Below are 56,915 nucleotides of genomic sequence, written 5' to 3' on the forward strand. Positions count from 1 at the left end.
GCGCCAGCTCGGCCAGCAGCCAGGCCGGCACGAAGGCCAGTACGCGCCGGCGCCCGGGCGCGATCCAGCGGGCGGCGAGGCCCAGGGCGAGCGCGTAGTAGCCGCTCAGGAAGGCGGCCAGCAGGCCGACCGCGAGCGCGGCGGCGACCCAGGGGATGCCGCCGAACTGATGCATGCTGATGTGCAGCCACCACAGGCCCGAGGCCAGCCAGCCGAAGCCGAACAGCGCGCCGGCCAGCGCCGCGCGCCGCGGCGTGGCCGCCTCGGCGACGGCGAACAGCAGCGCCAGCGCGGCGATCTGCAGCCACCAAGCCCCGGTGGGGGCGAAGGCGGCCGTGTGCAGCAGGCCCGCGACCAGCGCGAGGGCCGCGGCTTTCGCGCCGCTCACGCGGCGGTCTCGTCTGCGGGCGCGCGCGTGACCTTGAACCAGCGCACCGCGCCGCCGCGGGTCAGCATGACGGCGAAGTTCAGGTCGGCGATGCGCACGGTCTCGCCGCGCCTGGGCACGCGGCCGTGCTCGTGGGCCACCAGGCCGCCGATGGTGTCGAAGTCGTTGTCCGGCAGTGCGATGCCGAAACTGCCGTTGACGGCGGCGATGCTGGCATCGCCCGCCACCCGCTGGCTGCCGTCGGCCAGCGTGTAGATGCCGGTGTCGGAGGGCTGTTCGTCGAACTCGTCCTCGATCTCGCCGACGATCTCCTCCAGCACGTCCTCGATGGTGATGAGGCCGGCCGTGTTGCCGAATTCGTCGATGACGATGGCCAGGTGGCTGCGGTTGGCGCGGAAGTCGCGCAGCAGCTCGTTCAGGCCCTTGCTCTCGGGCACGAAGACCGTGGGGCGCAGCAGCGCGCGAAGGTTCAGCTCGGGTGCGCGCTGCATCTTCAGCAGGTCCTTGGCGAGCAGGATGCCGATGATGTTGTCGCGGCCGTCTTCGTAGACGGGAAAGCGCGAGTGGCCGCTGTCGATGACGATGCCCAGCAGCTCGTCGTAGGGCGCGGCGATGTCCAGCAGGTCCATGCGGGGGGCCGCCACCATCGCGTCGCCGGCCGACAGCTCGGCCATGCGCAGCACGCCCTCCAGCATCTGGCGCGATTCGGGCTCGATCAGCTCGCGCTGCTCGGCATCGGCCAGGGTTTCGATCAGTTCGGTCTTGGAGTCGGGGCCGGGGTGTAGAAACTCCAGCATGCGCTCCAGCAGGCTGCGCGCCTCGGGCGGTTGTTTGGCGGCCCCGCGGGCTGGGGGCCGGCCTGAATGCGGTTCGCTCAAGGGGAGCAGTCAGGGTATTGCGGAAGGGACAGAATAGCCGATTGATTTGACAAGACCTTGTCCCGGGGCGCCCAGTCCCCATATCCGCTGCTTTCTCGAAAATCGGTCCCCATCATGTCCAAGCCCCAAGGCCTCATCCCCGCGACCATCCTGACCGGCTTCCTCGGCGCCGGCAAAACCACCCTGCTCAAGCGTGTGCTGACCGAGGCCCACGGCCAGAAGATCGCCGTCATCGAGAACGAGTTCGGCGAGGAGAACATCGACACCGACATCCTCGTGTCCGACACCAACGAGCAGATCATCCAGATGAGCAACGGCTGCGTCTGCTGCACCATCCGCGAGGACCTGCGCACGACGCTGTCCGACCTGGCCGCCAAGCGCCGCAAGGGCGAACTGGACTTCGAGCGCGTCGTCATCGAGACCACCGGCCTGGCCGACCCCGGCCCCGTGGCCCAGACCTTCTTCATGGACGACGAGATCGCCGAGGCCTATCTGCTGGACTCGGTGCTGACGCTGGTGGACGCCAAGCACGCCGACACGCAGCTCGATACCCGCCAGGAAGCGCGCATGCAGGTGGGCTTTGCCGACCAGATCTTCATCAGCAAGAGCGACCTGGTCGAGCCGGCCGCCGTCGAGGCGCTTGTGCACCGCATCAAGCACATGAACCCGCGTGCGCCCATCCAGACCGCCCATTTCGGCGAGGTGGCGCTCAGCAAGGTGTTCGACCTGCGCGGCTTCAACCTGAACGCCAAGCTGGAGATCGACCCCGATTTCCTCAACGCGGATGAGCACGATCATGACCACCACCACCATGATCACGACCATGAGCATGGCGAGCACTGCGACCACCCGCATCACCACCATCACGATGACGACGTGAAGAGCTTCGTGTTCCGCTCGGAGAAGCCCTTCAACCCGGCCAAGCTGGAGGATTTCCTCGGTGCCATCGTGCAGGTCTACGGCCCCAAGATGCTGCGCTACAAGGGCGTGCTGAACATGAAGGGCACCGACAAGAAGGTGATCTTCCAGGGCGTGCATCAGATGATGGGTTCCGATCTCGGCCCGAAATGGATGCCGGGCGAGAAAAAGCAGAGCAAGATGGTGTTCATTGGCATCGATCTACCGAAGGAAGTGCTGATGCAAGGTCTGGAAGGCTGCCTGGTGTGATGTTTTCGGCCCCCGCGAGCCCTGCTTTCGGGGGGCGGCAGACGCATAGATCCGCATGGCTACAATCCGCCGCGCTCAAAATCGGGCTGCCGGTTGAAAAGCAGTGGGATCAAGGTCTGACACCGCACCGATGCACACCCAGAGCGAGGAGATGACTGTGAGCAAGACCCCGGCCCCCAAAACCGCCGCCGCACCCACCAAGGGCGCGAAGACGGCTGCCAAGTCCGAAGCGGACGTGGCGACGCTCGACGCTCCGGCGCCGAGCAACCGCTTTGCCGACCGCTTTGCTCCGCCCAAACCTCCCGTGCGTGGCGCGGCGGTGGCCGACGAGGCACCGCGCGTCGCGGCCAAGGGCGACCCCAAGCTGGTCAATGCCTGGAAGACCAAGTCCGGCGCGGAGCTGACGGACGCCGAAGTTCTGGCCATGCCGGACTCGGAGTACATGAACGCCAAGCAGGTCGAGTTCTTCCGCGCCAAGCTCACCGAGCTGAAGGACGGCGTGCTGTCCAACGCCGGCGAGACGACCGAGCACCTGCGCGAGGACACCACCATCGTCCCCGACCCGGCCGACCGCGCCACCATCGAGGAAGAGCACGCGCTGGAGCTGCGCACCCGCGACCGCGAGCGCAAGCTGCTGAAGAAGATCGTGCAGTCCATCGCGCGCCTGGACAGCGGCGACTACGGCTACTGCGACGAGACCGGCGAACCCATCGGCCTGGGCCGCCTGATCGCCCGCCCGACCGCCACGCTGTCTCTCGAGGCCCAGCAGCGCCGCGAGCTCAAGCAGAAGATGTTCGGCGATTGAAATGGCCCATCCCCTACCGGCTTCGCCGGCCCCCTCAAGGGGGCGCTGCCAGTGGCCCGGCAAAGCCGGTTCCACGGCAGCCGCTGGGTAATACCCCCGCTTAGTCGAAAGAGGGATATTCCAGACATGTCCGAATCCAAGCCCGCAGACCCCAAGGAAGGCGACAGCTTCTTCCGCAAGGTGGCGCGCTTCGTCGCCAACCCGACGACGGACTGGGCGGAGATCAACTCGCGCCAGGACGACCCCGAGGGCGACCTCGCCAAGGCCGAGCTGCGCGCGATGGTCGAGCGCAAGCGCCGCAACGACTTCGTGCGCAAGCGCGAGCTCGACATGCTGCGCCGCATCCGCCGCGAGGGCCTGACGCCCGAGCAGCTCGCCGCGCTGGCCTCGTCGCCGTCGCGGATGGGCGACGACGAGCGCATCAGCGAGCCCAACTCCAAGATCGATCTCGGCGTGAAGGCCAAGATCGACGAGATCGAGCAGCAGATGGTGGGCGAGAGCTTTGCGACGACGCAGGCCGTGCCCAAGCACCAGCCCGGCTTCTTCGAGACCAGCACGCGGCCCGCGGCCTTCGCGCCGACCGTGGCCGTGCCGCCGGGCATGGAGGCGGGCGGGCGCGTCAGCGAGTTCTCCAGCCCCCAGGAGGTCGAGCGCCTGTCGGCGCCGACGCCGCCCGCGGCCGTCACGATGGGCGCGGCCATCCCGCCGCTGTCGGACGCGCCGCCCAGCAGACTGCCCGAGCTGCCGCAGCTGGACATGCCGCTGTCCTTCACGCTGGCGGACTCCACCGCCCCTGTCGAGGTGCAGGAGGTCGTGCACGATCCCGAGCTCGACGAGGCCGTCATCGCCTTCGCCAACGCCGACTACGAGACCAGCGAGCGCGCGCTGACCGAACTCGTGCGCCCGGGCGGCAGCCGCAACCTGCACGGCGAGACCTGGCTGGTGCTGTTCGATCACTACCGTGCCACCGGCGCCCAGGGCAAGTTCGAGGCGCTGGCCGTCGAGTACGCCCAGCAGTTCGGCCTGTCGGCGCCACAGTGGTTCTCGATGCCCAAGCTGGTCGCCGAATCGGCGCGCCAGGCCGGCCGCTCGCCGATGGCCAAGGGCAGCCAGGTCAGCTGGACGGCGCCCGCCACGCTGACCGCCGACGACGTGGCCCTTCTGCAAAAGCGCGCCGAGACCCTGCCCATGCCCTGGGTCTTCGACTGGAATGCGCTGGACGAGGTCGAGATCGACGCCGCCATCCAGATGCGCCAGCTGTTCCGCCAGTGGGCCCAGCAGCAGGTCGACCAGCGCTGGGTCGGCGGCGACCGCTTCCTGAACCAGTTGAAGGAGCTCGCCCCCGTCGGCGAGCGCGACACCGACCCGGCGCTATGGATGCTGCGTCTGGAGGCGCTTCGCCTGGCCAACCGGCCCGACCAGTTCGACGAGGCCGCCATCGACTACTGCGTGACCTACGAGGTCTCGCCGCCGTCCTGGGAGCGCGCGAAGTGCCGCGTGCGCGTCGGCGCCAACGGCAGCTCGACCAACAGCCCCGCGACCAGCTCGATGCAGGCCGATGCGCAGTCGACCTTCCTGGACACCGATGTGCAGGATGCGGCCAACCGGGCCGTCCAGCTCGAGCTGATGGGCCAGCTCAGCGGCGACATCTCGGAGAACCTGCGCGTGATGTCCGGCGAGGTCGGCGAGGCCAGCCTCATCAACATCTCCTGCACCAAGCTGATCCGCCTGGACTTCATGGCGGCGGGCGACCTGCTGAACTGGGTGCTGTCGCGCCGCAGCGAGAACCGCATGGTCGTCTTCACCGACGCCCACCGCCTGGTCGCGCTGTTCTTCGGCGCGATGGGCATCAACGAGCACGCGAAGGTGAAGGTCCGGATCAACTAGCCCAACCCCCTACCGGCTGACGCCGTGCCAAGGCCAGAGGCCTTGGCCTTCGGCAGGCACAAAGAGTCCTCAGGACTCTTTGTGTCCGGCCTCAGTCCCCTCAAGGGGGCACTGCCGACGGCCCGGCAAAGCCGGTTCCGTGGCAGTCACCGGGTAAGTCGAAGGGGCATGAAGGTTCGGTGCAACGCCAACCTTGCGAAACTTCGGCCGAACCTCATCTGGAACGGCTATGTCTTCTGATTCCTCTTCCGCCGTCTACCACGGCACCACCATCGTCTCGGTGCGCCGCCAGACGCCCACCGGCTGGCAGGTCGCCATCGGTGGCGATGGCCAGGTCACGCTGGGCAACACCATCGTCAAGGCCAGCGCGCGCAAGGTGCGCAAGCTCTACCGCGAGCAGGTGCTGGCCGGCTTTGCGGGCGCGACGGCCGATGCCTTCACGCTGTTCGAGCGCTTCGAGGCCAAGCTGGAAAAGCATCAGGGCCACCTCGTGCGTGCCGCCGTCGAGCTGACGCGCGACTGGCGCACCGACCGCGTGCTGCGCCGCCTCGAGGCCATGCTGGCCGTGGCCGACAAGAGCGCGTCGCTGATCATCACCGGCAATGGCGATGTGCTCGAGCCCGAGCAGGGCATCGTCGCCATCGGCTCGGGCGGCCCCTTCGCCCAGGCCGCTGCCAAGGCGCTGCTCAACCACAGCGAACTCTCCGCCGCCGACATCGTCAAGCGTTCACTGGAGATCGCCGGCGAGATCTGCATCTACACCAACCAGAACCACACGATCGAGACCCTGGAATGAGCAGCATGACGCCCCAAGAGATCGTGTCGGAGCTGGACCGCCACATCGTCGGTCAGCAGGCGGCCAAGCGCGCCGTCGCCATCGCGATGCGCAACCGCTGGCGCCGCCAGCAGGTCGACGAGAAGCTGCGCGCCGAGATCACGCCCAAGAACATCCTGATGATCGGGCCGACCGGCGTCGGCAAGACCGAGATCGCGCGCCGCCTGGCGCGGCTGGCCGGCGCGCCCTTCATCAAGGTCGAGGCCACCAAGTTCACCGAGGTGGGCTATGTCGGCAAGGACGTCGACTCCATCGTGCGCGACCTCGTCGAGGTGGCCGTGAAGCAGGAGCGCGAGGCCGCGATGCGGCGCTGCCAGACGCGCGCCGAGGACGCCGCCGAGGAGCGCATCCTGGACGCGCTGCTGCCCGGCTCCGAGCCCGACAACGCGACGCGCCAGAACTTCCGCAAGAAGCTGCGCGAGGGCCAGCTCGACGACAAGGACATCGAGCTCGATCTCGCCGCGCCCCGGCCCAGCCTGGAGGTGCTGACGCCCTTCGGCAACCAGCCCGGCATGGAGGACATGGCCGAGCAGCTCAAGGGACTGTTCGGCCAGATCGGCGCCGGCCAGAAGAAGACCCGCAAGCTCAAGATCGCCGAGGCCTTGCGGCTGCTGGTGGACGAGGAGGCCGCCAAGCTCGTCAACGAGGAGGAGATGCGTGCCGCGGCGCTGACGAACGCGCAGGAGATGGGCATCGTCTTCATCGACGAGATCGACAAGGTCGCGTCGCGCCAGGAGGGCGGCGGCGCCGAGGTGTCGCGCCAGGGCGTGCAGCGCGACCTGCTGCCGCTGGTGGAGGGCACGACCGTGTCCACCAAGTACGGCCTCGTGAAGACCGACCACATCCTCTTCATCGCCAGCGGCGCCTTCCACCTCGCCAAGCCCAGCGACCTGATTCCCGAGCTGCAGGGCCGGCTACCGATCCGCGTCGAGCTGGACTCGCTGTCGGTGGCCGATTTCGAGGCCATCCTGACCAGCACGCATGCGAGCCTCGTCAAGCAGTATCAGGCCCTGCTGGCGACCGAGGGCGTCACGCTGGAGCTGCAGCCCGATGCCGTGCGGCGCGTGGCGCAGATCGCCTTCGAGGTCAATGAGCGCACCGAGAACATCGGCGCGCGGCGCCTCGCGACGGTGATGGAGAGGCTGCTGGACGAGATCAGCTTCGAGGCGCCCAACCGCGCCGGCCAGACCCTGTCGCTGGACGCCGCCGCTGTCGAGGCCAGGCTGGGTGCACTGGCGGCCAACGAAGACCTGTCGCGCTTCATCCTTTGAGCTGCCGCAAGCCCTGCCGGCGCCGGCGGCGCTAGCCTCGCTGGATGCCGGTTCAGCCTTCGTCGCGCGCCTGGGGCCTGGCCCGCCCCACGGGCATGAATACCGCTGCCAGCCGCGCCGAGGTGCGCTGGCGCTGGCCCGTGCTGGCCGCGCTGCTGGCGACCATCCCGGCCTTCTACATCGAGCTGCTGGAGCAACTGCCCACGCCGCTCGCCACCGGCCTGTACCTGACCGCGGCCGCCGCGCTGGCCGGGGCGCTGTGGCAGACGGCCCGGCACCTGGACCACCCGTCCCAGCACCTGCGCCGCAACGGCCTGGACATCGCGTTGATCGTCGGCTTCGTGCTGGCGGCGCTGCTTCCGGCCAGCGTCGGCTCGCCGCTCAGTCTCGGTCTGCGCCTGGCCGTGGCCCTGCTCAGCCTGGTGCGCATGGTCTGGTCGCTGCGGCCCTGGATCACGCGCGGCGGCCTGGCCTATCTGCTGATCCTGGCCCTGGCCGTGCTGTGCTTCTGCGGCGTCGGCTTCTGGGTGCTGGAGCCGAGCGTCAAGTCCCTCGGCGATGGCCTGTGGCTCGCGTTCACGACGGCCGCCACCGTCGGCTACGGCGACGTCGTGCCCACGACGCCGGCCGCCAAGATCTTTGCCGTGTTCGTCGTGCTGCTCGGCTATGCCGTGCTGTCCCTCGTCACGGCGGCCATCGCGGCGATGTGGGTCGAGACCGCTGAGCGCCGCATCGAGCACGAGATCCTGCGCGACCTGCACCGGCAGGTGCGAGCGCTGCGCGAGGAGATCGCCGCGATGCGCCGCGAACGCCGCTGAATTTGCCCCCCCCGGCCCAGCGCGTAAGCTGGTCCGGGGCTTCACTGCAACGGGGCCTGCGCGCTGCCGGTCCAGCGCAGCAGCTGCATCAGCGACGGCGCCTGGGTCTTGCCCAGCAGGTGGCGCACATGGCTGCGCAGCGTCGACAGCTGCAGGCACGGATGCCGCGCCGCATGCTCGACCGTCATGCTCAGCGCGGCGCCGCCTGCAGCGCCAGCAGGCCGTCGAAGATCAGGCCCTCGATGAGCTCGTGGGGCGCGTCCAGCGCCGGCGCCACCTTCCAGCCTGCGCCGCCCGTCATCAGCAGCAGCGGCGCGCGGCCCTCGCGCTGGGTCAGCAGGCGGTGCATGCGCTCGATGGCGCCGGTGATGGCGAAGGTGCCGCCGGTCGTCAGCGCGTCGCTGGTGTTGGTGGGGAACTCGCGCACCTCGCCGGTGGGCACGCGCAGGCCGGCCGTGCCGCCCTCAAGCGCGCGCAGCATGATGCCGTGGCCCGGCAGGATCAGGCCGCCGAGGAACTGCCCGTCGCTGGAGAGGGCGTCCACCGTCACCGCGGTGCCGATCATCACGGTCAGCACCGGGCCGTCGAAGCCGCGTTTCTTCGCATGGGCATGGGCGCCGATGACGGCCACCCAGCGGTCGGCGCCCAGGCGCGTGGGATGGTCGTAGCCGTTGCGCACGCCGGCGGCCTCGGCCGCGGGCACGACCCAGCGGGGGCTGAGGTCCCAGTGCTCCATCTGCTCCTCGACGCGGCGGCGCACCGCGTCGCCGGCCACGTTGCTGCCCAGGATGCGTGTCGGCGGGGCCAGTCCTTGCCAATCCTCGTCGGCCAGGCGGTCGATGTTTTCCAGGAAGACTGCGCCGTGCTGCAGCGGCGGGCTGCCGGGCTCGGCGTCGGTGGCATAGACGGCCCACTTCAGCCGGGTGTTGCCGATGTCGATGGCCAGAAAGCTCATGGTGGGCTGTGCCGTGAACGATGCCGCGAGCCTACCAGCAGGTTTTCGCTGTTCCGCCAGGGTTTCTGCTTCAATCGAACGCTGCCTGCGCCAGCGCAATACACAAACCAGGAGACTCCCATGCTGCGTCGTCTGCGTATCCAGGCCCGTCTGTGGCTCGCCTTCGGCCTCATCCTCGCGATGACGGCGCTGCTGGTGATCGTGGGCGGCTTCGGGCTGAACGTGGCGCAGCAGGCCATCCACGGCATCACGCAGAAGCTCATCCCGGCCTCCAATGTCACCGTTGCCGGGCGCGGCCATCTGCTGCAGAGCAAGACGGCCACGTCCACGCTGGTGGCCTCCATCTTCAACAAGGAAGGCACGGCCCGCGCCAGGAAGGAGTGGGACGCCGCCCAGGCGGGCCTGGACAAGGCCATGGACGACTTCGGCGCCATGACGGCCGAGGACAAGGGCCGCGAGTCGCTGGCCAAGTTCCGCAGCCTGATGGCCGACTACCGCAAGGCCGTCAGGCCCGTGGTGGACAAGCTCGTGGCCGACGGCTACCCCGACGCCCAGGCCGCCTTCGAGGACATGAAGGCCGCCGATGCCGCCTACGACCCGGCGCTGGCCATGCTCAATGGCATCGAGGGCGACCTGAAGAAGCGCGGCGACGAGGTCTTCACCAAGGTCGACGGCATGATCAGCAGCGTCTTCGTCGGCTTCATCGTCGCCTTCGTCGTCTGCATGATCGTCGGCGGCACGCTGGCCGTGCGAATCTCGCGCTCCATCATCGGGCCGCTGGTGGCGGCCAAGGGCTTTGCCGAGCGCATGGCCGACGGCGACCTGTCGCGCGCCCCCGACGTGCACGGCAGCGACGAGTCCGCCGAGATGATGCAGGCGCTGGCCGCCATGCAGAAGTCGCTGTCCGAGATCGTCGGCCAGGTGCGCGAGTCGGCCGAGAGCATCCAGGTCGCGTCGGCCGAGGTGGCCACCGGCAACATGGACCTGTCGCAGCGCACCGAGCAGACCGCCTCCAACCTGCAGCAGGCCGCCAGCTCGATGGCCGAGCTGACCGGCACCGTCGCGCAGAGCGCGGACTCGGCCATGACGGCCAAGCAACTGGCCGGCGCCGCCGCCGAGACGGCCGGCCGCGGCGGCGAGGTGGTGTCGCGCGTCGTCAGCACCATGGGCGAGATCAACGCGGCCAGCCGCAAGATCTCAGACATCATCGGCACCATCGACGGCATCGCTTTCCAGACCAACATCCTGGCGCTGAACGCCGCAGTGGAGGCGGCAAGGGCCGGCGAGCAGGGCCGCGGTTTCGCGGTGGTGGCCGGCGAGGTGCGCCTGCTGGCCCAGCGCAGCGCCGAGGCGGCGCGCGAGATCAAGGCGCTGATCGGCGCCAGCGTCGAGAGCGTGGAGGCCGGCACCAGCCTCGTCAACGACGCCGGCACGACGATGACCGACATCGTCGGCTCCGTGCAGCGCGTCTCCGACATCATCGGCGAGATCAGCGCGGCATCGTCCGAGCAGAGCACCGGGCTGCGCCATGTCAACGGCACCGTGACCCAGCTGGACCAGGTGACCCAGCAGAACGCCGCGCTGGTGGAGGAATCCGCCGCGGCGGCTCAGTCGCTGAAGGAGCAGGCGGTGCGGCTGGCGGGGTTGGTGAGCAGCTTCAAGCTGAGCTGACGCGGCGGCCGGCAGGCCTGAGCAGGCCTGCCGGAGTGGATCCGCCTTGTCGCGATCAGGCATGGTGCGTAGTGAGGCCCATTGGAGGGGCATGTCGCGCGGGTCGAGGCCTTAGCGGGCCGCCGTAATTGGCCGCTGACGGCGCCATGAGCAGTCTGTCGCGGCTGGCAGCTTTGGGGTAGGCTGCATAGGGACCGAGTCGGCGTCGACCTGCTATGGGTTTGGATGTCTCCAAGTTGCTGCCTAGACCAATGCCAAAAAAAACGGCCATCGGCGTTCTGCGATCTCTATCAATCGGTGGATGCTGACGAGAGTCGTAGCCGTTTTTTTAGCTGTCTGTCTCGCGCCAGCCGACGTCCTTTCGATGGATGGCGACTTCTCTGAGCCGGCATCTCTGGGACTCGTCCTTGCGATTGTTGCATTTGGCTTCCTTGGCGTGTGCTTTCTTGCAAGCACGTGGCCGTTCAATGCGCGAGTTGAGGAAGTCGAGCCGCACCCGTGGATGAGCAATCCATTCAGATCGTCGCTGCAGTTTCTTCACTTCTCCGCCGTAATCCTGTTCGCTACAGGCATCTCAGCGTTGCTCGTTGGACTCTTTAGAGTCCCAAAGAGTTGGGCCGGCGAATTACCACTGCTGTTTGGCGTTGGCTTATGGATCGGCGTCCGCTACTGCAGCCCAAAACACCCGTCTGGTGCCGTTGAATCAGAGGGCGGTGTTGACCGAGCTGCAGACTAGAGGTTGTGCGCAACCATCCTTTGCGGGCACTCTTGCACGGCTCAGCTATCGGGTCTCCGGCGGCGAATTCGGAAAAGCGTAGCTCGGTAGGCTGGCGTGAGCATCGCGAACCCCAGCGTCTGCTCAACGGATCCGTTGGGGTTCACTTCGTTCACCCCAACCTACGAACTGACCTGATCAGGCGCCTCAGCCCACCTGTTGCACATCCAGCGGCAAGCTGGCGAGTGCCGCCATGGCGGCCACTTCGCCGATCACCAGCAGGGCCGGGCTCTTCAGCCCTTCGCGCTTGATGCAGTCGGGCAGTCCGGCCAGCGTCGTCACCGCATGCCGCTGCCGGGCCGTGTGCGCGGCGCTGACGATGGCTGCGGGCAGGTCGGCGCGCAGGCCGGCGGCCAGCAGGGCCTGCGTGATGTCGGCCGCGCGGGCCACGCCCATGTAGATCACGAGGGTGAGGCCGGTGCGGGCCAGCGCGGCCCAGTCGGGTTCGGCGCGGCCTTCGCCGGGGTGGCCGGTCACGAGGATGACGCCGGGCGACGCGCGCCGGTCCGTCACCGGGATGCCCACGGCCGCCGGGCCGGCGATGCCGCTGGTCAGGCCCGACACGACCTCGACCTCGAGGCCGGCCTCGCGCAGCGCATCGACCTCCTCGCCGCCGCGGCCGAAGACGAAGGGGTCGCCGCCCTTCAATCGCACGACGCGGTGGCCGGCGCGGGCTTCCTTGATCATCAGCGCGTGGATGAAGTGCTGGTCGGTGCTGATGCAGCCGCCGCGCTTGCCGACGCGCAGCAGCCGGCCCTTGACGAGGGCCAGCACGCGCGGGTCGATCAGGTCGTCGGCCAGCACGACGTCGGCGGCCGCTATGCGCTTGAGCGCGCGGACGGTCAGCAGTTCCGGGTCGCCGGGGCCGGCGCCGACAAGAGAGACGACTTGTGTGCTCATGCGGTTGCCTCTTCAGGAGTGGTGGCGACCAGGCGGCGCAGCGCGGGCAGGCAGGAACCGCATTGCGTGCCGCAGCGCTTCTCGGCCTGCAGCTGGGCCAGGCGTTCGGCGGGGCTGCCGCTGCAGCGGGCCAGGCTCAGACGGATGACGTCCTCGCGCACGTCGAAGCAGTTGCAGACCTGGGGGCTGGCGGGCGCCATGCTCGTGGGCGGCGCGCCGGGCGACAGCAGCCAGCGGCCGACGCTGGCGGCCGCCGTGCGCTCGCGCCACAGGTCGACGAGCCAGGCGCCCTCGTCGTGCTGGCCGACGCGCAGCAGGGCCTGCAGCGGCGCGGTCTGCAGGTCGTCGTCGTCGAGATTGAGCAGGCGCAGGCGCCCGCGCTGGGCGTCGGCATACCGCAGCACTGCCGTGCCATCCAGGCCGAGCGCGGTGGCGAGTTCGTCGATCAGCTCGGGCGCGGGCGCCTCGACGCAGGCTGCCTCGAAGCACCAGCCGACCCGGGCGCCCCGCGACGGCTCGGGCAGGCAGTGCGCGTAGTCGAAGCGCGGCATCAGCGCGCGCAACTGCTCGCGCAGGGCAGCGCCGTCCTCGGGCGCCACCCAGGCGCAGGCGCTCAGGCGCCAGGGCAGGGCAGCGGGCTCGATGGCGACGGCGCTGAACTTCAGCTCGGGCTGCCTGGAGTCGGGGCAGAAGGCGCCGTGGGTGACGGCGTTGACGCCGTCCTGGGCGCCGATGAACTCCTCGCCCCAGTGCATCGCGATGTCGGCGCCGGCCGGCGGCACATTGGCGTCCAGCCTGAGTGGCAGCACCAGCTCGCCGCGGCGCGAGCGCACGGTGACGAGCTCGCCCTCGGCCAGCTTGCGCCGTGCGGCGTCGGCCGGGTGCAGGCGCACGGCCGGCCGGCCCTCGTGCGCGAACAGGCCCGGCACGCTGCCGCTGCGGCTCATGCCATGCCACTGGTCGCGCATGCGGCCCGTCGTCAGCTCGAAGGGCAGCCTGGGGCCGGGGGCCTCGGCCGGCGGCAGATAGGCCTTGGCGACGAAGCGCGCGCGGCCGTCGGCTGTGGCGAAGCGGCCATCGGTGTAGAGGCGCGGCGTGCCGGCCGTCACATAGGGCCATTGCTGCGGGCCATCGGCGTCCAGCGTGGCCCAGGAGAGGCCGCTGATGTCGAGGTCGCGGCCGCGGGTGGCGGCGCGGTGCTCCAGCCACAGGTCTTCTGCGCTCGTCGCGTTGAGGCGTGGCGCGCGGCCCAGGCCGGCGTCGATGAGCGCGGCGATGTCGTGCGCGATGCGCCAGTCGGCACGCGCCTCGCCGGGCGGCGGCACGGCCGGGCGCACGCGGCTGATGCGGCGCTCGCTGTTCGTCACCGTGCCCTCCTTCTCGCCCCAGGTCGCGGCGGGCAGCAGGTAGTCGGCATAGCGGGCCGTGGCCGTGTGGGCGAAGGCCTCCTGAAGGATGACGAGCTCGCAGCGCTCCAGCGCACGGCGCACGACGGCCTGGTCCGGCATGGACTGGGCCGGGTTGGTGCAGGCAATCCACAGCGCCCGGATCTCGCCGCGCGCGGCGGCCTCGAACATCTCGACGGCGGTGTGGCCGGGCTGGCCCGGTAGGTCGGGCACGTTCCACAGCGTGGCCATGTCGGCCCAGTCCTCGGCCTTGCCCGGATCGCGGTGGCCGGGCAGCAGTGTCGCCATGCCGCCGCTCTCGCGGCCGCCCATCGCGTTGGGCTGGCCGGTCAGCGAGAACGGCCCGGCGCCGGGCTTGGCGATCTGGCCGGTGGCCAGGTGCAGGTTGATCAGGGCCGTGTTCTTGGCCGTGCCGGCGCTGCTCTGGTTGAGCCCTTGGCAGTAGAGGCTGAGGCTGGCGGGCGAGGTGGCGAACCATTCGGCGGCCTGCCAGATGTCGGCCTCGTTCAGGCCGCAGACCTGGGCGGTGCGCGCGGGCGTCCAGTCGCGCACCAGGGCCTTCAGCGTGTCGAAGCCTGCGGTGTGCGCGGCGATGAAATCGTCCGCCGTCCAGCCCTGCCAGATGACGGCGTGCAGCAGGCCGTGGCACAGGGCCACGTCTGTGCCGGGGCGCAGTTGCAGGTGCAGGTCGGCCAGTTCGGCCGTCTCGGTGCGGCGCGGGTCGATGACGATGAGCTTGTGGCCGGGCTTGTTCGCGCGCGCCGCCTCGAGGCGGCGGAACAGGATGGGATGGGCCCAGGCCGGGTTGGCGCCGCTGATCAGCACGCAGTCGGCCAGCTCGATGTCCTCGTAGCTGCAGGGCGGCGCGTCGGCGCCAAGGGTCTGCTTGTAGCCGACGACGGCCGAGCTCATGCACAGCCGCGAGTTGGAGTCGATGTGGGGCGTGCCGATGACGGCGCGGGCCAGCTTGTTGAAGGCGTGATAGTCCTCGGTCAGCAGCTGGCCGGAGATGTAGATGCCGATGGAATCGGGGCCGTGGGCGGCGCGGATGGCCAGCAGCCGCTCGGCGATCTCGCGGTTGGCCTGCTCCCAGCCCAGGGCCGCGGGCCGGGCGCCGCGGGTCGCGCGTTTCATCGGCTGGTGCAGGCGCTGGTGCCGGATGACGACGGGCGTGGCCGTCAGGTGCAGGTTGCTGCCCTTGGTGCACAGGCGCCCGAAGTTGGCCGGGTGACCCGGGTCGCCGCGCACGCCGGTGATCTGCGCTCCGTCATGCTCGATGACGACACCGCAGCCGACGCCGCAGTAGGGGCAGGTGGATTTCGTCTCAGCCATCACGCCGCCGCAATCGGAATCTTCGGCCCGGCCACGGGCGCCGCCAAGTCCAGCGCCAGCGTGTCCAGCTCGCTTTGCAGCAGATAGACCGCATCGCCGTCCAGCTTCACCTGGAAGGCCTGGGTGCAGCCCACGTCGGGCTCCCTGGCACAGCCGTCGTCCAGGGCGATGGTCCAGTTGTGCAGCGGGCAGGCCACGCTCCTGCCGAAGACTAGCCCCATGCTCAGCGGGCCGCCCTTGTGCGGGCAGCGGTCCAGCAGCGCGAAGACCTCGTCGGCGGCGTTGCGAAACAGGGCCACGTCCATGCCGGCCGGACGCTGCACGCGGCGCGAGCCCAGCACGGGGATGTCCTGCAGGCTGCAGATGCGGGTCCAGTCGTTCATCGTCGTCATCCCTCATCAACCCACTTTGCGGGCGAACTGCCCGGTCACGGTCTCCATCACGGCGAGCAGGTTCTCGCTGGCGACGAAGACATCGTTGGCGGCCTGCGGGCCCTGGCTCTCGCCGGCCAGCGCGGCCTGCAGGAAGACCCATTGGTTGCGCGCCAGATCGAGGTTGGCGCGGATGGCCGGCGCGGCCTCGGCCGCGGCGGACAGCGTCTCCAGCGCGACCTCGAACTCGGTGCGGGCGCGGCTCGTCTCGGTGGCGACCAGCTCGGGCCGCGCACCCTGCTGGCCGGCCAGGAAGTACAGGGCCAGGCGCTGCGACAGCATGCGCTGGCGGCCCGACAGGTTGACGAGGCGGGCCGAGGTCTCGCGCGAGCGTTCCTGCAGCTGGCCGGTGGCCATCTGCGCGATGCTGAGCATCTCGCCCGAGCATTGCAGCAGCTCGTCGACGCGCTCGCGCGATGGGGCGCGCTGCAGCAGCGCGCGGTAGTCGTCGAAGCGGTGCAGCATGGCCTTGTAGCTGCCGACGATCTCGGCCGTGGGCGCATAGGCGAGCAGCTCGCGGAGCTGGTGCTCGAAGCGGGACTCGCTGGCCTGCAGCACGGTGCGGGCGCGCTCGGCCAGCTCGGGGCGCAGCTGGCCCAGCCAGGCCTTGCCCATGCGCTGGCTCAGCATGCGCTGGGCGCCGGCCATGTCGATGGCCTCGCCGAGCTGGCTGATGCGGTCGCCCTGGGCGAGGGCCGGCAGGCTGGCGCAGGCGAGGCTGCCGAGCAGGGTTTGGCGGCGGTTCAGCATCAGACGGCCACCTTTTCGAACTGGCGCAGGTCGACATGCGCGTCGTTGAAGTCGAACCAGGGGTCGGGCTCGCCGTCCAGGCTGAACTGCAGCTGGGCCCACAGCGCCTTGCGGTTGTCGGCGTCGTCGAGGATCTTCTTCTTCACATGGTCAAGGCCGACGCGGGCGACGTAGTGCACGGTGCGCTCCAGGTACCAGCCCTCCAGCCGGTAGAGCTGCAGGAAGGCGCCGCTGTACTCCAGCACTTCTTCCGGCGTCTTCAGCTTGCAGAAGAACTCGGCGACCTCGGTCTTGATGCCGCCGTTGCCGGCGACATAGATCTCCCAGCCCGAGTCCACGCCGATGACGCCGACGTCCTTGATGCCGGCCTCCGCGCAATTGCGCGGGCAGCCCGACACGGCGATCTTGACCTTGTGCGGCGCGTACATGCGCCACAGCGCGCGCTCCAGGTCCTTGCCCATCTGCGTGCTGTCCTGGGTGCCGAAGCGGCACCATTCCGAACCCACGCAGGTCTTCACCGTGCGCAGCGCCTTGGCATAGGCGTGGCCCGAGGGCATGCCGATGTCCTTCCAGACGTTGACGAGGTCTTCCTTCTTCACGCCCAGCAGGTCGATGCGCTGGCCGCCGGTGACCTTCACGGTCGGGATCTGGTACTTGTCCACCGCGTCGGCGATGCGGCGCAGCTCGTCGGCCGAGGTCTCGCCGCCCCACATGCGCGGGATCACCGAGTAGCGGCCGTCCTTCTGGATGTTGGCGTGGCTGCGCTCGTTGATGAAGCGGCTCTGCGGGTCGTCCACGGCCTCCTTGGGCCAGGTGCTGATCAGGTAGTAGTTGATGGCCGGGCGGCAGCTGGCGCAGCCGTCGGGCGTGCGCCAGTCCAGCGCGCGGAAGACCTCGGAGGCGGTTAGCAGATGGCCGGCCTTGATGGCGTCTCGCGTGTCCTGGTGGCTGGCCTCGGTGCAGGCGCAGATGGCCTTCTTCTTCGGCGTGGCGGAGTAGTCGCCGCCGGCCGTGAACATGATGAGCTGCTCGACCAGGCCGGTGCACGAACCGCACGAGGCCGAGGCCTTGGTGTGCTTGCGCACTTCGTCCAGCGTGAACAGGCCCTTGTCGCGGATGGCCTTGCAGATGGTGCCTTTGGAAACGCCGTTGCAGCCGCAGACCTCGTCGGTGTCCGCCATCGCGGCGGCGCGGCTGACGCCCTGGTGGCCGACGTCGCCGATGTTGGCGCCGGCCTCGCCGAACATCAGCTTGTCGCGGATGTCGGCGATCTTGCGGCCCTCGCGCAGCAGCTTGAAATACCAGCCGCCGTCCACCGTGTCGCCGTAGAGGCAGGCGCCGACGAGCTGGTCGTTCTGGATGACGAGCTTCTTGTAGACGCCGGCAAAGGGGTCGCTCATGACGATCTCCTCCGTGCCCGCGCCGCCGGTGAAGTTGCCGGCGCTGAACAGGTCGATGCCCGTCACCTTGAGCTTGGTGCTGACTGACGAGCCGAGATAGCGGCCGATGCCGAACTGGGCCAGATGCGTCGCGCAGACCTTGCCCTGCTCGAACAGCGGCGCCACCAGGCCGTAGGCGATGCCGCGGTGGGCCGCGCATTCGCCGACCGAGTAGACGCGCGGGTCGGTGACGGTCTGCATCGTGTCGGTGACGACGATGCCGCGGTTGCACAGCAGGCCGGCCTTCTCGGCCAGGGCCGTGTTGGGGCGGATGCCGGCGGCCATCACGACGAGGTCGGCCGGCACCTCGATGAGCTGCCCGTCCTTGTCCTTCAGCTGTGCGGCGCGGACCCGGCCGGCCTCGTTGCCCAGCAGTCCCTGAGTCTGCGCGCCCAGCCTGAAGTCCAGGCCGCGGTCGATCAGGGACTTGCGCAGCAGGTCGCCGGCGACACTGTCGAGCTGGCGTTCCATCAGCGTGTCGGTCAGGTGCACGACCGTCACCTGCATGCCGCGCAGCATCAGGCCGTTGGCGGCCTCCAGGCCGAGCAGGCCGCCGCCGATGACGACGGCATGCTTGTATTTGGCGGCCGCGTCGATCATCGCGTTGGTGTCGGCGATGTCGCGATAGGCGATGACGCCCTCCAGCTCCTTGCCCGGTACCGGCAGGATGAAGGGGTTGGAGCCGGTCGCAATCAGCAGGCGGTCGTACTCCGCCACCGTGCCGTCGGCCGCCACGACGCGGCGGCGCACGCGGTCGATCTCGGTGACCGTCTTGCCCAGATGCAGCGTGATGCCGTTCTCCTCGTACCAGGAGAGCGGGTTCAGGATGATCTCGTCGATCGTCTGCTCGCCGGCCAGCACCGGGCTGAGCAGGATGCGGTTGTAGTTGGGATGCGGCTCGGCGCCGAAGACGGTGATCTCGTAGAGGTCTGGTGCGATCTTCAGCAGTTCCTCCAGCGTTCGCACGCCGGCCATGCCGTTGCCCACCATCACGAGCTTTAACCTGGGTTCGGCAGTCGAGCACACCCGCTGGGCTGGCGCTTCGGGCCGCGTGCCGCGTTGCTCCTCCTTGTGGGCAAGAGCCCACTGCGTGGTCGCGCCTTGCCCGCGACCCGCCTCGCCCGCCCCTCGGGCGCGCTCCACTGTCGAATCCAGGTTCTTCTTCATGCCGACTCCAAACAGCAGCTGGTCTGCCCTTTGCTTTGCAAGGCATGTGCCAGCGATGAGGCTGGCCTCCAACCCTGCCGCAGCGTGAAAAACGCCTAGCGGCGCCCCACGCCGAAGCGGATCCAGGCCCGGTGTGGGTGCACTCATCCCAAAAATCGCACCAAGAGCGGGCGACCGCTTGTTGGTGATCCACTCACGCGCATGCGCTTCGAACTCGACACCGGCCTCTCCAGCCTGCAGGGCAAGCGCCCGCGCAATGAAGACTTCGCCGGCGTGCAGGCGCCGCAGCCGCACGAGGCCGAGCGTGGCTGGGTGGCGGCGCTGGCCGATGGCGTCAGCGGCGGCGGTGAAGGTCTGATGGCCGCTCAGACCTCGGTGATGAGCCTGCTGCGCGACTTCCATGCCGTGCCGACCGACTGGGACAGCAGCGTGGCTCTGGACCGCCTGCTCGGCCATCAGAACGCCTGGCTGGCCGCGCACAACCGCCGCCCCGGCCCCGATGGCGAGCCGCGCGAGGCGCTGACCACCTTGACCGCCGTGGCGCTGCGCGGGCGCCGCTATGCCATCGCCCATGTCGGCGACAGCCGCGCCTGGCTGCTGCGCGACGGCGAGTGCCTGCTGCTGACCCAGGACCACCGCATGGAGAGGCGCGACTTCGCCGGCCTCACGCGCGCCCTGGGCCTGGACGATGCGCTGCGCCTGGACCACAGCCAGGGCGAGCTGCGCGTCGGCGACCGCCTGCTGCTGACCAGCGACGGCGTGCACGGCGCGCTGCGCAGCCGCCAGATCGCCGACCTGCTGCGCGCCACGCCCGGCGCCCAGGCGGCGGCCGATGCGCTGACCGCCGCGGCCCTGGCCGCCGGCAGCCTCGACAACGCTACCGCCCTGGTGCTGGACGTGAAGGACCTGGCCGACCCCGGCCTGAACGACCTCGCGGCCCTGGGCCGCACCCTGCCCAGCCCCGGCCCGCTGGGCGTGGGCGCGATGCTGGACGGCTACCAGATCACCGCCCTCGTCGCCGACAACGGCGTGCACCGCCTGCTGCAGGCACGCGAGCCGGCCACGGGGCGGCTGGTGGCCTTGAAGATGCTGCGCCCCGGCCGCGCCGACGACCCCGAGGAGCGCGCCATGCTGGCGCACGAGATCTGGCTCGGCCTGCACCTGGCCGAGGCGCCGCGCAGCCGCCGCGGTGCCGCAGGCAGCAGCAGCGGTTTCGTGCGCGTGCATGCGCCGGCCGACGGGGCGACGCATTTCTATGCCGTCTTCGACTGGCATGGCGGCCAGACGCTGGAGCAGCTGCTGGCCAAGGGGCCGCTGGACGCCGCTCAGGCGCTGGCCCTGGGCCAGGCGGTGGCGCGATCCTTGAGCCTGCTGCATGCGGCGGGCGTCGTGCACCGTGACCTGAAACCGGCCAACCTGCATCTGGGCGACGACGGCCAGTGGCGCGTGCTGGATCTCGGCGTCGCGCTGAGCCGGCGCTCCTCGGCCGCCGCGCGCGAGCTGCATGCCGGCACGCCCAGCTACATCAACCCCGAGCAGTGGCAGGACCCGCCGGCCGCGCCCGACGCCGGCTCCGACCTGTTCGCGCTCGGCGTCACGCTCTACCGGGCGCTGACCGGTCGCCTGCCCTATGGCGAGATCGAGCCCTGGCAGCTGGCCCGCTACCGCCGCGAGCCGCAGAGCGTCAGCCGCCTGCAGCCCAGCGTGCCCATGCCGCTGGACCGCGTCGTCATGCGCGCCGTCGCCCGTGATGCCAGGGCGCGCTTCGAGACGGCCGAGGAGCTGCTGCTGGCGCTGGAGCGCTGCGCGGCGCGCGATCAGGCCGAGCCGGTGCGGGCTTCGCGCAATGGCGGCGACCCGGTGCTGAGCTGGCAGATCGCCTTCGGGCTGTCCCTTCTGCTGAACCTGCTTCTGGTCGCCTGGTTGCTGTTCCTGCCGCGCTGATCAAGCGCGCTGGTAGTGCACCGGTTCGTCGGCCTGGGCGGCGGCGCGGCGGGCGCGCCCGCCCTTCTCGGCCCAGGTGCGGGTCCAGCGGATCTGCATCACGCGCATGACGCCCAGCATCAGCACGGCCAGCACGGCGAAGACGACGAAGCCCCAGGCATAGGTGCCGGCATGCTGCTTGGACAGGCCCATCAGATTGGGCACCAGGCCACCGCCCAGGGCACCGACCTCGCCGATCATCGAGCCGGCCACGGCCGTGGCCGCTGGCCAGCGCAGCGGCACGAGCTGGAACAGCGCGCCGTTGCCCGCGCCCAGGGCCGCGAAGCAGACGATGAGCAGCAGCGTCGTCAGCGCCAGCGAGCCGTTGGCCATGCCGACGGCCGCCAGGCTGGCGGCGACGATGACCAGCACGCCGGTCAGCATGTTGACGCCGCCCCAGCGGTCCGACAGCCAGCCGCCCACGACGCGTACCGCCGCGCCCATGAAGGCCGCCAGCATCGTCAGCTGGCCGGCCTGCACCTTGGAGACGCCGAACTGGTCGTAGTAGTAGGTGGGCAGAAAGGTGGTCAGGCCGATGAAGCCGCCGAAGGTCACGCCGTAGATCAGGCTGAAGGCCCAGCCGTCCTTCTCGAACAGGCAGGCCGCGTGCTCGCGCAGCGAGGCGTGGGCGTCGACGTCGGGCGGCTCCTTGGCGAAGACGACCATGACGATCATCGGCACGAGGATGGCGCCGGCCGCGAAGCCGTAGACGGTCTGCCAGCCGAAGGCCTGGGCCAGCGGCGGCGCCACCAGCACCGACACCGCCGTGCCGACATTGCCCGCGCCGACCAGGCCCATCGCCAGCCCCTTGTACTGCGGCGGGAACCAGCCCGAACCCAGGCTCAGCGCCACGCCGAAGCTCGCCCCCGCGATGCCCAGCAGCACGCCCATGGCGAGCAGGTCGTCGTAGCTCTTCACCATGAAGAAGCCGTAGAGCATGGCCACGGCGATCAGGCTCATCTCCACCAGCGTCGCGTTCTTGCGGCCGATGTACTGCGACAGCACGCCGAGCGGAAAACGCATCAGCGCGCCGGCCATGATGGGAATGGACAGCATCAAGCCCTTCTGGGCCGGCGTCAGGTGATAGGTCTCGCTGATGAAGGGGGCCAGCGCGCCGTTGAGCACCCAGATGCAGCAGGAGAACGCGAAATACAGGAAGGCGGCGAACAGCGTGGGGCTGTGGCCGGCGCGTTTGAAGTTTTGCAGTGCAGACATCTGGAGCTCGCTTGAGGCTAGCTGCCGCGCGCCCACGCCCGCCCGCCGGTCACGTGCCAGGGCTGGCTCGGACTTCGCAGCGGGAAGGCGGCCCGCACCATTGCGGGCGCCATGCTCCGATACTTGCAAGGCCCATGCCCGAGCGGGTCGGCCCGCCCTGGCCTGCTTCTTGCGCCGTTTTGGGGCGTGACCATGCCCGATACCGCCTCCACCCCCTTGCCGACCCTGCTTTGCTGCCCCGAAACGCCGCGTCAGGCGGCGTCTCTGCAGGCGCTGGGTTGGCCCTTGCGCACCGTTTCCGAGCTTGCGCCGCCTGAGGACGGACCGGCCCTGGGCCTGCTGTGCTGCCCGGACCGCACCGCCTTGGCGCAGCAGCTGCACTCCGAGCGGGCCTTCGGCCTCCCGGTGGTGCTGCTGGCGCCGCCGCCTGAAGCTGCCGAACGCCGCGCGCTGCTGGCCCGCGGGGTGCTGGCCTGGCTGCCGGCCGACGCCGAGCCGGCCCTGCTGGCCGAGACCCTGCAGTGGGCCCACGACCTGGCCGCGCAGCTGCAGGCGCGCGACAGCGCCGCCCAGGCCAGGCTCGACGAGCGCAAATGGACGGAGCGTGCCAAGGGCCTGTTGATGCAGGCCCGTGGCATCGACGAGGCTGCCGCCTTCGCGCTGCTGCGCAACACGGCCATGCAGACCCAGTCCAAGCTGCCCGAAGTCGCGCGGGGCGTCGTGCGCACGTCGGAGCTGGCCGAGGCGCTGGAGCGCGCCGGAGCCCAGCGCATGCTGAGCCAGCGCCTCGTCAAGCTGCAGGCCCTGCGCCAGTGGCCGCGGCTGGCGCCGCCCGAGCGGCGCGAGGCGCAGGCCCTGCTGGACGCGTCGGCCGAGCGCGTGGCGGCCAACCTGGCCCGCCTGGCCGAGCTGCTGCGCCAGGAACTGGCCGAGGAGCTGGCCGCCGTGGCCACCGCCTGGGCCCAGCTCGATGCGGCGCTGGGTGCCCGCCAGGTCGACCTCGCGCGCAGCGACCGCGCGGCCCAGCGTCTGCTGGAGAGCAGCGAGACGCTGGTGGCGCGGCTGTCCGAGCGCGCCGGGCAGCGGCCGGTGGGCCTGCTGGCCCAGGTCACGCGGCTGCGGCTGCTGAGCCAGCGGCTGGCCAAGGAGGGCTTGCTGGCCCAATTGCTGCCGGGCCACGACGTGAGCGGCCTCGCCGGCGGGCTGGACGAGTTCATCAAGGCCTACGACGAGGTCCGCGCCGCTCCGCTGGCCGGCCCGACGCTGCAGCCGGCATTCGCTGCCGTCGATGAAGCCTGGCTGTTGCTGCTGCGCGGCCTGAGGGTCGAGCAGGGCGACGCAGTGCAGCGCATGCACCAGGGCAGCGAGCGGCTGCTGCAGGCGCTGGAGACGCTGATCCAGGCGCTGCAGGGGTCCTTGCAGTTGATCCTGGGCTGATGGGGCGTGCGTCGGCTTGCTTTTGCCGAGGGTTCATCGCCGGGCCAAAAGCATCGCTGCGACAGTTCCAGTTGTCGGGGCCTGATTTAAGCTGCGCTCCGTCTCGAGCATCACCCTCCCTTTCTTCAGCGCATCCCGCATGAGCGACAGCAGCAAACCCGTCACGATGGAGCAGATCGCCGTGCTGGCCGGCGTCTCCACGATCACGGTCTCGCGCGCGCTGCGCGACAGCCCCTCGGTCACGCCGGCCACGCGCGAACGCATCAAGACGCTGGCCGAGGCGGCGGGCTACCGCTTCAACCACCATGCCCGCAACCTGCGCCTGCGCCGCAGCCACATGGTTGCCGTCATGCTGGAGATGCAGCCCGACGCCGACCGCCCGATGACCGACGCCTACCCGCTGCAGCTGCTGGGCGGCATCACGCAGGAGCTGACCTCGCGCGGCTACAGCGTGCTGCTGTCGGCGCTGCAGAGCCCGGGGCAGAGCGTGGCCAGTTCGGCCGATGGCGTCATCCTGCTCGGCCAGGGCGCCAACGGCTCGGCCGTCAAGTCGGTGGCGGCCATGGGCCTGCCGCTGGTGGTCTGGGGCGCCGAGCACGGGCGTAGCGACTCCGTCATCGTTGGCGGCGACAACGCCCATGGCGGCGCCTGCGCGGCCGAGCGCTTCATCGACATGCAGCGCAGCGAACTGCTCTTCCTGGGCGACGTGCGGCACGCTGAGATCCGCGACCGCCAGCAGGGCTTCGTGAAGGCGCTGAAGAAGGCCGGCATTCCCGGGGTGAGGGCCCACACGCTGACGCCGGCGGCCTTCACCTTCGGTGCCGGCTTCACCGCGGTGCAGGCCCATCTGGCCAAGGGCGGCAAGGCGCCGGACGGGCTGTTCGCCGCCAGCGACCTGCTGGCCATGGGCGCCGTGCGCGCCTTCACCGACGCCGGCCTGACCGTGCCCGAGGCCGTCTCCGTCATCGGCTACGACGACTCCCCGGCCGCGCAGAGCTTCGCGCCACCGCTGACCAGCGTGCGCCAGGACTGGCACCACGGCGGCGTGCTGCTGGCGCGCAAGGTGCTGGACCTGATCGCCGGCCAGGGCGCGGCCAGCGAGATCATGCCGACCGAACTGGTCATCCGCGCGACCTGAAGCCCCTCGTCCAAGGAGTACCTTGGCCGGTCCCCCGGGGGGACGGCGATGCTTGCCGGCTCGACCGGCAAGCACATCGCCAGAGCGGGCCGGCTTGGGAGCGGCCCGGCGCTCGGCCCGAAATGCACTGTGCCAGCGAGATGAACGCGACAATCACGCCCATGAGCACGCCCCAAGACCTTTCCGACGCCGAGTTCGCCGAACTCGACGAACTCCTGGCCGCCACGCCCGAGCCGCTGCAGCCGCTGGACGCCTCCATGCTCGACGGCTACCTGTGCGGCGTCATCGTGCAGCCGCGCCTGATCGAGGCGGACGAGTGGCTGCCCAATATCTTCGACTACGACGGCGGCCTGCTGCCCGAGAGCGTCGACGCCGCCTGGCTGGACCGCCTGACCCAGCTCGTCGAGCGCCGCCACGCTGCGCTGAACCGCAGCCTGGTCGAGGACGGCTGGTTCGATCCCGTCATCCTCGAAATCGACGAGACCCAGGAGCCCCAGCCCCTGCCGGAGGACGCGACGGAGGAGGAGCGCAGCTCGCGTGCCAGCTACGACGCGCTGGGCCCGATCTCGCGCGCGCTGATGCCCTGGGTTGCCGGCTTCCAGCATGCGGCCCTGTGCTTCCCCGAGCTGGCCGAGCTGCCCAACGACGACGTGGCCGCCGCGATGGCGCGCCTGTACCGCCACCTGCCGGCCGAGACGCCGGAGGAGAAGGAGGTCGTCGCGACGCTGAACCGCGAGCATCCGCTGAAGGACCTGGACGATGCGATCGAGGAACTCGTCGTCACGGTGGCCGACCTGGCCGACCTGACCGAGGCCGAGCGCTACCGCGTCGAGACCATCCGCCGCGACATGCCCAAGGTCGGCCGCAACGACCCCTGCCCGTGTGGCTCGGGGCGCAAGTACAAGCAGTGCCACGGTAGCAATTAGCCCCCCTACGCGCTTCGCGCGCCCCCTCAAGGGGGCACTCCCGGCCGCCCGGCAAAGCCGGATCGGCGGGAGTCGCTGGATGAAGTCCGGCGCTGCGCGCGGACTGTCGGCCCCGAATCGCGCCGTGAAGATACAACTCCTGTCTGATCTGCATCTCGAAACCGAGAGCTACCAGCCCCTGCCCGCGCCGGGCGCCGAGCTGCTGGTGCTGGCCGGCGACATCGACACGACGTGGCGCAGCTTCGAGCTGTTCCGCGGCTGGCCGGTGCCGGTGCTCTTCGTGCCGGGCAACCATGAGTTCGACCGCCGCGACGTGGACGAGGCTCGCGAGGCGCTGCGGGCCCATGTCCATGGCACGGGGCTGCGCATGCTCGACGACGAATCCATCGTCGTGGCCGACGCCGAGGGGCGGCGCGTGCGCTTCGTCGGCAGCACGCGCTGGTGCGACTTCGACGCCTTCGGCCGCGCCGGCCGCGAGCGCGCGATGCGGGCCGGCGGCTACTTCCAGAAGGTCATGCAGGCCGAGCGCCACGGCGAGCCCTTCGGCGTGGACGCGGTGCGCGCGCTGGCGCTGGAGAGCCGCGCCTGGCTGGCGGACGAGCTGGCCCGCACGGGTGACTGGGACGCGACGGTCGTCATCACGCATTTCGCCCCCAGCCTGAAGAGCGCCGACCCGCGCTATGGCCGCCAGCCCGGCACGGCCAGCTTCTGCAACGACGACGAGGAGTTGATGCCCGGCGCCCAGCTGTGGCTGCACGGCCATCTGCACTGCCGGCACGACTACAGGCTGGGCGGCACCCGCATCGCCAGCAATGCGCGCGGCCACATGAAGCGCGGCGAGGCCGACGGCTTCGATGGCCAGCGCGTCATTGAGGTGTTTGAACCGGCTTGATGCGCAGCGCCCAGACCACGCCGGCGATCAGCAGCGCGACGCCGGCCAGCGTGGCGGGCGGCGGCAGACGCTGCTGCAAGGCGAAGGCATAGGCCAGCGCGGCCAGCGTCTCGAAGACGATGAGCTGGCCCGACAGCGAGGTCGGCAGCCGCTGGCTGGCCTCGTTCCAGCACAGCGTGCCCAGCCAGGACGAGCACAGGCCGATGACGGCCATCAGCCCGATGTAGGCCAACGGCGTCGCGCCGAACGGGAAGGCATAGGCCGCCGGGATCAGTGCGCCTGGCGCCATCAGCTGGGCGAGGCCCAGCAGCAGCACGCCCGCCGCGGCCACCGGCAGCGTGACCAGGCCCTGAGCCGTGGCCCAGGCGCGGGGCGAGCGGTCGGCATGCGCGCGCAGCCAGTCGGCATTGCGGATCGGATACCAGGTCCAGCAGGCCACGGCCGCGATGGCCAGCAGTGCGCCCTCGGCATAGCGGCGCGGGTCGCCGGCCGCGGTCTGCAGCGCGTGCAGCTCGTCGCGGTTGACCAGTGCGAGGCCGGCGGCGATCAGCGCGAGCGACGGCGCCAGCTTCGGCCACGGCAACTGGCCGTCGCGCTCGCGGTTGCGGTGGTTGGCGCACAGCGCGATGACGACGGGCAGCGTGCCGATGATCATCGTCGGCAGCGGCGCGCCGGCGCGCTGGATGGCGGCCGACAGGCAGAGGTAGTACAGGAAGTTGCCGATCAGGCTGAGCCGGGCCGCCTCCCGCCAGTCCTCGGGCTGCAGCTCGCGCAGCGCGCGCCGGTCCAGCAGCAGGGCCAGCGGCAGAGCGATCAGGCCGAAGGCGAGGTAGCGGCCCAGCGTCAGCAGCAGGGGGGCATAGTCGGGCAGCATGACGGGGGCGACGAAGACCATGCCCCACATCAACCCGGCCACGAGGGCGAACAGCAGGCCGAGCAGCATGGCGCGGGCGCGGCCTCTCAGCGGGCGCCGAACCAGGCGGCCACGGCCGCGCGCTGCGCGGCCGTGTAGTGCAGGCCGAGCTTGCTGCGCCGCCACAGCACGTCCTCGGCGTCGCGCGCCCATTCGGCCTCCACCAGATGGCGCAGTTCGGACTCGAACAGCCCCGGCGCGACCTCGGCGCCGGGCGTAGCGGCCAGCAGCTCGCCCGCGTGGCTGCCGTAGGCGCGCGCGATGCGCTGCACGGTTGCGGGCTCGCGCTCAGGGTGCCGGGCTTGCAGCGCGGCGGCGAAGGCGTCGATGTCCACGCCATGCGGGCCGAGGTCGCCGCCGGGCAGGTGGGCGCCCGCGGTCCAGGGCCGGCGCGCGTCGCCCAGCAGTGCGCCGAGCTGGGTCGCGCCGTCCTCGGCGAGCTTGCGGTAGGTGGTCAGCTTGCCGCCCCAGACATTGAGCAGCGGCGCGCCGCCAGCGGCGTCGGCCTCCAGAAGATAGTCGCGCGTGACGGCCGAGGCCGAGCCACCCTCGTCGAGCAGCGGGCGCACGCCGGCATAGCTCCACAGCACATCGGCCGGCTTGACCGGCTGGGCGAGGTAGCGGCTGGCCTGCTCGCAGAGATAGTCCACCTCGGCCTGCTCGATCTCGGCGCGCGATGGCGGGTCCTCGTGCTCGGGCAGCTCGATGTCGGTGGTGCCGATCAGCGTGAAGCGGCCCTGGTAGGGGATGGCGAAGATGATGCGGCCGTCGGGGTTCTGGAAGATGTAGGCGTGGTCATGCGTGAAGCGCTGGGCCACGACGATGTGGCTGCCCTTCACGAGGCGCAGGCCGCGCGTCGGCAGCGGCTGGCCGTTGCTGCCTTGCGTGTGGTCGCGCAGGAAGCGCTCGGCCCAGGGGCCGGCCGCGTTGACGAGGGCGCGGGCGCTCACGCGGCGGCCGTTGGCGAGCGTGACCTCCCAGGCGTCGGCGCCGCGCACGGCCCGGGTGACGGCGCAACGCGTCAGCACCTCGGCGCCACGGGCCTGGGCGTCCTGCGCGTTCAGCACGACGAGGCGGGCGTCGTCCACCCAGCCGTCGGAGTAGACGAAGCCGCGCCTGAACTCGGGCCGCAGCGGCGCGCCAAAGATGCTGCCCGTAAGGCGCAGGCCCTGCGAGCCCGGCAGCAGCTCGCGGCGGGCCAGGTGGTCGTAGAGGAACAGGCCGATGCGGATCATCCAGGCCGGGCGCAGATGCGGCGCATGCGGCAGCACGAAGCGCAGCGGCCGGATCAGCTGCGGCGCGCTACGCAGCAGCACCTCGCGCTCCTGCAGGGCCTTTCGCACCAGCGAGAACTCATAGGTTTCCAGATAGCGCAGGCCGCCGTGGACCAGCTTGGTGGAGGCGGAGGAGGTGTGCGAGGCCAGGTCGTCGCGCTCCGCCAGCAGCACCCGCCAGCCCCGCCCGGCCAGATCGCGGGCCAGGCCCGTGCCATTGATGCCGCCCCCCACCACCACAACGTCAAAATGATCCATACAACCACTCTAAGTGAACGACAGCCATGGACGCACTGCTCGCGCTGGATCAGGGGACTTCTAGTTCGCGCGCTCTAGTTTTCGACCGCTCCGGCCGCCTGCTGGCCGTGGCCCAGCGCGAGCTGACCCAGCATTTCCCGCAGCCGGGCTGGGTCGAGCACGATGCCGACGAGATCTGGGCCGACCAGATCGAATGCGCCCGCGAGGCCGTGGCCAAGGCCGGGGTCAGGCCGGCCGCCATCGGCATCACCAACCAGCGCGAGACCGTCGTGCTGTGGGACCGCAGGACCGGCGCGCCCCTGCACAAGGCCCTGGTCTGGCAGGACCGGCGCACGGCCGATTTCTGCGAGGCCCTGAAGGCCCAAGGCCTGGAGCCGCGCGTGCGCGCGCTGACCGGCCTGGTGCTGGATCCGTATTTCTCGGCCACCAAGCTGCGCTGGCTGCTGGACAACGTGGCTGGCGCCCGCGAACGCGCCGCAAGCGGCGAGCTGGCCTTCGGCACCGTCGACAGCTGGCTGCTGTGGAAGCTGACCGGCGGCAAGGTGCATGCGACCGACGTCAGCAACGCCTCGCGCACACTGCTGTTCGACATCCATCGCGGCGACTGGAGCGACGAACTGCTCGCCCTCTTCGACATCCCGCGCGCGCTGCTGCCCGAGGTGCGCCCCTCGGCCGGCGTGTTCGGCCGGGCCGAGGAGTTCGGCGTCCCGATTGCCGGCATCGCCGGCGACCAGCAGGCCGCGCTGTTCGGCCAGGCCGCGCTGAGCCCCGGCCAGGCCAAGAACACCTATGGCACCGGCTGCTTCCTGCTGATGCACACCGGCGCCGAGGCCCGCACGTCCACGCAGGGTCTGGTGACGACGCGCGCGGCCCAGGTCGGCGCACAGGCGCAGTACGCGCTGGAGGGCAGCGTCTTTGTCGGTGGCGCCGTCGTGCAGTGGCTGCGCGATGGCTTGAAGGCCATCGGCGGCAGCGGCGAGGTGCAGGCCCTGGCCGGCAGCGTGCCGGACGCCGGCGGCGTGATGTTCGTGCCGGCCTTCGCGGGCCTGGGCGCGCCCTACTGGCGGCCCGATGCGCGCGGCGCGCTGCTGGGACTGACCCGCGGCACGACGCAGGCCCACATCGCCCGCGCGGCGCTGGAGAGCATCGCCTTCCAGAGCGCGGCCGTGCTGGCGGCGATGAATGCGGACGTGGGCGAGCGCGAGCGGCTGACCGAGCTGCGCGTGGATGGCGGCGCGAGCGCCAACGACCTGCTGATGCAGTTCCAGGCCGACCTGCTCGGCATCCCGGTGCTGCGCCCCAGAGTCATCGAGACGACGGGCCTGGGCGCGGCCCTGCTGGCCGGCATCGGCGCCGGCGTCTACGGCTCAGCTGCGGAGGTCGGTTCGATCTGGCAGCTGGACCGCGCCTTCGAGCCGCGCATGTCGCGCGACGAGGCCGGCGCGCGGCTGGCCCAGTGGGACCGGGCCGTGCGTCAGGTGCTGGCGCCCTGATCCGTGCTGCTGCCACTCTCCTGAGCCAGGAAGACCAGCAGCACGATGAGGCCGATGATGGGAATGAGGCCGATCAGCTGCCACCAGCCGCTGCGACCGGTGTCGTGCAGGCGGCGCGAGGCCGCGGCCAGCGAGGGCAGCAACGTGCCCAGCGCGAACAGCACGTACAGGGCATAGCTGAACCGCCACAGGATCGCGCAGCCCAGCACGACGAACAGGAAGAACCACCAGTACTCCGAGCGGCTGGCGCGGCCGCTGAAGTCCACGTATTTGCTGAAGCAGGTCTGGATGGCTTGCTGGAAGTTCATGGCCTTCGCGCCGGGTGGTTTGAATGGCCGGCATGCTAGGGCCACCGGCCTGCCTGGCGCCCCCCCAGAAACCCCGGCGCTGCTGACACGCGCTGGCGCCGGGGCGGCGCAGCATGCGGCCCATCACACCCTTCAGGAGCAACGCATGGTCTTCGCCTACACCATCGTCTATGTGCCCGACGTCCGCGCGTCGCTGGCCTTCTTCGAGCGCGCCTTCGGCCTGAAGACGCGTTTCCTGCATGAGAGCGGCGCCTATGGCGAGGTCGAGACCGGCACGGGCGGCGCCCGGCTCGCTTTCGTCGACCACGCCACCGCGCGCGACAGCCTGCAGCAGGACTACGTCGCCGCCGACGCCAGCCCGCGGCCGCTGGGCATGGAGATCGGCTTCACGGTGCCCGACGTGCAGGCCGCCTTCGACCGCGCCGTGGCCGCTGGCGCGCGCCCGCTGGCGGCGCCCGTCACCAAGCCCTGGGGCCAGACGGTGGCCTATGTGCGCTGCCCGGACGGCGGGCTCGTGGAGCTGTGCACGGCCATGGGCTGAGGCTGCGCCTTCGCAGGGCGGCCGGGCCCCTTCGCGGGGCGCCCGCCCTGGGCGATGAATAGCTGGTCTGTGGCGAGCGACTGCAGCGGGGCGCTGATGGCGCCCAGCGTTGCCAGGTCGACCCGCTGGGGGCCGCGGGCATGGGAGGCGTAGATGGCCATGATGAGGATGTTCGACGTCGTTGTCGGTGAAATGAAGCCCCTCGTCCAAGGCGTACCTTGGCCGGTCCCCCGAGGGGACGGCGATGCTCCCGGCATTGAGCCGAGAGCACGTCGCCCAACGCGGGCCGGCTTGGGAGCGGCCCGGCGCTCGGCCCGCATGAAAGCTGACACAGGTCTTCAGCAAGGGGCATGCCGGCTGGCCCACAATGCGCGCCCATGCGCCGTGCCGACCGCCTCTTCCAGATCGTCCAGCTCATCCGCGGGCGCCGCCTCACGACGGCGGACTACCTCGCCCAGCGGCTGGAGGTGTCGATGCGCACCGTCTACCGCGACATCGCCGCGCTCGGCCAGCAGGGCGTGCCCATCGAGGGCGAGGCCGGCGTGGGCTATCGCATGCGGGCCGGCTTCGACCTGCCGCCGCTGATGTTCAGCAAGCAGGAGGCCCAGGCCCTGGTCGCCACCGTGCGCATGGCCGAGTCGCGCCTGGACGCGGCCCTGGCCCGCGAGGCCGAGAACGCGTTGTCCAAGATCCTCGCCGTGCTGCCGCTGGACGCGCGCGCCGCGGCCGAGAGCCTGGCGCTGTATGCGCCGTTGCCGGCCCTGGACCCGGCCACCAGCGCCCACCTGACCGCGATGCGCGAGGCCACCGAGGCCAGGCGCAAGCTGAAGATGGGCTATCTCGACCTCGGTGGCGTCAGGAGCGATCGCATCGTGCGCCCGCTGGCCTGCCTGTTCTGGGGGCCGGTCTGGACGCTGGCCGCCTGGTGCGAGCTGCGCAACGACTTCCGCAGCTTCCGCGTCGACCGCGTCGAGACGCTGGAGGTGCTGGAGGAGGGCTTCCGCGACGAGCCGGGCAAGACCCTGGCCGACATGAACCGGCGGCGCGAGGCGCAGGAGAGCGGCGGCGCCTGAAATGGAGCCCCCGGCCCAGCGTGTACGCTGGGCCGCCCCTTCGGGCCGGCTTGGTGAACTGGAGTCGGACACAAGCAGCCCCTGCGGGCTGCCTGTGCCTACGGAAGGCCATGGGCCTCTGGCCCATGGCAGGCCCGGCGCTCGGCCCGGAATACTCCCGCTGCTGCTGCTGCGGATGATGCGCAACGCCACGGATGACCGACATGAAGACACCCCCTCCCGCCGACAACGCCACCGAGCTGCAGCAGGTCGTCGATGCGCTGCGCGGCGCGCGCCAGCGCTGGCGCCATGCCCACCGGCGTGGCGGCGACGGCCGCGAGCTGCCGTCGCGCGAACTGCTGGCGGCCATGGTGCAGGCGCTGTCGGGCGCGCTCTTCCCGATGCGCCTGGGCCCGCCGACGCTGCAACCCGAGGGCGAGGACCACTACGTCGGCCACACGCTGGGCGCGGCGCTGACGACGCTGCGCCAGCAGGCCGCGCTGGAGCTGCGCCACGACGCCCGCCAGCGCGGTCAGGCCCGGCCCGATGGCGACGCCGCCGAGCTGGCGACGCGCTTCCTGCGGACCCTGCCGCGCCTGCGCGAGCTGCTGGACAGCGACGTGCTGGCCGCCTACCAGGGTGACCCGGCGGCGCGCAGCGTCGACGAGGTGCTGCTGTGCTACCCGGGCCTGCGCGCGCTGATCAGCCACCGCATCGCGCACGAGCTCTATGCGCTGGGCCTGCCGCTGATCGCCCGCGTCGTCGCCGAGCTGGCCCATGCCGAGACGGGCATCGACATCCACCCCGGCGCCACCATCGGCCCGGGCTGCTTCATCGACCACGGCACCGGCGTCGTCATCGGCGAGACGGCCATCCTGGGGCGAGGCGTGCGCATCTACCAGAACGTCACGCTGGGCGCGAAGAGCATCCCCACCGACGGCGACGGCCACGCGGTCAAGGGCCGGCCGCGCCACCCCATCGTCGAGGACGAGGTCGTCATCTACGCCGGCGCCACCGTGCTGGGCCGCGTCACCATCGGCCGCGGCGCGGTCATCGGCGGCAATGTCTGGCTGACGCGCAGCGTCGCGCCGGGCAGCGTGGTCACGCAGGCGGATTCGCTGTCGGGCGAAGGCTGAAAGAAGGACAGCGGCCCTGGGCCGCCGTGTCCCTTACCTCGCGCCCGGTGTGTAGATCTGGTCGAACACGCCGCCGTCGTCGAAGTGGGTCTTCTGCGCGTTGCGCCAGCCGCCGAAGACCTCGTCCACCGTGAACAGGTCGACCCTGGCGAACTGCCGCGCGTATCTGGCCGCGACCTTGGCGTCGCGCGGACGGTAGAAGTGGCGCGCGGCGATCTCCTGGCCCTCGGAGCTGTAGAGGTAGCCCAGATAGGCCTCGGCCTGCCGGCGCGTGCCGCGCCTGTCGACGACCTTGTCGACCACGGCGACCGGCGGCTCGGCCAGCACCGAGACGGCCGGCGTGACGATCTCGAACCGGTCCGGGCCCAGCTCCTTCACGGCCAGATAGGCCTCGTTCTCCCAGGCGATCAGCACGTCGCCGATGCCGCGTTCCACGAACGTTGTCGTCGCGCCGCGGGCGCCGGAATCGAGCACCTTGGTGTTGGCGTAGATGCGCTTGACGAAGGCCTTGGCGGAGTCGGCGTTGCCACCTGGTTGCTTGAGCGCAAAGCCCCAGGCCGCCAGATAGTTCCAGCGCGCGCCGCCGCTGGTCTTGGGGTTAGGGGTGATGACGTCGACGCCCGAGCGCGCCAGGTCCGGCCAGTTGGCGATGTGCCTGGGGTTGCCCTTGCGCACCAGGAAGACGATGGTGGACGTGTAGGGGCTGGCATTGCTCGGCAGCTTCTTCTGCCAGTCGGCGCCGAGCAGCTTGCGGTCGGCCAGTGCGTCGATGTCGTAGGCCAGGGCCAACGTGACGACGTCGGCGTCCAGCCCGTCGATGACCGAGCGGGCCTGCTTGCCCGAGCCGCCGTGCGAGGCCTTGAGGCTCAGCGTCTCGCCGGTCCTGGCCTTCCACTGCGTGGCGAAGGCCTTGTTGAAGTCCTGGTAGAGCTCGCGCGTGGGGTCGTAGGAGACATTGAGCAGCGAGGCCTGGGCCAGGGCGGAAAAGGAAACGCCCGCGGCGGCGAGGCCGAGGGCGAGGTGAGCGAGGAGTCGGTGCATGGTGGCTTGGAGTGCTTGTTCCCGCCGCACTCTAGGCAGGGGCCCGAGTAGCGACAAAGAACAAGAACTCACAAGCTCATGCGTTCAGCGTTCGGCGTTCAGAGCTTATAGGTGACGCCGACGTTGAAGCGGCGGCCGAACTGGAAGTTCTCCTGGCGATACGGGTCGTTGGAGTAGGTGTAGAAGACCTTCTGGTTGGTCGCGTTCTCGACACCGAAGCGCACCGAGACATGCTCGTCGAGCTTCTGCGACAGGTTCAGCGACACCCAGGTCTCGGCACCGTTTTGCTGGATCAGCGTCGAGTCCCAGGTCGGCGCGCGGTTGTAGGCCGTGTGGTGGTTGGCCGACAGGCGGGCCTCGAAGCCGTTGCGCTCATACCAGACCGTCAGGCCGCCGTTGCCCTTCATCAGGCCGTTGGCCGAGATGGGCACGAAGGTCTTGCCGCTCTGGTCGCCGTTCTCCTTGATGTTGCCGGTGCTGTAGGTGTAGTTGGTCGTCAGCCCCAGGCCGTTGGAGAAGGACTGCTGGTAGACCAGTTCCAGCCCGTGCACGTCGCCGCCGTCGCGGTTGACCTGCTGGGTGCAGTAGGCCGCCTTGCCGGCATAGCTGCAGGCCACGGACGCGAGGCCGATGTAGTCCTTCACCTGCTTGTAGAACAGCCCGGCGGAGAAGAAATTGCCCTTGCCGAAGTAGCGCTGGTAGGCCAGGTCGATCTGGTCGGCCATCATTGGCTTCAGGCGCGGATTGCCGCCGGAGACGATGGTGGGGTTGACGCCGTTGGGGTCGATCGTGACGGTCTGCGCCGAGGTCATCACGTCCAGCGGTGCGCGCGACAGCGCGCGGGCCATGCCGAAGCGCAACTGGTTCTCGTCGTTCTCGTCGAGGCTCAGAACGAGGTTGAGGCTGGGCAGGGCGCGGGTGTAGCTGATGCCGTCCTGCGTGGGCGTCACGACGTTGTTGATCAGCGAATTGCCATAGCCGGTCTGGCTGGTGTGCACGAGGCGCAGGCCGACGTTGCCGCGGTAGCCCAGGGTGCCGACGCTGCCGTTCAGGTCGCCCTGCACATAGGCGGCGGCGCTGTTCTCCTTGGCGCGCCAGTCCTTGGCGACGAGGTCGTTGGTGGAGGGCGTGCGGCCGTCGGCGCTCAGCGTCGAGGCGCCGAAGAGCTTGGTGATCTCGTTCTCGACGTTGCCGAAGGCGACGAAGTCGGGGCGGCCGGACACGGCCACGCGGTGCAGGTCGCTGGGGTTGAACTGGACCCAGCCGTAGTCCCAGGAGGTCTGGTCATAGCGCTTCTCGCGCTGCGTCGCGCGCAGGCCGAACTTCAGCTTGTTCAGGTCGCCGAAGACCAGGCGGCGCGTGAAGTTGAGCTGCTCCGAGTCCAGCTTGTCGTGCAGCGTGCCTGCATAGGTCGGGCCCCAGGTCTCGCCGGTCCAGTTGTTGAAGCTGGCGGGGTTGCCGCTGTCGGCACTGAAGTTGTAGGTGCTCCAGCCGTCCTTCGGGAAGTTCCAGCTCAGCGTGCCGGTGCCGGGGTTGTTCATGTCCAGCTCGACGGCCGTCCAGTGGGTGTCGCGGTCGGCGGTGGAGTGGGCCAGGTCGGCGTCGATCTGCCAGTCGTCGAGCTTCCACTTCGCGTTCAGGCCGGTGGCGAAGTCCTTCATGTCCTGCTTCCACAGGCCGTTGATGGTCTTCAGCGCCGCATTGGTCAGGGTCCCGCCGGTCACATAGCCGCCGCTGATGGTGGGCGAACCGCTGTACGCGGCCGCGCAGCCGGCGTTGGCCCACTGGCAGGTGTCGGCCGTGTGGATGTATTGCTGCTCCTTGATGTCGGAGCGGGCCGCGTAGACGTCGCCGGTCAGCGCGAACGTGGCGTCCGGCTTGTACTCGAGCTTGCCCAGCACGCTGGAGCGCTTGTTGGTGCCGTTCTTGACGGCGTTCTGGAACCCCCAGGACTCGATGCCGGGGTTCTTGTTGCCGTTGCCGCTGTCGAAGCCCCAGTTCTGCACGCCGTCCTGCAGCACCGGCTGGTCGTAGTAGCTGAAGGCCAGCGCCACGCCGACGGTGCGGTTGGCGAATTGGTCGACATAGATGCCGCCCAGGCGCGGCGACCACTTCTTGGCGCCGCCGATGCTGGCGGCGAGCTGGTAGTAGTTGGCGTCGGCCTTCAGCGACAGCTCACGGCCCTTGTAGTCCAGTGGGCTGACGGTCTGCAGGTCGATGGTGGTGGCGATGCCGCCCTCGGCGATGTCGGCCTGCTGGGTCTTGTAGATGGTGGCGCCCGACACCGATTCGGACGGGAACATCTCGAAGCGCACCGCGCGGTCGGGCTCGGAGGACGCGAACTCGCGCCCGTTCAGCGTCGCGCCGACGAAGCGCGGGCCCAGGCCGCGCGCGACGATCTGGCTGGCATTGCCGCGGTCGATGCCGGCCGACATGCCTGGCAGCCGCGCCAGCGACTCGGCGATGGTCGTGTCGGGCAGCTTGCCGATGTCTTCCGACGCGATGACCTCGATCTGGCTGTTGGAGGCCTCCTTGGTGTCCAGCGCCTTGCGCACCGAGGCACGGATGCCGCTGACGACAACGGTGTCCAGCGCCTCGGTCTTGGCATCGGCGGGGGCGGGCGCGGTCTGGGCGGCCGCGGGCAGCAGCACGAAGGCCTGTATCAGCAGGCACAGCCGGGACGGGGCGAAGGGGATCTTGGGCATGGGGTCTCCGTAGGCTTCTCTTTGTGGCAACGGCCCTCTGAGGGGCCGGCTGAAGCCATGGTACGAAGCGGTTACGGTCCGCAGATATGACTCTTTTGCGTCTTCGTATAGTGAATTCGGATGCATCCATGCGGATTCCGTGCAACTCCTCCGGCAAGAGGCGGGCAGGGGTGCCACCTAAAATTCGGGGCCCAACCCTTCACTTCGCCCGGCGCCCGCAGGACTGCCGGCACTCCCGATGCGTCTTCCCGTTCTTGCCGTCGCCCTCTCGCTGTTGACCGCCTCCGGCGCGGCCCTCGCGGACCGTGACGTGCTGTGGAAGATCATCGACGGCGGTTGCGTGCCGGGCGCGGCCACCGGCCAGATGCCACCGCCCTGCACGCGCGTCGAGATGCCGGCCGGGCGCGAGTTCGGCTGGGCCGTCATGAAGGACCGCCGCGGCGTGCTGCAATACCTGCTGCTGCCCACGGCCCGCATCGCCGGCATCGAGAGCCCGGAGCTGCTGAAGGCCGACACGCCCAATTTCTTCGCCCAGGCCTGGCATGCGCGCGACCTGCTCGACCAGCTCAACGGCCACCCGCTGCCGCGCGATGCCGTGTCGCTGACGCTGAACCCGGCGCACCGCCGCAGCCAGGACCAGTTCCACATCCACATCTCCTGCACCCGGCCAGAACTGCGGGCGCGGCTGCTGGCGGCCGAGGCGGACATCCCGGCGACCTGGGTGCCCCTGCCCGGCGGCTGGCTGGGCCACACCTGGCTGGTGCGCCGCGTCGACGGCGATGCGCTGGACGGCGTCAACCCCATCACCGACATCGCGGCTCATGTGCCGGGCGCGGTGGACGACATGGGCGCCGTGGGCGTCGGCGTCGTGGCCATGACCTTCAAGGATGGCAGGCAGGGCTTCGTGCTGATGGCCACCCACCGCGACGACGACGGCAGCAGCGGCCTGGCCGAGCACGACGTGCAGGACCATGACTGCGCCCTCGTCAAGGTGGAGTCTGCGGCCCGCACGCCCGCCGGGCCGTGAGCCGGCCGGGCGATCCCGCTCGCCCGGTGACAGGCCTCTTACATCCGGCGACAAAGGCGGCCGAAGCCTGTTGGACTATCCTGTTAGCAGGCGGCCCGGCTCGGGTCGCGTACGGGAGTCGACGTGCAAGCAAGTTGCCTGCCCCGGGATGGCGGCGTCCGCCAGGAGATTCGCGGGTCGGAAACCCCGGCCTTTCTGCTGGACCAGCCGGTCGGGCCGCGTGAACGGCGCCTTGCGCTGATCGTCGTACTGGTTTCGGCGGCACTGTTCGCCGCGCTGCTGCCGTTCGCGCAGCTGAAGCTCGCGCCGGTGCCGGCCTTCATCCCGATCTACGAGTCGGCCCTGGTGCTGACGGACTTGATCACGGCGGTGCTGCTGTTCGGCCAGTTCCGCATCCTGCGCGAGCAGTCGCTGCTGCTGCTGGCCAGCGGCTACCTGTTCACCGCTGCGATGGCGACAGCGCATGCATTGAGCTTCCCCGGCCTGTTCAGCGCGACGGGCCTGCTCGGCGCAAGCACGCAGACGACGGTCTGGCTCTACATGCTCTGGCACGGTGGCTTTCCGCTTTTCGTGCTCGGCTATGCCTTGCCGAGGGGCCGTCCCGGGCCGAAGCTGCCCGCCGCCGGCTGGCCCCTGCTGACCCTCGCCGCCGCCGCCTTCTTCGTCGCGCTGACGACGCTCGGCCACGAGCAGTTGCCGACGCTGTTGAGCGACGGCCACTACACGCCGGCCCTGTACATGACCGCCGGCACCGTCTGGGCTTTCAACCTGCTGGCGCTGTGCCAGTTGTGGCGCCGGCGGCCGCGCACGGTGCTGGACCTGTGGCTGATGGTCGTCAGCTTGGCCTGGCTTTTCGACATCGCGTTGTCGGCGGTGTTCAATTCCGGTCGATTCGACCTGGGCTTCTATGCCGGGCGCATCTACGGCCTGCTGGCCTGCTCGCTGGTGCTGATGGAGTTGCTGCTGGAAAACAGCACGCTGTACGCAAGGCTATTTCGGGCCTACGAGGCCGACCACCGCCAGTCCGCGGCGCTCGCCGCGGCGCGTGACGAGGCCGAGGCGGCGAACGCGGCCAAGAGCCTGTTCCTCGCCAGCATGAGCCACGAGATCCGAACGCCGATGAATGCCGTCATCGGCCTGACCAGCCTCGTGCTGGAGACCCGGCTCGACACGCGCCAGCGCGACTGCCTTGGCAAGGTTCACACCTCCTCCAAGGCATTGCTGATGCTGCTCAACGACATCCTCGACTATTCCAAGATCGAGGCCGGCAAGATCACGCTGGAAGCTGAGGAGTTCAGCCCCGAGGAGCTGATCGAGAACGTCGGCCACTTGTTCTCGGCCAAGCTCGACGAGACGGGGCTGGATCTGCTGTTCGAGTTCGACGAGCGCCTGCCCGGGCGCCTGCTCGGCGATGCGCTGCGGCTGACCCAGGTGCTGAACAACCTCGTCGGCAACGCGATCAAGTTCACGCCGCGAGGCGAGATCGTTGTGCGGGCCGATGTCCTCGGCGAACAGGATGGCCGTGTGCGGCTTGGCATCGCCGTGCGCGACACCGGCATCGGCATGACGCCCGAGCAGGTGTCGCAGCTGTTCCAGGTCTTCGGCCAGGCCGACGCGTCGATCGCACGGCGCTATGGCGGCACAGGTCTCGGGCTGGCGATCTGCAGGCGTCTCGTCGAGTTGATGGATGGCGAATTCGACGTCGTCAGCGCCCCCGGCCAGGGCAGCCAGTTCCGCTTCAGCTGCAGCTTCGGCAAGGCCGGTCCGGACGTCGAGCGAATCGACCTGCACCGCATCCGCGGCATGCGCACCCTGGTCGTCGACGCCCAGCCCACCGAGCGGCTGATCCTGCAGCAGATGCTGCTGAGCTGGCGCTTCCAGGTCGGCGTCGCCTCCGGCAGCGACGAGGCACTGCACCGGCTGCGCCAGGCCGACCCGCTGCACCCCTGCGAACTGCTGCTGCTGGACTGGAAGACCGCCGGTGCCGGCTTCATCGATGCGGCGCGGCGCGCCGCCATGGAGCACGGCTGTCCGCCGCCGGCCGTCATCGTGCTGGCCGGCCTGCACGCCAGCCAGCGCGTCGCCGAAGCGCTGCAGGGGCGGCCGGCCAGCAGCGTTCTCGTCAAGCCGGTCACGCCGTCGCGTCTGTTCGATGCCATCACGCATCTGCAGTCGGGCGGCGCCGAACGCGCCGCCGCCGTGCCGCCGGGCGAGGGCCTGGCCGATCTGGGCGACGCGATGCGGCCCATCCGCGGTGCGCGCGTGCTGCTGGTCGAGGACAACCCGGTCAACCAGCAGGTCGCGCTGGCCTTCCTGGAGATGGTGAAGCTGGATGTGGCGATCGCCGGCAACGGCCTGGATGCCGTGGACCGTGTGAAGGCCGAGCCCTTCGACGCCGTGCTGATGGACCTGCAAATGCCCGAGATGGACGGCTTGGCCGCGACGCGCCTGATCCGCGCGATGCCGCAGCATGCAGGCCTGCCCATCATCGCGATGACGGCAGGCGCGATGGAGTGCGACGTGCAGGACTGTCTGGCTGCCGGCATGAATGCCCACATCAGCAAGCCCATCGACCCCAGGCAACTGGTGCGCACACTGCTGGCCTGGGTCTCGCCGATCTCGCCCTAGGGAAGTCCGCAGGTTGCCGGGAAAATGGTTGCGCTATCATTTTTCGATAGCGCAGCTGGGATGACGCCGCCGCCATGACTCGATTTGCAATCACGCGGCGTCGCTCAGGCGCCTGGATGCTGGCCACCGTGCTGGCGCTGGCCGGTTGTGCCGGCGCTCCCGGGGGCGCAACGGACGCGGGCTGGGTGGCGGCCTGGGGCAGCGCGATGCTGGAGCAGGCGCCGCCGGCCACAGCCGCGCCCTGGCAGCAGCCGATGCGCGACGTCAGCCTGCGCCAGCTCGTGCGCGTGGATGCCGCGGGGCCGGCGCTGCGCGTGCGCATCAGCAACCTTTTCGGCGCCGAGCCCTTGCTCGTCGGCGCGGCCAGCGTCGCGCGCCCCGGCGCCGCGCCGCTGCCGCTGCGCTTCGGTGGCGGCCGCGAGCTGGCGCTGGCGCCGCATGCCGAGGCCTGGAGCGACGCCGTCGAGCTGGCCCTGCCGCGCGGCGCCGAACTCGCCGTGCAGCTCTACGTGCGCGCCGGCCCGGCGCTGGCCAGCGTGCACCCGGGTTCGCGCATGCGCAGCTGGGCCGTGGCCGGCAACCGGGTGGACGCCGCCGCCTGGCCCGAGGCCGTGGCCCAGGAGGGCTGGTGGCATCTGGCCGCGGTCGACGTGCGCGCGGGCCCGCGGGCCGTGCTCGTCGCGACGGGCGACTCCATCACCGACGGCTATGGCGTGCCCTCGGGCAGCTACCAGCGCTGGACCGATGTGCTGTCGCAGCGGCTGGCCGCCGGGGGCCGCGACGCGGTGGTCGTGAACACCGGCATCGGCGGCGGCCGGCTGCTGCGCGACGGCCTCGGCCCCAGCCTCGTGTCGCGCTTCGAGCGTGACGTGCTGGCGCGCAGCGGCGTCACGCATGCCCTTGTGCTGATCGGTGTGAACGATCTTGGCATCAGCCACCGCGGCCGGCCGACGACGGCGGCCTCGCGCGCGGCGCTGCTGGCCGAGCTGCAGGCCGGCTTCACGGGCCTGGCTGAGCGCGCGCGGGCCCGCGGCGTCTGCCTGATCGGCGCCACCGTCATGCCCTATTCGGGCAGCGGCTACTACGCGCCCGGCCCCGAGAACGAGGCCGACCGCCAGGCGCTGAACGCCTGGCTGCGCGAGCCGGGCCGCTTCGACGCGCTGCTGGATTTCGACGCGCTGATGCGCGACCCGGCGCGCCCGGCCTGGCTGCGCGCCGACGTCGACAACGACGGCCTGCACCCCTCGCTGGCCGGCTACCGCGCGATGGCCCAGGCCTTCCCGGTCGAGCTGCTCGACCGCCGCTGTCCGAAGCTCGGCGCCCTCTGAGTTCGCGCCAGGCTGCTAAGCCCGCGGCCGCGGAAATCGTCCTTGGCGCATCAGCGCGCGCCGCGCAGGTCGGCGGTATTCTTCCGCTTCATGCTCATGCGTCGAACTCCAGCCGCATGAAGCGCGACAGGCGCTGACCCGGGCGCAGCACGCAGCCCTGCTCGCGCCAGGCCGGGTGGTTGGGCGCGTCGGGGAAGAACTGGGGCTCCAGCGCGATGCCGGCATGGCGCCTGAACGGCCGGCCGTCGCGGCCGCGCGAGTTCTGCACGAAGTTGCCGCTGCAGACCTGCAGGCCGGGGTAGTCGGTATAGAGGCGCATCGCGAGCCGGCCGTCGCCGGCCATGAGCTCGGCCGCCGCCAGCTCGCCGCGCGCGGCGCCCGCGTCCAGCGCATAGCAGTGGTCGTAGCCGCCGGCCAGCAGCAATTGCGGCTCGTCGCGGCCCAGGCCGTCGCCGATGCGGCGGGCCTGGCGCAGGTCGAAGGCCGTGCCCTGCACCGCGGCGAGCTCGCCGGTGGGGATCATGTCGGCCCGCACCGGCAGCATCGCCGTGGCGGCGACGCGCAGGCGGTGCTCCTGCACCGAGGCGGCGTCGCCGTCGAGGTTGAAGTAGGGATGGCTGGTCAGGCTGACGGGGCAGGGCGCCGTCACGCGCGCGCCGAAGCGCAGCGTCAAGGCCGGCTGCGCGGGGTCGAGGCGGTACTCGACCTCGGCGTCCAGCGCGCCGGGGTAGCCCTGGTCGCCGTCGGGCGAGTGCAGGGCCAGGCGCAGATGCCGCGGGCCGTGGTCGACGACGGTCCAGGCGCGGCGGTCGAAGCCCTCGGGGCCGCCGTGCAGTTGGTTCGCGCCCTCGTTGGCCGGTAGGGCGTGGTGACGGCCGTCGAGCGTGAAGGCGGCACCCGCCAGGCGGTTGGCGTAGCGGCCGACGATGGCGCCGAAGAAGCCGGGTTCGTGCAGGTGTTCGGCCGCGGTCGTATGGCCGAGGATGGCTTCACGTCGGCTGCCATCGGGCAGCGGCACCCGGCAGGACAACCAGCGCCCGCCGTGGCTGCTGACCTGGATCTGCAGGCCGTCGGCCGTGCCGAGGGTGTAGACCGCGGGAGCCGGCTCGGCGGTGGGCGGCACGGGGTTGCGGATCATGGCTGGGTGTTTGCGTAACCTTGTCGGCTATCGGCGATCGATAAAAGGTTACGCTACCATGAAACCTTGTTTCTGCTATCGCTGTGGTGCAGGTGCCAGGAACATCCTTGGCAGTTGCTGAAGCTGATTGCGTAACCATCAACGACGAAAGAGCGCCCGCGCAGGGCGCCGCGGCCTGGAGACAAGCGGTGATGCGTTTCTTGAAATCGATGGCCGGGCTGCTGGCCCTGGCTGGCGGGGCGGCCCTGGCCTGCGACGCGCCGGTGTCGGTCTGCGGCCACGACCCCGGGCAAGGCCTGGCCCTGGTGCGCGCGGGCCGGCCGGCGGCCGTCTTCGTCGAGGCCGGCGCCGACCCGGCGCTGCTGCATGCGGCGCGTAATTTCGCGGCCGACCTGGCGCGCGTGTCGGGCCAGGCGGCGCCGCGGCCGGCGCGCATTGACGACGCGCGCGGCGAGCTCGTCGTCATCGCGGCGCTGGGCCGCAGCGCGGTGCTCGACGACCTCGTCGCGCGGCACAAGCTGCAGCTCGATGGGCTGCAGGGGCGGTGGGAGGCCTACCGCCAGGTCGTCGTCGAGCAGCCCTGGCCGGGCGTGCCGCGTGCGCTGGTCATCGCCGGCAGCGACCGGCGCGGTGCGGTCTTCGGCACCTACGAGCTGTCGGCGCGCATCGGCGTCAGCCCCTGGGCCTGGTGGGCCGACGTGCCGGTCGAGAAGAAGGCGGATGTGTTCGTCGCGGCCGGCGCGCGCGGCGACCAGCCCGGCGTCAGGTACCGCGGCATCTTCATCAACGACGAGGCGCCGGCGCTGAGCAGCTGGGCGCAGGCGAAGTTCGGCGGCACGAATGCGGCCTTCTACGAACATGTCTTCGAGCTGATCCTGCGCCTGCGCGGCAACACGCTGTGGCCGGCGATGTGGCAGCCGCGCGCCTTCGCGGCCGACGACCCCAGGGCTGCGGTGCTGGCCGACGAGATGGGTGTCGTCATGGGCACCTCCCACCACGAGCCGATGATGCGTGCCCACGACGAATGGGCCCGCGCCGGCGGCGGCGCCTGGGACTACACGAAGAACGCCGACAAGCTGCGCGGCTTCTGGCGCGGCGGCATCGAGCGCATGATGGGCCGGCCCGGCGGCGGCGCCTTCGACAGCCTCGTCACCATCGGCATGCGCGGCGACGGCGACGAGCCGATGAGCGCGGGCACGGCCACGGCGCTGCTCGAAGGCATCGTCGGCGACCAGCGCCGCATCATTGCCGACGTGACCCGCCAGCCGGCCGGGAAGACGCCGCAGGTCTGGGCGCTCTACAAGGAGGTGCAGGACTACTACGACGCTGGGCTGCAGGTGCCCGACGACGTGCTGCTGCTGTTCTGCGACGACAACTGGGGCCAGATCCGTCGCCTGCCGGCGCCGGGCGCGCAACGCCCCGGCGGTTACGGCGTCTACTACCACTTCGACTACGTCGGCTGGCCGCGCAACTACAAGTGGCTCAACACCAACCAGATCGAGAAGACCTGGCAGCAGATGGACCTGGCGCATGCGCAGGGCGCCGATGCGCTGTGGATCGTCAACGTCGGCGACATCAAGCCGATGGAGTTCCCGATCAGCTTCTTCCTCGACATGGCCTGGGCGCCGCAGCGCATGACGACAGCAAAGCTGGCGGCCTACCCACGCGACTGGGCGGCGGCCACTTTCGGCCCGGCCCAGGCTGGCGAGATCGGCGCCATCCTGACGCGCTACGGCCAGTACGCGGCGCGGCGCAAGCCCGAGCTGGTGGACGAGCACAGCTTCGCGCTCGGCCCCGCCACGGCCGACGCGCTGGACGGCGGCGACTTCGGCCGGCGCGTGGCCGAGTGGGCCGCGCTGGAGTCGCACGTCGCCCAGGTCAAGGCCGGGCTGCGGGCCGGGCAGCTCGACGCCTATTTCCAGCTCGTCGAGCATCCGGTGCTGGCGCTGGCCAACCTCTACCGGCTGTACTACGCGGTGGCCTGGAACCGCCGGCTGGCCCAGGCTGGCGACCCGCGCGCCAACGTCTTTGCAGATCGGGCCGAGGCCGCCTTCGCGCGCGACCAGGCCATCGCCGACCAATACCACGCGTTGGCCGGCGGCAAATGGGCCGGCATGATGCTGCAGACCCATATCGGCTACACCGGCTGGCAGCAGCCCGACAGCAACCTGATGCCCGCCGTGCAACGTGTGGCCGGCAAGGCGCCGGATGCGGCGGCCAGCCCACCGCAGGCGCTCACCCTTGAAGCGATCACGCTGGAGGCGACCCGCTTCAGCCGCGCCGTCGACGGCCGTGGCCTGGCCTGGACGGCCATCCCCCATCTCGGCCAGGGCCTGGGCGCGGTGGCGGCGCTGCCGCAGGGCCGCCCGCCCACCACGCTGGCCGACGGCCCGAGGCTGGACTACGACGTCGACATCGCCACGGGCGGCGACCTGCTGCTGGAGCTGCACATGCTGCCGACGCTGGACACGCGCGGCAGCGCCGGCCTGCGCCTGGCCGTGGGCCTGGACGAGCTGCCGCCGCAGGAGCTGGTGCTCAGGCTGCAGCCCACCGCCGGCGCCGAGCAGACGCGCGAGGAGCGCGACTGGGCCCGGGCCGTCCGGGACAACGACGCGGTGCTTGGCGCGCGCTTCGCCGGCATTGCGCCCGGCCGCCATGTCGTGCACGTCTGGCGCCTGGATGACAACGTCCTGCTGCAGAAGCTGGTGCTGACACCGCTGGCCGGCGCGGCGCAGACCGGCCGCTACCGCAATCTGCTGCGCGAGATCCACCCTGAGATCGGCGAGGCCGACATCACCGCCCGGTTGGACGCTTATTGGAAGTCGCTGTTCGAGGGCGATGCCCGACACCGCGTCATCTACCCCGCCGCGCCCACGACCGACGGCCCAGCGAGCTATGTGCTCGATGTCGGCAACGCCGATGTGCGCAGCGAGGGCATGTCCTACGGGATGATGATTGCCGTGCAGATGGGCCGCAAGGCCGAGTTCGACGCGCTGTGGAACTGGGCTGCCACGCATATGCGCTACGCGGCAGGCCCGCGCAAGGGCTATTTCCGCTGGCAATGCCGGCCGCAGGGCTGTGACCGCGACGCCGTGCCGGCCTCAGATGGCGAGGAGTATTTCGCCACCGCGCTGCTAATGGCCGCCTCGCGCTGGGGCAATGGCCGGGGCCTCTACGACTACGACGCCCAGGCCCAGGCCCTGCTGGCCACGATGCTGCACAAGGAGGAGATGAACGGCGGCGTCGTCGACGGCGTGCGGTCCATGTTCTCGCCGCGGCACGGCCAGGTCGTCTTCGTGCCCATCGCCGACGCGGCCGACTTCAGCGACCCGTCCTACCACCTGCCGGCCTTCTACGAGCTCTGGGCCCGCCGCGCCGCCGCGCCGCAGGACCGCCGCCGCTGGAGCGAAATCGCCGACATCAGCCGCGCCTACTTCAACAAGGCCGCCCACCCCAAGACCGGCCTGACGCCCGATTACGCCGAGTTCGACGGACGCCCCCATGCGCGCGAGGGCCACGAGGACTTCCGTTACGACGCCTTCCGCACGGCCGTGAACTGGAGCGTCGACCAGGTCTGGTGGGGCAGCAACCCCGCCGCGCCGGGGCTGAGCCGCCGGCTGCTGGGCTTCTTCGCGGCCCAGCCGACCCAGCCCTATCCCCACCTCTATACGCTGGACGGCCGGCCGCTGAACGACGCGCCCGCCAGCGGCCTGATCGCCAGCAATGCCGTCGCGGCCCTGCTCGTCGAGCCGGTGCAGGCGCGGCCCTTCGTCGACGCGCTCTGGGCGCTGCAGCCGCCCGCCGGCCAGTGGCGCTACTACGACGGCCTGCTGCAGTTCATGGCCCTGCTGCATGTGACGGGGCGCTTCAGGGCCTGGTGATCCTGGCCGGACAATGCGCCGGATGAGGGGCGCAGACATCAACGTGGAGCGGGGGGGGATGGCGTGCGCCTGAGTGCCGCCGGCCCGGCCACGCTTCCCGTGTTCGGCCCGCGCCTGAACCGGGCGCTGGCCTTCTCCCTGCTCGTGCACGGCCTGCTGCTGAGCCTGAGCTTCGGCCAGGGCTTGGGCCTGCCGGGCCTGGACTTCCCCTGGCAGACCCGGCGCGGCGCGGCGGCGGAGCTGCGCGTCGTGCTGGAGGCGCCGCCGCTGCCGCAGGCCCCACCCGCGCCGCCAGCGCCGGCCGCTGCCGACGCGGCCACCGCGCCGGACACCAGGACCCTGCGGCTCGCCGAGCCGGACGGGGATGTCGCGCCGCTGCCCGAGAGCGGCTTCGCGGTGCTGGCCGTCGAGCGGCCGGCGGCCTGGGCCGTGGCGGCGGCGTCGGCGGTGCCGACCGCGGCGGTCGCGGCCTTCGCGGGCGCGTCCAGCCCCGCCGTGCAGGCGCTGAGCCGCGAGGTGCTGCGCCCGCGCGAGCGGCCCGTGGATCTGGCGCCGCTGGACGCGGCGCGGCAGGAGCTGCAGGCCACGCCGGCGGCGGCCGTCGCGGCCTTCCAGGGCGCGTCCGCTCCCGCTGTCGAGACGCTGCGCCGCGCTGCCGCCGAGCTGAGCCCGCGAGCCAGCGAGCGCAGCGGCGCGCTGGCCGAGCTGGAGGCGATGCGGGCATCGGACAAGCCTTCTGCCGTCGCCGCGTTCGCGAGCGCATCCAGCCCGGCCGTGGAGGCACTGCGCCGCGCGGGCGACGCGCTGCGCGTGCGCAGCGAGCCGGCCGAGCGCAGTGCCGAACTGGCCCAGCTGGAGGGCTCGCGCCAGGAGGCCCTGCAGCGCGCCGAGCGGCTGGAGGCGGCACGCCTGGAAGGACAGCGCCAGGAGTCGGCCCGCCAGGACGCCGCACGGGCCGAGGCGGCACGCGCCGAAGCGGTGAAGCTTGCGGCAACGCAGGCCGAGGCGGCCCAGCGCGAGGCCAGGCTGCGCGCCATCGGCCGGCAGCTCGACGAGGAAGCCGCGCGGCGCGATGCGCTGGCGCGCGGCCCGTCCTCGGCCCTGCCCACGTCTTACAGCAGCCTGCGTCGCGGCCGGCTGTTCGGGCAGGTGGACTCGAACACCGAGCTGGTGCTGTATGCCGAGGCCTGGGCGCGCAAGATCCAGCTCAACCAGACCTTCGAGAAGGTGCGCGAGGCCGCGCAGGCGGCCCATGCCGACCCGCTGGTCACCGTCGCCATCCGCAGCGATGGCTCGGTGGAGTCGGTCAGCTTCGTGCGCTCCAGCGGTGTGCCGGCGCTGGACGAGGCGATCCGCCAGGTCGTGCTGGGCCTGCAGAACTACCCGGCCTTCCCGCCGGCGCTGGCGCGGGACTACGACGTCGTCGAGATCCGCCGCAGCTGGCGCTTCGACTCGGCCATCCGGCTTTACTGACCGAACTCGGCGCGCAGCGCGCCGTAGAGGCGCTGGAAGCGTTCGTGCCGCGGCCGCAGCGCGGCGGCCAGCGTGGCATCGGGCTCGGCGACGCGGGCGATCTCGGGCCGTCTGCAGACCTCGTCCACCGTGCCGCCGCAGGCCAGCCAGGCCAGGCGCGCCGCGCCCAGAGCGCCGCCGGCCTCGGCGCCGACGCCGTTGACGAGGCGGGTGCCCAGCAGCGAGGCCAGCAGCTTGGCCCACCATTCGCTGCGCGCACCGCCGCCCACCAGCCACAGGGACTCCGCCGTGCCGCCACCGGCTTGCAGCGCCTGCCAGCCGTCCAGCAGGCCGAAGCCCACGCCTTCGAGTACCGCGTAGCCCAGGGCCGCCGCGTCGTGCTCGTGCGTGAGGCCGAAGAACACGCCCTGCGCGTTGGCATTGTTGTGCGGCGTGCGCTCGCCGCTGAGGTAGGGCAGGAAGAGCGGCGCGCCCTCGCGCCGGGCCGGCGCGAGGGCGGCCACCTTGTCGATCAGCGCGGCCTCGCCCGGCTGGCCGAGCAGCTGCGTGACCCATCGCAGCGCGCTGGCGGCACTGAGCATCACGCTCATCTGGTGCCAGGTGTTCGGCAAAGCATGGCAGAAGGCGTGCACCGCGCGGGCCGGATTGGGGCTGAAGCGCTCGTTGCACAGGAAGATGACGCCCGAGGTGCCGAGCGACAGGAAGCCGTCGCCCGGCCTGACGACGCCCATGCCGACCGCGCTGGCCGCGTTGTCGCCGCCGCCGCCGGCAATGGTGATGCCGGGCCGCAAGCCCCAGCGCGCGGCCAGCTCGGGCTTCAGCGCGGCGCTCGCTTCGCTGCCCTCGACGAGGCGCGGCATCTGGCCTTCGCCCAGGCCGGTCAGCGCCAGCGCCTCGGGCGACCAGCGGCGGCGCGCCACGTCCAGCCACAGCGTGCCGGCCGCGTCGCTCATCTCGCTCACCGCCTCGCCGCCGAGCTGCAGGCGCAGCCAGTCCTTGGGCAGCAGCACCCGTGCGATGCGGGCGAACAGCTCGGGCTCGTGCCGGCGCATCCAGGCCAGCTTGGGCGCGGTGAAGCCGGGCATCGCGAGGTTGCCGGTGATGGCCGGCAGCTCGGGGCAGGCGGCCATCATCTCGGCGCACTCCGTGCCGGAGCGGCCGTCGTTCCACAGCATGGCCGGGCGCAGCACGCGGCCGGCCGCATCCAGCGTGACGGCGCCATGCATCTGGCCGGACAGGCCGATGCCGCGCACCGCGGTGAGCGCGGCGGCGTGGTCCTGCTTCAGCCGCGCCATCCCCTCGTCGAGTGCGGCCCACCACGCGGCCGGGTTCTGCTCGCTCCATAGCGGCCGGGGCCGCTGCACGGTGAGGGCCACGCCGGTGGTGGCGACGATGCGGTGCTGCTCGTCGAGCAGCAGCAGCTTCAGCTCGGAGGTGCCGAGGTCGATGCCAAGAAACATGTCGGTGGCTCTGTGCTTGCCTTTTGTCTTCGTCAGACGAAGTTGTTGACGACGTTTTCGAGGCGTTCCTGGCGGCCCGAGCGAGGTGTCGGAGAGATGCCTTGCGCGTGCACGATCTGCGCGAGCTCGTCGAGGCCGGCGCCGCCCTGGATCTGCTGGCCCAGCGTGCCGTTCCAGCCGGCATAGCGTTCGCTGACCGCCTTCTCCAGCTGGCCGCTCTCGTACAGCGCGGCGGCGCTCAGGAAGGCGCGGGCCATCGTGTCCATGCCACCGATGTGGCCCTCGAGCTGGTCGATGGGGTCGATGCTCTGGCGGCGCACCTTGGCGTCGAAGTTGGTGCCGCCGGTCGTGAAGCCGCCGGCGCGGATGATCTCCAGCATGGCCGGCACCAGGGCCGCGTGGTTGTTGGGGAACTGGTCGGTGTCCCAGCCGAGCTGCTCGTCGCCGCGGTTGGCGTCGATGGAGCCGAAGATGCCGAGGGCACAGGCGGTGGCCACCTCGTGCTCGAAGCTGTGGCCGGCCAGCGTCGCGTGGTTCACTTCCAGATTGACCTTGACCTCGTTCTCCAGGCCGTAGGTCTTCAGGAAGCCATGGACCGTCGCGCTGTCGTAGTCGTACTGGTGCTTGGTGGGCTCCTGGGGCTTGGGCTCGATGAGGATGGTGCCCTTGAAGCCGATCTTGTGCTTGTGCTCGACGACGGCGGACAGGAAGCGGCCGTACTGGGCCAGCTCGCGCTTGAGGTCGGTGTTCAGCAGGGTCTCGTAGCCTTCGCGGCCGCCCCAGAGCACATAGTTCTCGCCGCCGAGGCGGTGGGTCCACTCCAGCACATGCTTCACCTGGGCGGCCGCGTAGGCGAAGACCTCGGGGTCGGGGTTGGTGGCGGCGCCGCTCATGTAGCGGCCGTTGGAGAACAGGTTGGCCGTGCCCCAGAGCAGGCCGACCTTGCCGTCCTGCATCTTCTTCGCCGCGGCTTCGAGCAGGCCGTCGAGGATGCGGTTGGACTCGGCCAGCGTCGCGCCTTCGGGGGCCACGTCGCGGTCATGGAAGCACCACCAGGGCAGGCCGAGCTTGCCAAAGAAATCGAAGGCGGCGTCCAGCTTCATCCGCGCGGCCTTGACCGGGTCGCTCTCGGCGAACCAGGCGCGTTGGAACACGGTGTTGCCGAGGCCGAAGACGTCCTCGCCCTTCCAGCAGAAGTTGTGCCAGTAGCAGACGGCCGGGCGCAGATGCTCGGCCAGGGTCTTGCCGAGCACGACGCGGTTGGCGTCGTACCAGCGGTAGGCCAGCGGGTGGGTGGATCGGGGGCCTTCGTAGCGGACGACGGGGAGGTCGGAATAGGCGGTGCTCATGGCGGGGTCCTGACTGCGGGATCGGTTGGGTGTGGAAGGGCTCAGGCGATGGCCGGCACGGCGCCGGTGCTGCCGTCGGGGTGGTCGTCGTGGCCGGCGCGGGCGCTGGCGGCATGGGCGCGGCGCCGGGCCAGCTCTTCGGCCATGCGCAGCGTGGTCTGCTTGCTGAGCTTGTTGGCGGCCAGGCAGACCGCGCAGGCCGCGAACAGCGCGCCGACGACGAGGCTGGACATCACGCGGTAGCCCTCGACGGCATTGGGCGCCGCGGGCATCTGCGTGTCGTAGCCGAAGAAACCGGCCAGCAGCCACAGGAAGCAGGCCGAGCCCAGCGCGAGGCCGGCCTTCAGCGAGAAACCGATGGTGGCGAACACCATGCCGGTGAAGCGCCGGCCGGTCTGCCACTCGGAGTAGTCGGCCGCGTCGGCATACATGGCCCACATGACGGCGACGGTGGGCGCATAGCAGACGGCGCCGAGCATGTGCAGGCCCAGCATGCCCCACACCGCGTCGGGCGGCAGCAGATAGAGGGCGCAAGCCGCCAGCGCGCACAGGCAGAAGCAGGCCAGCGCCACGCTGCGCTTGCCGAAGCGCGCCGACAGGCCGGCGGACCCCATGATGACGACGATGGTCGTCGCCGTGCCGGCCATGTTGACGAGGCTGTTGAACACGTCGGCCACGTTGGCGTGGGCCAGGCTGTCGCGCCTGCCGTGCACGATGTAGCCGAGGCCGTCGGCCAGGCTGCCGGTGCCCTGTGGGTCGGGCGTGGTCAGGCCGAGTGCGGCGACGACGTCGAACATCGCGGCCTTGTCGACGTAGTGGTGGTAGTAGCTGTAGTGGGCGCCGCCGCGCAGGGCCAGCATGCCGAAGTTGAAGACGGTGTAGGCCACTAGCGCGATCCAGGGGCCGTTCTTCAGCAGGTCGGCGAAGTCCTGCCGCGGCGAGGCCTTGGCCGGGGCGATGGGCTTGATGCGCTCCTTGGTCGTCAGGAAGGTGACGAGGAAGAGGGCGACGCAGGCGACGGCCCAGATCGTCATCGTGACCTGCCAGCCGTGGGCGCGGTCGTGGCCCTGCGCGAACTTGGCCACCAGCGGCAGCGTGAAACCGCCGACGATGAACTGCGCGACATTGACCGATACGAAGCGGAAGGCATTGAGCCGCGTGCGCTCGTTCAGGTCCCCGGTCATCACGCCGCCCAGCGCCGAGTAGGGCATGTTGTTCATCGAATAGAGCGTCATCAGCAGCGTGTTGGTGATGCCGGCGTAGGCCACCACCATGCCGGTGCTCCAGCCCCAGGCGGGGTCGGGCGTCGTATAGGCCAGCACCATGACGACGCCCCAGGGCAGGGCAGTCCACAGCACCCAGGGGCGAAAACGCCCCCAGCGCGTCTCGGTGCGGTCGGCCAGCACGCCCATCACAGGGTCGAAGATGGCGTCCCACAGCCGCGGCCACAGCAGGATGGCCGCCGCCGTGTTGGCGGACAGGCCGAACACGTCCGTGTAGAAGTTCAGCTGGAACAGCACCATCGTCATGAAGACGAAGTTGGCGGCGGCGTCGCCCGCGCTGTAGCCGGCTTTCTCCAGGAAGGACAGGGGCGGGTGGGTGGCCATGGGTTTGTCTCGTGTCGTTGTCGTGCGGGCAGGCAGTCTGGTTCGGCCTTACTTCGCTTCGTAAGCGAAGTGGTCGAAGTCGGCGTGCAGGCGCCGGCCCGACAGATCCTGGCAGGCGATGCCGATGAAGTTGCCGGTGAAGCCGAAGCTGCGCGCGAAGCCGTCGACGAAGCGGGTCGCGTATTCGTCGCTGAGCATGGCGCTGTCCAGGGCCGGGCCGAAGGCGGTCCAGGCGCGGCCCTGCTGCGCGAAGTGGAACTGGTAGCTCGCGTGGCTGAACTCGACGGCCAGGTCCACCGGCCCGTCGACCAGCTCGACCGCGGCGGCCGGCTCGCTGTGTGCGCCGTCGCGGTTGACGGTCAGGCGCAGCATGCGGGCGCCGGAGTCCGCGTCGCGGCTGACGTGCAGGTAGGCGTGGTTCAGCGTGTTGTAGTAGGCCACCAGGCCGGCCATCTGCTGGAAGAGTTCCGGTGCGAAGTCCAGCCGCGTCTCGACGCGGCAGTCGAAGTGCTGCTGGCGGCGTGCGACCAGACTCTGCGCGAACAGGCTCATCAGCGACTCGCGGCCCTTCAGGCGCAGCCAGCCGGGGCGCTCGGTGAGGGACAGCCAGCTCTCGTCGGCCGGCTGGCGCAGCGAGTTCAGATGCGGGCTCAGCACGGGGCCGTCGAAGTCGTCGCGCGCGGGCTCGGCCGGGAAGGGATGCTCGGGCAGGCCGCTCTCGGCCACCTGCAGATGGGGCGCGTTGCCGCCGCCCTCGATCTCGGGCCAGTCGTCGTCGCGCCAGACGATGCGCTGCAGCGCCGTCTCGCGGCCCAGCGGGCAGTGCAGGCCGCTGTAGACGCCGTTCTGGCGGTCGGTGTTCGGGCCGCTCCACTCCAGTGGCCGGCCGCAGAGGTGGGCCAGATACCAATCGCCGCGGGCCGTCTGCACCAGGCTGGCGTGGCCGCTGCGCTGCAGGCCGTCGGTGGGCTGCTGCCAGGCGGTCAGCAGCGGGTTGCCGGGCAGGGTCTCGTAGGGGCCGTCGATCTGGCGCGAGCGGGCCAGCGTGACGGCATGCTCGTAGAAGGTGCCGCCCTCGGCCGTCAGCAGGTAGTACCAGCCCTTGCGGTGGTAGAGGTGGGGGCCCTCGACGACGCCGAGCGCGGTGCCGGCATAGATGTTCCTCACCGGGCCGACGAGGCGCCTTGCCTCGTGGTCGTACTCCTGCAGCAGGATGCCGTTGAAGTGCTGCTTGCCGGGTTGGTGGGTCCACTGCTGGTTGACCAGCCAATGGCGGACGCTGCCATCTTCATCCGTGTCGTGGAAGAGGCTGGGGTCGAAGCCCGAGCTGTTCAGGTAATGGGGCTCGCTCCAGGGGCCGTCGATGCTGGGCGCCGTGACGAGGTAGTTGTGCGTGTCCTTGAAGGCGCCGATGGTGGAGCGCACGTCGGTGTAGATCAGCCAGAACTGGCCGCCGGCATGGCTCAGGCAGGGCGCCCAGACGCCGGCGGAGTCGGGGTGGCCGGTCAGGTCGAGCTGGCTCTGGCGCGTGACCGCATAACTGTGGTGTCGCCAGTGCTTCAGGTCGCGCGAGTGGTGGATGCGCACGGCCGGCCACCACTCGAAGGTGGAGGTGGCGATGTAGTAGTCGTCCAGGCCATCGGCGCCCGGCACGCGGCAGATCGAGGGGTCGGCATGGAAGCCCGGCAGGATGGGATTGGTGATCATGGGTCGGGAGGCGGGTTCAGGCGGCCGCGGCCAGGCGGCTGGCGGCGATCAGGGGGCGGGTGAGTCGGTAGCGGGCGAGTGCCGCAGCGCCCACGGCGACCGCGTCGGCGCCGAAGCGCGACACGGTGACCAGCGGTGGCTGCAGGCCGGCGGCGCCGGCATGGCGCTCCAGCATCTGGAAGGCGGGCCGCAGCAGGGGCGCGCCGAGCTCGACGGCGGGGCCGCCGAGCACGATGCTGCCGGGGTCGTAGGCGGCGCTGAGGTTGCCCAGCAGCATGCCGAGGTAGCGGCCGGCGCGGGCGATGGCGGCCTCGGCGTCGGCGGGTGCGTCGGCCAGGCGGCGCCGCACCTCGGCGAGGCCGGCGCTGGCCGCGCCGGGGTCCAGCATCGCGCGAAAGCCGATCAGCGCCTCGGCGCAGCCCAGGCGTCCGCAGGAGCAGGCCGGGCCGTCGATCTGCAGCGTCGTGTGGCCGACCTCGCCGGCCATGCCGCGCGCGCCGGTCAGCAGCCGGTCCTCGACGACGACGCCGGCCCCCACGCCCAGGCCCAGGCTCAGGTAGACCAGCGGGTCGGGCCGGCGCTCGGCGGCGAACTCCAGCTCGCCGATGACGGCCACGTCGGCCTCGTTCTGCAGGTAGAGGGGCGCGGCCTGCAGCGCGCTGCCGCGCAGATGGCCGGCCAGCAGCTGCGCCGCCGGCAGGTCGCGCCAGCCGAGGTTGGGCGCGAAGAACAGATGGCCGCTGGCCTCGTCCACGCCGCCGGGCAGGCCCACGCCGATGCCGACGACCCGCTGGGTGGCGCCGTCCAGCCGCGCGTGCAGCTGCAGCAGCAGCCGGGCGAGCTGGGCCATCGCCCGGCGGGCGTCGCGGCTGGCATCCAGCGGGCTGCGCAGGCGGGCCAGGATGTCGCCGGTCAGCGAGGTCGCGATCGCGTGCACGCCGTCGACGCCGATCTCGGCGCCCAGCAGCACGAGGCGGCCCTGATGGATGAAGAGCGGCGTGGGCCGGCGGCCGAGCTCGCCGGTGGCGACGACCTCGCGCTCCAGCAGCCAGCCCTCGTCGATCAGCTCGCGCACCAGGCCGCTGACGGTGGACTTGGTCAGCATCAACGCCTCGGCCAGCACGGCGCGCGACTGGCCCGGGTGGGCGCTGAGCTGGCGCACGATGGCCATGCGGTTCAGGTTCTTCAGCAGGTGCTGGTCGCCGGTCAGCTGCATGGCGGGTGCGGGCGGTGCGGGTGTGGCGGTTTCAAGCTTGTCTCCATGCCGCGACGCTGACGGCGCCGGCTTGTCACGGTCAAAAATGTAGCGCTACCATTTGCCTTTGCGCAAGTGCGAAATCTCTAACATTCGCGTAAAACCTGAGGTCTGCTGCTGGGAGACTATGAGCGTCACCAGCAGTTCCGGCATCGGAGGTCGGTGCTTGGGTGGTCATATGATTGCGCAACCAGATCGCGGCGGCCCTGCCGGCCCGCTACATTGACCGAGTCAACACTCAAGGGACCCCTTTGAAGCCAACCGCTCGTGCCGGGCGCAGCCCCAAGGTCGCCACCATTGCCGATGTGGCGAGCCTCGCCGGGGTGTCGCCCATGACGGTGTCGCGGGTCATCAACGGCGAGCAGAACGTGCGTGCCGGCACACGCGAGAAGGTCCAGGCTGCCGTCGCCGAGCTGAACTACGTGCCCAACCAGGCCGCCCGCCACCTGGCCGGCTCGGAGCCCATCCGCATCGGCATGCTCTACATCGACCCGACGGCGGGCTACCTGAACGAGTTCCTGATCGGCCTGCTGAACAAGGCCAGCCTGCGCCATGTGCAGCTGGTCGTGCAGCGCTGCGAGGCTGCGCGCGAGGGCGAGGAGAAGCCGGTGGCCGAGATGATCGCCAACGGCATCGACGGCCTCATCCTGCCGCCGCCCTTCTGCGACTCCCAGCCCCTGCTCAGGCTCGTGGCCGAGACCGGGACGCCGGCCGTCGTCGTGTCCAGCGGCGTGCCGCCCGAGGCCGTCTGCGCCGTCGGCATCGACGACTACCAGGCCGCCAACGAGATGACCCGCCACCTGCTGGCCCTGGGCCATCACCGCCTGGGCTTCATCATCGGCGACCCCTACCAGAGCAGCAGCGCGCGCCGCCTC

Annotated in this window: 43 protein-coding genes (2 of these 43 cut by a window edge); 22 read left to right on the forward strand and 21 right to left on the reverse strand. The window is 70.7% G+C overall.

The window, feature by feature from the left end:
- Positions 1-388: the 5' portion of an apolipoprotein N-acyltransferase gene (gene lnt, locus EV671_RS07015; RefSeq protein WP_243655617.1), read on the reverse strand. It extends 1,064 nt beyond the left edge of the window; the window shows 388 of its 1,452 coding nt (coding positions 1-388); the start codon lies at positions 386-388; the stop codon falls past the left edge of the window.
- Entirely contained in the window at positions 385-1,266 is an 882-nt protein-coding gene (locus EV671_RS07020; RefSeq protein ID WP_132570588.1) for an HlyC/CorC family transporter, read from the reverse strand. The genes lnt and EV671_RS07020 overlap by 4 nt, the downstream gene beginning before the upstream one ends.
- 114 nt (positions 1,267-1,380) lie before the next feature.
- On the opposite strand from EV671_RS07020, the gene EV671_RS07025 reads away from it, so the two are divergent.
- The 6 genes from EV671_RS07025 (at position 1,381) to EV671_RS26980 (ending at position 8,049) form a co-directional block, all read left to right on the forward strand.
- Complete coding sequence (locus tag EV671_RS07025; RefSeq protein ID WP_132570589.1) at positions 1,381-2,433, forward strand: CobW family GTP-binding protein; 1,053 nt, start codon at positions 1,381-1,383, stop codon at positions 2,431-2,433.
- 151 nt (positions 2,434-2,584) lie between these two features.
- Complete coding sequence (gene dksA, locus EV671_RS07030) at positions 2,585-3,238, forward strand: RNA polymerase-binding protein DksA (protein WP_415840377.1); 654 nt, start codon at positions 2,585-2,587, stop codon at positions 3,236-3,238.
- 126 nt (positions 3,239-3,364) lie between these two features.
- On the forward strand, positions 3,365-5,125 hold the full coding sequence (locus tag EV671_RS07035; protein WP_132570590.1) for a hypothetical protein: 1,761 nt from the start codon (positions 3,365-3,367) through the stop codon (positions 5,123-5,125).
- Positions 5,126-5,354: 229 nt separating this feature from the next.
- Positions 5,355-5,921 carry an ATP-dependent protease subunit HslV gene (gene hslV / locus EV671_RS07040; protein ID WP_132570591.1) on the forward strand — a complete coding sequence of 189 codons (567 nt, stop codon included), beginning with the start codon at positions 5,355-5,357 and terminating at the stop codon, positions 5,919-5,921.
- A complete protein-coding gene (gene hslU / locus EV671_RS07045) occupies positions 5,918-7,231 on the forward strand; it encodes an ATP-dependent protease ATPase subunit HslU (protein WP_132570592.1) in 1,314 nt (437 codons plus the stop codon). Before hslV ends, hslU begins: the two co-directional genes overlap by 4 nt.
- Positions 7,232-7,326: 95 nt before the next feature.
- Positions 7,327-8,049, forward strand: a complete 723-nt coding sequence (locus tag EV671_RS26980; RefSeq protein ID WP_207911103.1) for a potassium channel family protein — start codon at positions 7,327-7,329, stop codon at positions 8,047-8,049.
- A gap of 41 nt (positions 8,050-8,090) precedes the next feature.
- Here the strand turns inward: EV671_RS26980 and EV671_RS26685 are convergent, their stop codons facing one another.
- Positions 8,091-8,237 carry a hypothetical protein gene (locus EV671_RS26685; RefSeq protein WP_165917491.1) on the reverse strand — a complete coding sequence of 49 codons (147 nt, stop codon included), beginning with the start codon at positions 8,235-8,237 and terminating at the stop codon, positions 8,091-8,093.
- Between the two features lie 2 nt (positions 8,238-8,239).
- A complete protein-coding gene (locus EV671_RS07055) occupies positions 8,240-9,004 on the reverse strand; it encodes a type III pantothenate kinase (RefSeq protein ID WP_132570593.1) in 765 nt (254 codons plus the stop codon).
- A gap of 120 nt (positions 9,005-9,124) precedes the next feature.
- On the opposite strand from EV671_RS07055, the gene EV671_RS27710 reads away from it, so the two are divergent.
- Positions 9,125-10,675, forward strand: a complete 1,551-nt coding sequence (locus EV671_RS27710; protein ID WP_132570594.1) for a methyl-accepting chemotaxis protein — start codon at positions 9,125-9,127, stop codon at positions 10,673-10,675.
- Positions 10,676-11,597: 922 nt separating this feature from the next.
- Here the strand turns inward: EV671_RS27710 and cobA are convergent.
- From cobA to nirB, 5 genes are read right to left on the reverse strand one after another with little or no spacing between them, the layout of a single operon-like run.
- Complete coding sequence (gene cobA / locus EV671_RS07065) at positions 11,598-12,350, reverse strand: uroporphyrinogen-III C-methyltransferase (RefSeq protein ID WP_132570595.1); 753 nt, start codon at positions 12,348-12,350, stop codon at positions 11,598-11,600.
- Positions 12,347-15,088 (reverse strand): nitrate reductase, encoded by a 2,742-nt coding sequence (locus EV671_RS07070; protein WP_132570596.1) that lies wholly within the window; start codon positions 15,086-15,088, stop codon positions 12,347-12,349. The genes cobA and EV671_RS07070 overlap by 4 nt, the downstream gene beginning before the upstream one ends.
- Positions 15,088-15,471, reverse strand: a complete 384-nt coding sequence (nirD, locus tag EV671_RS07075) for a nitrite reductase small subunit NirD (RefSeq protein ID WP_132570597.1) — start codon at positions 15,469-15,471, stop codon at positions 15,088-15,090. The genes EV671_RS07070 and nirD overlap by 1 nt, the downstream gene beginning before the upstream one ends.
- A 15-nt stretch (positions 15,472-15,486) precedes the next feature.
- Entirely contained in the window at positions 15,487-16,269 is a 783-nt protein-coding gene (locus EV671_RS07080; protein WP_132570598.1) for a type IV pili methyl-accepting chemotaxis transducer N-terminal domain-containing protein, read from the reverse strand.
- Positions 16,269-18,698 (reverse strand): nitrite reductase large subunit NirB, encoded by a 2,430-nt coding sequence (gene nirB, locus EV671_RS07085; RefSeq protein ID WP_132570717.1) that lies wholly within the window; start codon positions 18,696-18,698, stop codon positions 16,269-16,271. Before nirB ends, EV671_RS07080 begins: the two co-directional genes overlap by 1 nt.
- 378 nt (positions 18,699-19,076) lie before the next feature.
- On the opposite strand from nirB, the gene EV671_RS07090 reads away from it, so the two are divergent.
- Positions 19,077-20,819 carry a bifunctional protein-serine/threonine kinase/phosphatase gene (locus EV671_RS07090; RefSeq protein ID WP_132570599.1) on the forward strand — a complete coding sequence of 581 codons (1,743 nt, stop codon included), beginning with the start codon at positions 19,077-19,079 and terminating at the stop codon, positions 20,817-20,819.
- Here EV671_RS07090 and EV671_RS07095 read toward each other — a convergent pair whose 3' ends face one another.
- Positions 20,820-22,073, reverse strand: coding sequence for an MFS transporter (locus EV671_RS07095; protein WP_132570600.1), 1,254 nt, complete (start codon positions 22,071-22,073; stop codon positions 20,820-20,822). It abuts the gene before it with no gap.
- A gap of 285 nt (positions 22,074-22,358) precedes the next feature.
- On the opposite strand from EV671_RS07095, the gene EV671_RS07100 reads away from it, so the two are divergent.
- From EV671_RS07100 to EV671_RS07115, 4 genes are all read left to right on the forward strand, one after another.
- On the forward strand, positions 22,359-23,510 hold the full coding sequence (locus EV671_RS07100; protein ID WP_165917492.1) for an ANTAR domain-containing response regulator: 1,152 nt from the start codon (positions 22,359-22,361) through the stop codon (positions 23,508-23,510).
- Positions 23,511-23,649: 139 nt separating this feature from the next.
- Positions 23,650-24,648, forward strand: coding sequence for a substrate-binding domain-containing protein (locus tag EV671_RS07105; RefSeq protein ID WP_243655619.1), 999 nt, complete (start codon positions 23,650-23,652; stop codon positions 24,646-24,648).
- Positions 24,649-24,809: 161 nt separating this feature from the next.
- Positions 24,810-25,574: a YecA/YgfB family protein gene (locus EV671_RS07110; protein WP_132570602.1), complete on the forward strand. Its 765-nt coding sequence runs from the start codon at positions 24,810-24,812 to the stop codon at positions 25,572-25,574.
- A 124-nt stretch (positions 25,575-25,698) separates the two neighbouring features.
- The gene (locus tag EV671_RS07115; RefSeq protein WP_132570603.1) at positions 25,699-26,466 is read left to right on the forward strand and encodes a metallophosphoesterase; all 768 of its coding nucleotides are present in this window, start codon (positions 25,699-25,701) and stop codon (positions 26,464-26,466) included.
- Here EV671_RS07115 and EV671_RS07120 read toward each other — a convergent pair.
- A complete protein-coding gene (locus EV671_RS07120) occupies positions 26,441-27,409 on the reverse strand; it encodes a DMT family transporter (protein WP_132570604.1) in 969 nt (322 codons plus the stop codon). The two genes, EV671_RS07115 and EV671_RS07120, sit on opposite strands and share 26 nt — an antisense overlap.
- Before the next feature lie 17 nt (positions 27,410-27,426).
- The gene (gene glpD / locus EV671_RS07125; RefSeq protein ID WP_132570605.1) at positions 27,427-28,911 is read right to left on the reverse strand and encodes a glycerol-3-phosphate dehydrogenase; all 1,485 of its coding nucleotides are present in this window, start codon (positions 28,909-28,911) and stop codon (positions 27,427-27,429) included.
- A 26-nt stretch (positions 28,912-28,937) separates the two neighbouring features.
- Between glpD and glpK the strand changes: the two genes are divergently transcribed.
- Positions 28,938-30,404, forward strand: coding sequence for a glycerol kinase GlpK (gene glpK, locus EV671_RS07130; RefSeq protein ID WP_132570606.1), 1,467 nt, complete (start codon positions 28,938-28,940; stop codon positions 30,402-30,404).
- Here glpK and EV671_RS07135 read toward each other — a convergent pair.
- Positions 30,386-30,712 carry a DUF805 domain-containing protein gene (locus tag EV671_RS07135; protein ID WP_132570607.1) on the reverse strand — a complete coding sequence of 109 codons (327 nt, stop codon included), beginning with the start codon at positions 30,710-30,712 and terminating at the stop codon, positions 30,386-30,388. The genes glpK and EV671_RS07135 overlap by 19 nt on opposite strands.
- 145 nt (positions 30,713-30,857) lie before the next feature.
- Here EV671_RS07135 and EV671_RS07140 point away from each other — a divergent pair, with 145 nt between their 5' ends.
- The 3 genes from EV671_RS07140 (at position 30,858) to epsC (ending at position 33,441) form a co-directional block, all read left to right on the forward strand.
- Positions 30,858-31,253: a VOC family protein gene (locus EV671_RS07140; RefSeq protein WP_132570608.1), complete on the forward strand. Its 396-nt coding sequence runs from the start codon at positions 30,858-30,860 to the stop codon at positions 31,251-31,253.
- A 377-nt stretch (positions 31,254-31,630) separates the two neighbouring features.
- Entirely contained in the window at positions 31,631-32,326 is a 696-nt protein-coding gene (locus tag EV671_RS07145) for a helix-turn-helix transcriptional regulator (protein WP_132570609.1), read from the forward strand.
- 203 nt (positions 32,327-32,529) lie between these two features.
- Positions 32,530-33,441, forward strand: coding sequence for a serine O-acetyltransferase EpsC (epsC, locus tag EV671_RS07150; protein ID WP_207911104.1), 912 nt, complete (start codon positions 32,530-32,532; stop codon positions 33,439-33,441).
- Between the two features lie 33 nt (positions 33,442-33,474).
- Here epsC and EV671_RS07155 read toward each other — a convergent pair whose 3' ends face one another.
- Positions 33,475-34,482, reverse strand: a complete 1,008-nt coding sequence (locus tag EV671_RS07155; RefSeq protein ID WP_132570611.1) for a sulfate ABC transporter substrate-binding protein — start codon at positions 34,480-34,482, stop codon at positions 33,475-33,477.
- Positions 34,483-34,580: 98 nt separating this feature from the next.
- Positions 34,581-37,187 (reverse strand): TonB-dependent receptor, encoded by a 2,607-nt coding sequence (locus EV671_RS07160; RefSeq protein WP_165917493.1) that lies wholly within the window; start codon positions 37,185-37,187, stop codon positions 34,581-34,583.
- A 238-nt stretch (positions 37,188-37,425) separates the two neighbouring features.
- Between EV671_RS07160 and EV671_RS07165 the strand changes: the two genes are divergently transcribed.
- The 3 genes from EV671_RS07165 to EV671_RS07175 all read left to right on the forward strand — a co-directional run bounded on the left by EV671_RS07165 (position 37,426) and on the right by EV671_RS07175 (position 42,170).
- Positions 37,426-38,214, forward strand: coding sequence for a CDP-diacylglycerol diphosphatase (locus EV671_RS07165; RefSeq protein WP_132570613.1), 789 nt, complete (start codon positions 37,426-37,428; stop codon positions 38,212-38,214).
- Between the two features lie 123 nt (positions 38,215-38,337).
- The gene (locus EV671_RS07170; protein WP_132570614.1) at positions 38,338-40,842 is read left to right on the forward strand and encodes a response regulator; all 2,505 of its coding nucleotides are present in this window, start codon (positions 38,338-38,340) and stop codon (positions 40,840-40,842) included.
- A gap of 74 nt (positions 40,843-40,916) precedes the next feature.
- Complete coding sequence (locus EV671_RS07175) at positions 40,917-42,170, forward strand: SGNH/GDSL hydrolase family protein (RefSeq protein WP_243655620.1); 1,254 nt, start codon at positions 40,917-40,919, stop codon at positions 42,168-42,170.
- Between the two features lie 94 nt (positions 42,171-42,264).
- Here the strand turns inward: EV671_RS07175 and EV671_RS07180 are convergent, their stop codons facing one another.
- The gene (locus tag EV671_RS07180) at positions 42,265-43,308 is read right to left on the reverse strand and encodes an aldose epimerase family protein (RefSeq protein WP_132570615.1); all 1,044 of its coding nucleotides are present in this window, start codon (positions 43,306-43,308) and stop codon (positions 42,265-42,267) included.
- A 191-nt stretch (positions 43,309-43,499) separates the two neighbouring features.
- Between EV671_RS07180 and EV671_RS07185 the strand changes: the two genes are divergently transcribed.
- Both EV671_RS07185 and EV671_RS07190 read left to right on the forward strand, forming a co-directional pair.
- A complete protein-coding gene (locus tag EV671_RS07185) occupies positions 43,500-47,189 on the forward strand; it encodes a glycosyl hydrolase family 8 (RefSeq protein WP_132570616.1) in 3,690 nt (1,229 codons plus the stop codon).
- Between the two features lie 63 nt (positions 47,190-47,252).
- Positions 47,253-48,662 carry a TonB family protein gene (locus EV671_RS07190; protein ID WP_132570617.1) on the forward strand — a complete coding sequence of 470 codons (1,410 nt, stop codon included), beginning with the start codon at positions 47,253-47,255 and terminating at the stop codon, positions 48,660-48,662.
- Here the strand turns inward: EV671_RS07190 and xylB are convergent.
- From xylB to EV671_RS07215, 5 genes are read right to left on the reverse strand one after another with little or no spacing between them, the layout of a single operon-like run.
- Positions 48,656-50,122, reverse strand: coding sequence for a xylulokinase (gene xylB, locus EV671_RS07195; protein ID WP_132570618.1), 1,467 nt, complete (start codon positions 50,120-50,122; stop codon positions 48,656-48,658). The genes EV671_RS07190 and xylB overlap by 7 nt on opposite strands.
- 32 nt (positions 50,123-50,154) lie before the next feature.
- A complete protein-coding gene (gene xylA / locus EV671_RS07200) occupies positions 50,155-51,471 on the reverse strand; it encodes a xylose isomerase (protein ID WP_132570619.1) in 1,317 nt (438 codons plus the stop codon).
- A 41-nt stretch (positions 51,472-51,512) separates the two neighbouring features.
- The gene (locus EV671_RS07205; protein ID WP_132570620.1) at positions 51,513-53,078 is read right to left on the reverse strand and encodes an MFS transporter; all 1,566 of its coding nucleotides are present in this window, start codon (positions 53,076-53,078) and stop codon (positions 51,513-51,515) included.
- A 48-nt stretch (positions 53,079-53,126) separates the two neighbouring features.
- Positions 53,127-54,785, reverse strand: coding sequence for a glycoside hydrolase family 43 protein (locus EV671_RS07210; protein ID WP_132570621.1), 1,659 nt, complete (start codon positions 54,783-54,785; stop codon positions 53,127-53,129).
- 16 nt (positions 54,786-54,801) lie between these two features.
- Positions 54,802-56,001 (reverse strand): ROK family transcriptional regulator, encoded by a 1,200-nt coding sequence (locus tag EV671_RS07215; protein ID WP_132570622.1) that lies wholly within the window; start codon positions 55,999-56,001, stop codon positions 54,802-54,804.
- A gap of 290 nt (positions 56,002-56,291) precedes the next feature.
- Here EV671_RS07215 and EV671_RS07220 point away from each other — a divergent pair, with 290 nt between their 5' ends.
- Positions 56,292-56,915, forward strand: the 5' portion of a protein-coding gene (locus tag EV671_RS07220) for a LacI family DNA-binding transcriptional regulator (protein ID WP_243655621.1). 465 nt of this gene lie beyond the right edge of the window; 624 of the gene's 1,089 nt are visible here — the first part of the coding sequence; the start codon lies at positions 56,292-56,294; the stop codon falls past the right edge of the window.

This window comes from Roseateles saccharophilus (assembly GCF_004342485.1).
GTDB classification, from domain to species: Bacteria; Pseudomonadota; Gammaproteobacteria; order Burkholderiales; family Burkholderiaceae_C; genus Pelomonas; species Pelomonas saccharophila.

What these genes read in the sequence shown, in the direction of transcription:
- EV671_RS07025 (WP_132570589.1), top strand. Translation starts at nt 1,381, where the DNA reads ATGTCCAAGCCCCAAGGCCTCATCCCCGCGACCATCCTGACCGGCTTC.
- dksA (WP_415840377.1), top strand. Translation starts at nt 2,585, where the DNA reads ATGACTGTGAGCAAGACCCCGGCCCCCAAAACCGCCGCCGCACCCACC.
- EV671_RS07035 (WP_132570590.1), top strand. Translation starts at nt 3,365, where the DNA reads ATGTCCGAATCCAAGCCCGCAGACCCCAAGGAAGGCGACAGCTTCTTC.
- hslV (WP_132570591.1), top strand. Translation starts at nt 5,355, where the DNA reads ATGTCTTCTGATTCCTCTTCCGCCGTCTACCACGGCACCACCATCGTC.
- hslU (WP_132570592.1), top strand. Translation starts at nt 5,918, where the DNA reads ATGAGCAGCATGACGCCCCAAGAGATCGTGTCGGAGCTGGACCGCCAC.
- EV671_RS26980 (WP_207911103.1), top strand. Translation starts at nt 7,327, where the DNA reads ATGAATACCGCTGCCAGCCGCGCCGAGGTGCGCTGGCGCTGGCCCGTG.
- EV671_RS26685 (WP_165917491.1), bottom strand. Translation starts at nt 8,237, where the DNA reads ATGACGGTCGAGCATGCGGCGCGGCATCCGTGCCTGCAGCTGTCGACG.
- EV671_RS07055 (WP_132570593.1), bottom strand. Translation starts at nt 9,004, where the DNA reads ATGAGCTTTCTGGCCATCGACATCGGCAACACCCGGCTGAAGTGGGCC.
- EV671_RS27710 (WP_132570594.1), top strand. Translation starts at nt 9,125, where the DNA reads ATGCTGCGTCGTCTGCGTATCCAGGCCCGTCTGTGGCTCGCCTTCGGC.
- cobA (WP_132570595.1), bottom strand. Translation starts at nt 12,350, where the DNA reads ATGAGCACACAAGTCGTCTCTCTTGTCGGCGCCGGCCCCGGCGACCCG.
- EV671_RS07070 (WP_132570596.1), bottom strand. Translation starts at nt 15,088, where the DNA reads ATGGCTGAGACGAAATCCACCTGCCCCTACTGCGGCGTCGGCTGCGGT.
- nirD (WP_132570597.1), bottom strand. Translation starts at nt 15,471, where the DNA reads ATGAACGACTGGACCCGCATCTGCAGCCTGCAGGACATCCCCGTGCTG.
- EV671_RS07080 (WP_132570598.1), bottom strand. Translation starts at nt 16,269, where the DNA reads ATGCTGAACCGCCGCCAAACCCTGCTCGGCAGCCTCGCCTGCGCCAGC.
- nirB (WP_132570717.1), bottom strand. Translation starts at nt 18,698, where the DNA reads ATGGTGGGCAACGGCATGGCCGGCGTGCGAACGCTGGAGGAACTGCTG.
- EV671_RS07090 (WP_132570599.1), top strand. Translation starts at nt 19,077, where the DNA reads ATGCGCTTCGAACTCGACACCGGCCTCTCCAGCCTGCAGGGCAAGCGC.
- EV671_RS07095 (WP_132570600.1), bottom strand. Translation starts at nt 22,073, where the DNA reads ATGTCTGCACTGCAAAACTTCAAACGCGCCGGCCACAGCCCCACGCTG.
- EV671_RS07105 (WP_243655619.1), top strand. Translation starts at nt 23,650, where the DNA reads ATGAGCGACAGCAGCAAACCCGTCACGATGGAGCAGATCGCCGTGCTG.
- EV671_RS07110 (WP_132570602.1), top strand. Translation starts at nt 24,810, where the DNA reads ATGAGCACGCCCCAAGACCTTTCCGACGCCGAGTTCGCCGAACTCGAC.
- EV671_RS07120 (WP_132570604.1), bottom strand. Translation starts at nt 27,409, where the DNA reads ATGCTGCTCGGCCTGCTGTTCGCCCTCGTGGCCGGGTTGATGTGGGGC.
- glpD (WP_132570605.1), bottom strand. Translation starts at nt 28,911, where the DNA reads ATGGATCATTTTGACGTTGTGGTGGTGGGGGGCGGCATCAATGGCACG.
- glpK (WP_132570606.1), top strand. Translation starts at nt 28,938, where the DNA reads ATGGACGCACTGCTCGCGCTGGATCAGGGGACTTCTAGTTCGCGCGCT.
- EV671_RS07135 (WP_132570607.1), bottom strand. Translation starts at nt 30,712, where the DNA reads ATGAACTTCCAGCAAGCCATCCAGACCTGCTTCAGCAAATACGTGGAC.
- EV671_RS07140 (WP_132570608.1), top strand. Translation starts at nt 30,858, where the DNA reads ATGGTCTTCGCCTACACCATCGTCTATGTGCCCGACGTCCGCGCGTCG.
- EV671_RS07145 (WP_132570609.1), top strand. Translation starts at nt 31,631, where the DNA reads ATGCGCCGTGCCGACCGCCTCTTCCAGATCGTCCAGCTCATCCGCGGG.
- epsC (WP_207911104.1), top strand. Translation starts at nt 32,530, where the DNA reads ATGAAGACACCCCCTCCCGCCGACAACGCCACCGAGCTGCAGCAGGTC.
- EV671_RS07155 (WP_132570611.1), bottom strand. Translation starts at nt 34,482, where the DNA reads ATGCACCGACTCCTCGCTCACCTCGCCCTCGGCCTCGCCGCCGCGGGC.
- EV671_RS07160 (WP_165917493.1), bottom strand. Translation starts at nt 37,187, where the DNA reads ATGCCCAAGATCCCCTTCGCCCCGTCCCGGCTGTGCCTGCTGATACAG.
- EV671_RS07165 (WP_132570613.1), top strand. Translation starts at nt 37,426, where the DNA reads ATGCGTCTTCCCGTTCTTGCCGTCGCCCTCTCGCTGTTGACCGCCTCC.
- EV671_RS07175 (WP_243655620.1), top strand. Translation starts at nt 40,917, where the DNA reads ATGACTCGATTTGCAATCACGCGGCGTCGCTCAGGCGCCTGGATGCTG.
- EV671_RS07180 (WP_132570615.1), bottom strand. Translation starts at nt 43,308, where the DNA reads ATGATCCGCAACCCCGTGCCGCCCACCGCCGAGCCGGCTCCCGCGGTC.
- EV671_RS07185 (WP_132570616.1), top strand. Translation starts at nt 43,500, where the DNA reads ATGCGTTTCTTGAAATCGATGGCCGGGCTGCTGGCCCTGGCTGGCGGG.
- xylB (WP_132570618.1), bottom strand. Translation starts at nt 50,122, where the DNA reads ATGTTTCTTGGCATCGACCTCGGCACCTCCGAGCTGAAGCTGCTGCTG.
- xylA (WP_132570619.1), bottom strand. Translation starts at nt 51,471, where the DNA reads ATGAGCACCGCCTATTCCGACCTCCCCGTCGTCCGCTACGAAGGCCCC.
- EV671_RS07205 (WP_132570620.1), bottom strand. Translation starts at nt 53,078, where the DNA reads ATGGCCACCCACCCGCCCCTGTCCTTCCTGGAGAAAGCCGGCTACAGC.
- EV671_RS07210 (WP_132570621.1), bottom strand. Translation starts at nt 54,785, where the DNA reads ATGATCACCAATCCCATCCTGCCGGGCTTCCATGCCGACCCCTCGATC.
- EV671_RS07215 (WP_132570622.1), bottom strand. Translation starts at nt 56,001, where the DNA reads ATGCAGCTGACCGGCGACCAGCACCTGCTGAAGAACCTGAACCGCATG.